Consider the following 57,671-nt stretch of genomic DNA (forward strand, 5'->3'; position numbering starts at 1 on the left):
CCTTTCGCCAGAACCGCGAGCTTATTAAAGAAGCGCTTCAAAAGGCACCACTGGAATGGCTATGTGAAAAGCTGGAACATGCCAAATTTGGCTACCTGACAAGGCTGGAATGGGCCTATTATCTCATTTACCATACGGAAAGGCATTTGCAGCAGATCAACCGGATCGAAGCAAGCCTGGAAAATACGAATCCATAAAAAATTCCCGTTATGTCATCACTGGTGCGTGCCAGGAGAACCACTGTACTTACTGCATTTTTTCGCGCGTTAGAATCCAGCAAACCATCCAGGGAACGGCTGTTCACAGATCCCTTTGCTAAAGTGTTCCTGCCTCCCTCATTAAAAATGTGGGCCTTTCTTTCTGTTTATCCATTCTTTAAATGGGCCGTACCCAGGTATATCAATTACTTCTGGCCGGGCGCGCATAGTGCTATTGTGGCCCGCACCCGCTTAATAGATGTAATGACCATCCGCGCTATACAGGACCATGGCGTGAACCAGGTAATGATACTGGGATCAGGGTTTGATACCCGTGCACACCGGCTGCAGCTGCGGGAAAGGGTACAGTTTGTGGAAATGGACCGGCCTGTTACACTGGAATATAAACAACAGCTGCTGGATAAGGTGCGTAACAAACCGCTTGTACATGTGGACTATGTGTCCATGGATTTTTCTTACCAGCAACCGCAGGACTGCATCAGTAACCTGATGAGAGCCGATCATTATAAAACCCTGTTCATATGGGAAGGTGCGGTCAATAATTTTACTGCCACCATGGGCAGGATCATGTTCGACTACTTCAAGGGTTTTCCCTCCGGCACCCGCATTATTTTTACCTATGTAATTAAAGAGATGATGGAAGACCCATCCCGCTTTCACGGCGCTGCCAGCATTATACGCCTGCTTAAAAAAGTAAAGGAGCCCTGGAACATGGGGCTGGATCCTGCTTACCTGCCGCATTTCCTGGCGGAATATAATATGGAGCTGCTGTATGATGAAGGCGCAGAAGATTTCCGCCGGATGTACTTTGGAGAAAAAGCATTACAAATGCGCGGATATGAATTTTACCGGGTAGCAATGGCTGTGGTAAAATAGTATTTTTACAGGATGCAACCATTACGTATACACTATTTTGAGCATGTCCCTTTTGAAGGATTAGGCTGTATTGAAGATTGGGCGCGGCAGCAGGGCCACACCATTACCGTTACCCAATGGCATGCGCCTACCGTTGTATTACCCGACCTGCTATCTATTGACTGGCTGATAGTAATGGGCGGCCCTATGGGAGTATATGAAACAGAGCGGCATATATGGCTGCCGGCAGAGCAGCAATACATTGCAGATGCTATAGAACAGGGCAAAAAAGTGCTGGGCATATGCCTGGGCTCACAGCTGATTGCCGCTGCACTGGGCGCTAAGGTATTTCCCAATAAAGAAAAAGAGATAGGCTGGTTTCCTGTACAATTCAATGCTACCGGCGCTTTAGCTAATGTTCTGCCACCGGAGCTGACCGTGTTCCACTGGCATGGCGATACCTTTGACCTGCCGGCCAATGCCACACGTTTTGCCAGCACTGCAGCCTGCGCCAACCAGGGATTTATATATGGTGATAGGGTAATAGGATTACAATTTCACCTGGAAGTGCGCAGCAATGATGTATTAAAAATGGTGGAGCATGATGATGATGAGCTGGTGCCTGCGCCGTATGTACAAAGCGCGGAAGCTATAGCGGACCGCAGCTCCCTGGCAGATGGAGCGAATGAGCTGATGTTTGCATTACTGGAATATATGCAGAAGGCTTAATGCTGCTATTAGCTGTTAGCTTTTAGCTTTTAGCGTCCGGAACTGAACATTGTTTGTACTGAAAGCGGACATGGCCCCATTATTAACCTGTTGATTATGAATACCGTACAAACAGGCATTCTGCTTGGAGTAGCTGGTATCTACCTGTAAAATCACCTGGTCATGTTTTCAAACTACCTGAAAGTTGCCTGGAGAAATCTTGTACGCGACAAAACGTTCTCTATTATCAATATGGTTGGACTGGCCATTGGCCTGTCCGGTTTTCTGCTGATAGCTTTGTACGTGATGGATGAGCTGAGCTTTGACCAGTATTACGACAAAGCAGGGAACATTTACCGTATTGATATGAATGCCCGCTGGGGCGGTGAGGACCTGCGAATGGCCCAGATAGGGGATCCCATTGGGCCCAAGCTCAAAAATGACTATCCCCAGGTGGAGGAATATACACGCATCTTTTATAGCCGTAATGACCCCGGTATGGCGAACAAACTGGTAGGGAAAGGCAGTGAATATATTACAGAGAGCAATACGGCCTATGTGGATTCTACCTTCTTTAACGTCTTTAAATTTCCTGCGCTTGAAGGCAATCTCCGTACTGCATTAAATGAGCCGGGTACCGTGGTGATAACCGCTTCCACCGCCGTCAAATATTTTGGTTCCACAGAGGCTGCCGGAAAAACGCTCAGCGTAAAGGAGAATGGCAGGGATGTTCCGTATAAGGTGAATGCGGTTATCAAAGATATTCCCGGGAACACACATTTTGATTTCAATATCCTGTTCTCGATGAAAAGCCTGCATTATCAGTGGGGACAGGTTGGCAACAGCAACTTTTATACTTACCTGGTGCTGAAACCGGGGCCGGGTGTAAAGGTCTTTGAAAAACAGCTGAACAGCTATATCGTGAAATATTTTACCCCTCTGCTGAAGGATTTCAATATGAGCAGCATAGAAGAATTTGAGAAAACCGGCAATAGGTTCAATTTTATACTAACACCTGTTACCCGCATCCATTTGTATTCCGACAGGCAGGCAGGCGAAGAGATGAGGCCTTCAGGCAGCATCCAATACGTGGCCATCTTCTCAGCCGTGGCCCTGCTCATACTGTTCATAGCCTGTATTAATTTCATGAATCTCACTACAGCCCGCTCCGCAGGAAGGGCCAGGGAAGTAGGCATCCGCAAAGTGCTGGGCACTGAACGGAAAGAGCTGATCCTGCAGTTCCTCTCAGAGTCTACGCTGATGGTTTTGTTGTCCTTACTGATCGCTGTTGGAATAGCCTTTCTAATCCTGCCCCTGTTTAATTCAGCGGCGGCCAAGTCCATGAGCATGGCAAGCCTTTTCTCGCCGGTGATCTTACCCCTGCTGCTGGCATTACCCTTTGTGGTTGGCCTGCTTGCGGGCAGCTACCCTGCCTTTTTTCTATCCGCGTTTAAACCGATCGAAGTATTGAAAGGCAAATTGAGGATGGGTACAAAAAGCGGTGGCCTGCGAAGCGCATTGGTGGTATTCCAGTTCACTACTTCTATTATACTGATCATCGGGACGCTCGTTGTATACAGGCAGCTTCGCTTCATTCAAACCCGCGACCTTGGATTCAATAAAGAACAGGTGCTCATTATCAACAACGCCGATGCGCTGGATAATAATGCGGAGGCTTTTAAAAACCAGGTGGTGCAGCTGCCCGGCGTAAAAAGCGGCACCCTGAGCGCCTTTCTGCCGGTATCCAATTCTTCCCGCAACGTGTGGAATGTTTTCAAAGATCCGGTTGCTGCTGCGGCCAATAGCTTTAACGCGCAGTTCTGGGCCATTGATTGCGATTACCTGGAAACAATAGGTATCAAACTGCTGAAAGGAAGGAATTTCTCGCCCGGCTTTGGCATGGATTCCTCTTCCTGGATCATCAATGAAGCAACGGCCCGGATCCTGGGTTATAAAGATCCTGTTGGAAAGAATATATATACCATCAATGATGATGGTAAGGCAACCGCTCACGCCATCGTAGGGCTTGTAAAGAATTTCAATTATGAATCCCTCCACTCTGCCGTAGGCCCTCTTATTTTTGCCCTGCATAGAAGCACAGGGCTGGCATCTTTCAAAGTGAGCACGGCCAATATCAATACCCTGGTTGAACAGGTGCAAGGTAAATGGAAGGCCATGGCGCCGGGCATGCCGTTCAGCTATCGTTTCCTGGATGAATCCTTTAATGAAATGTACCGCGCAGAACAGCGTGTAGGCGAGATTGCGATGATCTTCTCCATATTGGCTATCCTCATTTCCTGCCTGGGCATATTCGGGCTGGCTACATTTATTGCAGAACAAAGAATGAAGGAGATCGGCATCCGCAAAGTGCTGGGCGCAAGCGTTCAGGGTATTGTTGGATTACTCTCCGCCGATTTCATGAAGCTCGTAGGTATCGCCTTTGTTATTGCCGCGCCTTTTGGCTGGTGGGTTATGAATAAATGGCTGCAGAGTTTTGTTGACCGGGCAGCTTTCAGCTTGTGGATCTTCCTGGTGGCAGGTGTTGCCGCTTTGTTCATCGCATTGGCTACGGTGAGCTTTCAATCTGTCAGAGCGGCGCTTATGAACCCAACGAAAAGCCTGAAAGCGGAGTGATTGCTGTTTCAGGATACCTGCGCCTTTGGAATCAGAGCGATTGAAGGCCTTCTGTATTGCTAATATCGCCTTCCCGGAGGCCCAGTAAACGGGCTGCACCCGCCTGTTATGAAATCTATTTAGCTATTATCATCGTATCAGCAATGGTTTGCTGTTAAGCATTGTCAAGCGTATCACGCCGGGCAAAGGCCCGTTTATCCGGACCTACGGGGGCCGCGGAGATCAGAGCGATTGCTGGCCATTGAGGATCATTGAGGGCCTATAATCCGTAACTGATAATTCGTAATTTCGTCTAATGGAAACATTGGATATCCTCATCATCGGCGGAGGGCCTATAGGACTGGCCTGCGGATTGGCGGCAAAAAAAGCGGGGTTGAGCTATGTAATACTGGAAAAGGGCTGCCTGGTTAATTCATTATATAATTACCCTTTGAATATGACCTTCTTTTCTACCTCCGAAAGGCTGGAGATAGACGGCATTCCCTTTATGTCCATTAATGCAAAACCTACCCGCCCGGAAGCGCTGGAATATTACCGGCGGGTGGCTACCTCCCGGGAGCTGCACGTAAAGCTGTTTGAAGAAGTGCAAGCCATTAGCCCTAACGGAGATACCTATACGGTAAAAACTCCCCGGCATACCTACAATGCCCGGCATGTGGTGATTGCTACCGGCTTTTATGATATTCCCAACCTGATGAACGTGCCGGGTGAAGACCTGCCCAAAGTAAGACACTATTATAAAGATCCTCACTTTTACGCCATGCAGCGCGTGATTGTAGTAGGCGCCCATAACTCAGCCGTGGATGCGGCTTTGGAAACCTGGCGCAAAGGTGCAGATGTAACAATGGTGATCCGCGAAAGCGGTATTGCCAGCCGCGTTATAGCCAGATTAAAACCGGATATTGAGAACCGAATTAAGGAAGGTTCCATTAAAGCGCATTGCCATTCCGTGATCAAAGCTATACGGCCGGGTGAAGTAGAGATCTCTACCCCGGATGGTGTGGTAACAGTGGAAAATGATTATGTGATTGCCATGACGGGCTACCAGCCGAACTTCAGCTTCCTGGAAAATGCCGGTATTGAATTATCGAAGGATGAGAAAAAATATCCTGCCTATAACCCGGATACCATGGAAACCAACCTGCCCCGGGTGTACCTGGCCGGCGTGGTTTGCGGCGGTATGGATACGCATGTATGGTTTATTGAAAATTCTAGGGACCATGCGGAGAAGATCATAACCCACATTTGTGGGTAATTAAACAATATTCACTTCTCTTTCCAGCTCTACACCAAATTTTTCGTGTACACTATCCAGTACTTCCTGGGATAAGCTGTAGATCTCCTGGCCTTTGGCATTGCCGTAATTTACCAGTACCAGCGCCTGTTTGGCGTGTACGCCGGCATCGCCTTTGCGGTAGCCTTTCCAGCCGCATTGCTCAATAAGCCAGCCGGCAGCCAGCTTATGCTGCCCGTTGGCGGCCGGATAAGCTACAATATCAGGATGTGCCTGTTTTACAGCGGCAAATTGTTCCGCGCTGATAGTAGGGTTTTTGAAGAAGCTGCCCGCATTGCCGATCTGTGCCGGATCCGGCAGCTTGGAGCGGCGGATGTTGATCACCGCCTGACTAATGGCCTGTATAGAAGGCTCCTTTACCTCCATCCGCTGCAGCTCCTGTTCTATAGCACCATAGCTGGTATTGAACTGCGGATGTTTACGCAGGCGGTACGTAACAGACAGGATCACGAACTGTCCTTTGTACTGGTGTTTAAACACACTTTCCCGGTAACCGAATGCGCAGTCTGCATTGTTGAATGTTACCAGCGTACGGTCGTGCAGGTGAAAGGCTTCCAGCTCATAAAAATGATCTTTTATTTCCACGCCGTAAGCGCCAATATTCTGCATGGGGCTGGCGCCTACATTGCCGGGGATCAGGGACAGGTTCTCCAGCCCGGCATAATTATATGTTATACAGTGCTGTACAAACTGGTGCCAGTTTTCCCCGGCGCCGGCTTTTACATAAAAATATTCCTCATCTTCCCGTACCAGGGTAATACCTTTCAGCTCATTTTTCAGGAGCAGCCCGTCAAAATCCCGGGTAAATAAAATATTGCTGCCGCCGCCCAGGATCATGCGGGGAACGGCCTTCCAGCGGCCATCTTCCAGGATCTCCTGCAGCTGCTGTAGGGTAGCAAACGGGGCAAAATAACGGGCTTGTGCGGCAATGCCAAAGGTATTATACGGCCGGAGTAAAACATTTTCTGCTACCTGCATATGTGAAAATTCAATGACTTAACTTTATAATAAGACTGCAACCTACAGGTAAATGATGCCAATTGTTGGCCTGTTACTTGTAAATGTTCAGCAGTAGAATGACTATAATTAACTACGGCTGCTGCCGGTAGTTTTTTTCCCGGACAAAGATAATTAACAGAACAATGCCTCAAACAGCTATTGTAATTGGCGCTACCGGGCTTACCGGCAGCCACCTGGTGAACCTGCTGCTGCACAACCCCGCCTTTGACAAGGTAAAGGTGCTGATGCGCAAACCGTCTCTGAAACAACGGCCCGGACTGGAAAGCATTATCGTGGATTTTGAAGATGAGGAAAGTTTGGCGGCGGCCCTGCAGGGCGATGTGCTGTTTTGCTGCATTGGCACCACCAAACGCAAAGCCGGCGGCAAGGAGCAGTTCCGCGAGGTGGATTTTAATATTCCCGTGCGTTGCGCCACACTGGCCAAACGGCATGGATTTAACCAGTTCCTGTTAATGTCGTCTATTGGGGCTAATGTAAACTCCCGCTTTTTTTACCTGCGTACCAAAGGGGAGGCAGAACAGGCCATAACCCGACTGGGTTTTAACAGCATGCACATATTCCGCCCGTCGGCATTGCTGGGTAAGCGGGATGAGCCCCGCCCCGGCGATGTGTTTACGCAATACCTGGTACAGGTGTTTTATTTTTTGCTGCAGGGAAAATGGAAGAAGTACCGGGGCATCCGGGCATCCACAGTGGCTAAAGCAATGGTAGCTGCAGGGGTAAAGGGCGAGAACGGCACACATGTTTATGAATCAGATGCAATAAAGGAAATGGCGGGGGAACCGTTGTAGATATGCAAATGAGTAAATATGCAGATGTGCAGATGGAATGCCGGGCCTTATTTGCATATTTGCACATATGCATATTTGCACATCTGCACATTAAACACAGTCTACATCCGGAGTAATAATAACCGACCGGAATTTCTTCTCTGCCTGCAGCTTTACAAAATGCTCCCGTAACAGCTGTTTGGTTTGGGCGATGGTTTTTGAATCGCGTGGCAGCTTGATCAGCATTTCCTGCAAATAATTATTACGCACCCGGCTTACCAGCGGGGCTGCAGGGCCTACCAGCTGTGGGCCCAGGTGAGGTTGCAGCCAGCTGCCCAGGATCTGCGCCGCCTGCTCCACTACCAGCTGTTTCTTATGCTTGATGGTAATTTTCAATAAACGGAAAAAAGGCGGGTACCCAAAACGCTGCCGTTCCACGATCTCTGCCTCATACATGGCTTTATAATCATGCAGGCTTACATATTGTAAAACGGGGTGACGCGTATTATTGGCCTGTATCACTACCCGGCCCTGATCTTTTTTACGGCCTGCACGGCCGCTCACCTGCTCCATCAGCTGAAAAGCCCGTTCATTTACCCGGAAATCGGGGTAGCTCAGCAGGCTGTCTGCGCTCAGAATGCCTACCAGGCTCACGTTATCGAAGTCCAGCCCTTTTACAACCATCTGCGTACCCACGAGTATGTCTATACGCTGTTGCTCCAATTGCTGGATCATTTTATTATGACTGTCCTTGTTACGCACCGCATCCACATCCATACGGGCAATGCGGGCATCGGGGAACAGCTGCTGCAGGTCTTCCTCTATTTTTTCCGTACCAAAACTTTTTGGTATCAGCGTTTGGCTGCCGCAGGCCGCACAGGTGTACAGGTAAGGATACTGCGTACCGCAGTAATGGCAATGCAGCTTATCCTGGTTGCGATGGTAGGTGAGCGATACATCACATTGCTTGCAATGCGGGATCCAGCCACAGGTAGTACATAACAGGAAAGGTGCATAGCCTCGCCGGTTCTGGAACAGGATCACCTGTTTGCCAAGGGCCAGGGTTTGCTTAACCGCATCGGCCAGCATGGGGGTAAAGTTGTGCAGCATTTGCTTTTCAGCAGTAGGCTGCTTAATGTCTGCTATTTCAATAGACGGCATTTCTATGCCGCCAAACCTTTCTTCCAGGGTAACCAATCCATATTTGCCCTGCTGCGCATTAAAATAAGATTCCAGTGAAGGCGTAGCAGAGCCTAATAATACCTTTGCTCCAAACAAGCCGGCATAATAAATAGCCGCATCGCGGGCATGGTAGCGGGGTGCGGGATCCTGTTGTTTGTAAGAGGCATCATGCTCCTCATCCAGTATGATCAGGCCTATATCCCGGAACGGTAACAGCATGCCGGAACGGGCGCCCAGCACTATCTGCAGCTCGCCGCTTTTTACTTTGTTCCAGATCTCTACCCTTTCATTATTATTAAAGCGGGAATGGTAAATGCCGATCTTATTGCCAAAGTGTTTTTGCAAACGCCGGATGATCTGCGCAGTAAGCGCTATTTCCGGTAACAGGTACAGCACCTGTTTGCCGGTGGCAATACAATCTTCTATCAGCTTTACATATACCTGGGTTTTGCCGCTGGAGGTTACCCCGTGCAGCAGGGTCACCGGCTTATGCTCAAAGCTTTGCCGCACAGCCAGCAAAGCAGCTTCCTGCGCAGGGCTCAGGATAAAATCTATATTTGCCTCGGCCTTGCTGCCCGGCACACGGTCTACCACCCGTTTTTCTATCCACACAATATTTTTATCTACCAGCCCTTTCAGCTGTGCTGCGCTGGCGCCGGATTTTTTCAGCAGCTCGCTTTGTAATACCGCACCCTGTGTTTTTAACAGGTGCAGGTAAGCCAGCAGCAGCTCCATTTGTTTGGGCGCACGCCCCAGCTCATTGAACAGGGCGGACAGCTGCTCCTCCTGCTCGTAAGCGGGGTGCAGCTGCACATAACTTTCCTTCTTTTCTTTATAGGCTTCTTTCAGCTCTTCAAATACCAGGCATACCTTTTTTTCTATGAGCTTTTTAATGGTGCTGTACACATCGGCCTTGTCCAGGATCAGCTGCACTTCGCCAATACGCAGCTCTTTGCGCATCAGCAGGGCTTCTGCTATCAGGTACTCATCTTCATCCAATGAGGTCATATCATCGCCGAAGGCATCATTATATAATAAGATCGTTTCGCTGGAAAGTTTAAGATGGGCGGGTAAGGCGGCATTCAGCACCTCCCCTTCTGTACACATGTAATAAGATGCGATCCATTGCCAGAAGGATAACTGTGCCGGATATACGACAGGTTCTTTATCCAGCAGGTCCAACAGCGGTTTGGTTTTATAATCCAATGGCGCCTGCCCGTGTACTGCTTTTACAATACCGGCATACTTTTTCTGGCGGCCCAGCTGTACGGCTACGCGGCTGCCTGCCTGTATGGTATCTTCCATACCGGCTGGTATGGCGTACGTATAATTTTTGGGTAAGGCCAGTGGTAATATTACATCTGCGTATTTCATGGATCTAAATAGCCTGCTCCAGCACCGTATCCTGGTACTGGGAGTGCTCCTTCAGGGCTGTGTACATGATATTAAATACTTTGTCTTTCAGCGCAGGTATGTCTTCCATGGTAAGCCCGTCCACTGGTATGGATGGGAGGAATAACACCCTGCAGCGCCCTGGTGAGAGATCCAGCATTTTTTTATTGGAGAACCGGATACCGCTGTCAAGGTACAGCACCGGCTTTAAAGGCGTTTGTGTTTCAATGGCTATACGAAAAGCGCCGTTATGAAAAGGCGTTAGCAGCTTATCCGTTTCATTGGTAGTACCTTCCGGGAAAATAAGCACGGATACTTTCTGCTTTACCATATACATCATTTCCCGCACGCTGTTGGACCGGCCCTTTGCGCTGGACCTGTCTACCAGCACCACTGACTGTTTATAAATGAAACCAAAGAAGGGGATCTTTTTCATTTCAATTTTACCCAGGGGGCGGAAAGGTAAGCCCATCACCTTTACTGCAATACAGGCATCCAGGTAAGAACGGTGGTTTACCACGTAGAGGAAGGTACCTTTTTCATGATTATCCTCGTGGATCTTACTGACCCATATACCTACCAGCGGAAACCAGAGATGTGCCCACAGGCGCAGGAAATAAAAAGTGATATTACCTCCTTTTATTTTTCCCAGCAGGGATGCCAGGGCAATAAACGGGAGGATGAGGAACATGATCCCCAGCCATACCAACAACGCGTATACCACATATATTACCTGTATTGGTCTTAGCAACAATTTCATAAAAACACGGATCCCTGTTTAGGTGAACACCAAACCTGAAAATTAAGCAACAATTACCAATTCTCAACTACGAATTATCAAATTACAAATTACGAATACCGTATATCTCTCATTCGTAAATGTTTATCTACATATCAGTCACAGTTACAGACCCAGTGTTTGTCGAGGTCAATGCAGGTAACAACGCGGGTAGCATCGTCGCAGGGTGCAAAGACAATACGCAAATGCTGGCCTTCGTGGGAGTAACCTTCCAGCGCATAGGTAGGACAAGGGTGGTCGTGCAGGTTGGATTTAGCCAGGTCAATACGGCCCTGGGCCATGATCTCCTGTACCTCTTTTTCAGTAACATGGCGGCATTCCATCCGGCAGCGGGCATGTACGGTATATTCCAGGCGCGCGGTACGGTCAAACTCCGGTACATCGTCCACCATTTCCGGTATGGGCGGACCTTCCGTGGAGGACTTTTGCGGACTTCTCCACCATTGCCAGCGCCAGGCAATGACCAATAAAATGGCCAGTAACAGTACAGGGAAGTATTTGTGCAGTGCCCCCGGTTTCATGCATTCAGGATTGTAATGAGGTCAGCAATATATTAAACTTACACGCTTTTTCCCGCTTTTGCCCCAAAATCTGGTAAAACAACAAGTAATAAAAGTTCGTAACTTTGCCCTCCTTTATGACACAGGCAAAAACAGTGGCTTTTCATACCCTGGGCTGTAAGCTGAATTTTTCAGAAACCTCTACCCTGAGCAGGTTGCTGGAACAGGATGGTTTTGTGAAAACGGATTTTGACGGATTGGCCGATGTATATGTGATCAACACCTGCTCCGTTACCGACAATGCGGATAAGGAATGCCGGCAGCTGGTAAGGCGCATTCAGCGCCGCGCGCCGGAAAGCATGGTGGTAATAACCGGTTGTTACGCCCAGCTGAAGCCCCAGGAAATTGCTTCTATTGAAGGGGTGGACCTGGTACTGGGTGCCGCGGAAAAGTTCAATATCACCGAACACCTGAAAACACTTACCAAAGGCGACAGCACCCGCATTTGCTCCTGTGATATTGAAGATGTTAACTCCTTTCATGCCTCTTACTCTTTACATGACCGTACCCGCACTTTCCTGAAAGTGCAGGACGGCTGCGACTATACCTGTACTTTTTGTACGATTCCCATGGCCCGCGGCAAAAGCCGCAGCGACAGTGTGGAAAATGTGCTGGAACATGCCCGTACCCTGGCCGGCAATGGTGTAAAAGAAATTGTGCTCACTGGTGTAAACCTGGGCGATTTTGGCAAAGGCCTGCAAGGTGGTAAGAAACGTGAAGAAACTTTTTACGAGCTGGTACAGGCGCTGGATGAAGTGGAAGGGATTGAACGTTACCGCATTTCTTCTATAGAGCCTAACCTGCTGAGCAACGAGATCATTGAATTTGTAGCCAACAGCCGCAAGTTCATGCCGCACTTTCATATTCCTTTGCAAAGCGGCAGCAATCATATACTGGGCCTCATGCGCCGCCGCTACCGCCGCGAGCTGTATGCAGAAAAAGTAGCGCTCATTAAACAGTTTATGCCGCACTGCTGTATTGGTGTGGATGTGATTGTGGGTTTCCCTTCTGAAAGCAATGAACATTTCCAGGAAACCTATAACTTCCTGCACGACCTGGATATTTCTTACCTGCATGTATTTACTTACTCTGAACGCGCCAACACGCCTGCCGTGGATATTACTCCTGTAGTACCGGTAGCGCTGCGGCATGAGCGTAATAAAATGCTGCGTAACCTGAGCCATAAAAAGATGCAGTATTTCACTGAACAGCATATTGGCGAAACCCGGAAAGTGCTGTTTGAACAGCATCAGAAGGATGGTATGATGGAAGGGTATACGGATAATTATATTAAGGTAACCACCCCGTATAGGGCAGAATGGGTGAATGGGCTGGTGGATTGGGAGTTGAGATAAGTGGCTGGTATATAATACGTTTCACCCCATCTTTAGAAAAATTTCCATTTTCTCCGGAAATATTTCCGTATATTTACTTACAATCTAAGTATTATGAGAACAGGAAATGTGCTGGCTAAATATGAACCTTCTTTTGATAACGATATTACATTGTTATTAAGCGCTAAAAAAGGGCTGAAACCTGAAGCGGTATTTGACTTTATTACGATCTCCCAATTTTCTGCCAACCTGGTAGAACAATTACTGAATAAAACCATCAAAACTTTTACGAAATACAAGGAGCAGAACACGCCGCTGGATGCTACGGTAAGTGAGAAGCTGCTGAAGCTGTTTGCACTCTACGATAAAGGCACGCTGGTATTTGGTAACGTTGACGAGTTTAATAAATGGATGGCCTTACCCTCCTTTGGACTAGGGAACCAGGTACCCTTAGAATTACTGGATACCATTACCGGTATTGAATTAATTGCAGAAGAACTCACCCGCATTGCATACGGAGACATTGCTTAACCTATTATGATCGTTTACAGGATAACCCTGGCGGCTTACGCCGATAAACTGCTTGCTTCCGGCAACCCTGCCAGGTGGAATTCCAAAGATATAAAGGTGATCTACACAGCCGGCTCCAGAGCGCTGGCCTGCCTGGAAAATGTGGTGCACCGGAGCTCCCGCGGATTGCAGGGCAATTTCAGAACACTGTTAATTGAGATCCCTGATCATTTAAAGATCACGGTAATTGATAGAAAAGTATTACCCTTACACTGGTATAATTTTGCCAGCATGCCTTACACGCAAAATTTAGGAGATGAATGGGTAAAAGACGGCACTTCGGCCATACTGCAGGTACCTTCTGTAATTATACCTGAGGAACAGAATTATATATTAAATCCTGCTCATAAGGATTTTAGCAAGATCAAACACCTGGGTAACGAGCCGTTTGAATTTGACAGCCGTATCAAAGAAAAATAAAGAGCCCAGGAAAAATTTGGCAAAATAAAAATAGTTTTTACCTTTGCAATCCCGTCAAACAAAAGGTTGATGAGAATAGAAAAGGGAGTTTAGCTCAGCTGGTTCAGAGCATCTGCCTTACAAGCAGAGGGTCGGCGGTTCGAACCCGTCAACTCCCACACAAATACAAAGCCTTGCTACATTAGCAGGGCTTTTTCATTTATACATTGTTTCAAGGCACTCCGGCTTCTATTCACTTTTTCATTCAAGAAGCTACACAGCAGGTTGAAAGACTCGTTACCTGATCTACCATTCCATACCTTAATGGAGGCCCTCCCCTACCCAAGGTACCAACAGCTTCGCCCCCCATTTTCATGCATCAGCTTTTAAATCATTAATGTGCGCGCCGTTACTGCCTAAAAGCCGCTTTAAATAAAATAAGTGAAAAATATTTTCATCTACTTTGTATTACAAAGCACTTTTTAACTAACTTTGAAATACAAAGTACTTTATCACCAAAAACCAAGGGCGCTATCGTTGTTACATTCAACGTTCCAAAAACAAATGACTATCAGGCTGAAAGAATATTTACAAGGAACACCAGCGGGGATACTATTAAAGAACAGTTGCACTATCAAAACCTATAAAGCATGCTATCATGACACAGAACAACAATTTAAGGACACAATCAACAAATTTCATTAAACGGCCTATGCTGATTGGCGCAGGGGTTGGTTTAATACTGATCTCATTTTTTGTGTTTACAACCAGGGATCCCAAGCCGGAATGGGGCAAGCTATGGATGATCAGACCTTTAATAATTGTTCCGCTGGCAGGCTTCCTTGGCGGTGCTTTCTATTATTGGATGGCTCAATTGAGCTCTCAGAAAAAAATAAATAGACCGGTGACCTTAATATTCAGCCTGATTGTATTCATGTTTGTGCTTTGGATAGGGGTCATATTGGGATTGGACGGTACTTTATGGGATTAACAGGCACTTTCCTACATCTCCAAAACGTCCCGGTTGCGCCATGGTCCCCGAAGTCCTGAAGAATATTCCTCCATCAGATGAACTTAAATCTTTCCCCCACTCATGTGCACGGCATAAACATTGTTATTATCTTCAGGTCCCGGACGGAGATGCGAGCGTACGACCCTCCGTTACCACCCTGAAATCAACCGAATGAGCTTTTGTAAAATTTTTACCAGTCTGGCTTTACTGGCTACTGTTACAGTGCAGGCGCAAACGCCCGCCGGCGACAGCATTCAGGTAGCCATTGCTCCCAACTATGACAACGTGAGCGGCTTACACCGGACGCTTTTTGGTGAAAGCTACCGTAAGTTATGGGCGGCGCCCGTTACTTTAAAAGTATTCTACCTTTCAAAGGAAAAAGGAGGGCTTACTATTTTACAGCAAGGCGGCGGTTTGCAAACCAGGTCTTTACGCCTGCGCGATGCCAGCGGCCAGGAATGGGTATTGCGTACCATTCAGAAGTACCCCGAAAGAGCGCTCCCCAAGAACCTGAGAGCCACCGTCACCAAAGATATTTTGCAGGACCAGGTAGTAACCTCGCATCCTTATTCCGCCCTTACCGTACCTCCGCTGGCTACAGCATTGGGTATCCCGCATGCCAATCCACAGATTGTGTATATACCGGATGATCCCGCCCTGGGCGAATACCGGAAAGACTTTGCCAATGCCGTTTTCCTGATAGAAGAAAGAGCGCCCGCCGATGCAGAGGATACCGACAATACGGAAAAAGTGCAACGCAAGCTGGAAGATGATAATGATGTGCATGTGGATCAGCAAATAGTGCTGAGGGCCCGCCTGCTGGATATGTTGCTGGGCGACTGGGACCGCCATGAAGACCAGTGGCGCTGGACAAAAAAGAAAGAAAAAAAGAATACTGACTATACACCCCTGCCCCGCGACCGGGATATGGTATATTATAATACCACGGGTATGTTCCCCTGGATCGTTTCTCACCAATGGTTAAAATCCAAGTTCCAGGGCTACCATGATAATATCCGGGATATAAATGGATTTAACCTGAATGCACGTTTTTTTGACCGCTATTTTTTAAATGGCCTGAGCGAAGCCGACTGGCAGCAGCAGATCCGTTATGTACAGACTACCCTTACCGATAGCTTGATCAGCGAAGCCATACACAGGATGCCGGATACCATCGTTAAACTATCCGGGGAAAAGCTTATTAAAACATTCATTGCCCGCAGGAACGGGCTGGAAAAAACAGCGCTGAAATATTACCGTTTTATTTCCCGGTATGTGGATGTTCCTGCATCTGACAAACAGGAGCTGTTTGACATCCGCAAGCAACCGGATGGTTATGTGGATGTAACCATCTGTAAAATAAAAAAGGACGGCACCACCTCCGACACCTTATTTAAAAGAGTGTTTGATCCTGCTGTTACAGATGAAGTACGTTTATACGGGCTGGATGGCAGGGATATATTTAATGTTACAGGCAATGAAAGATCGCGCATCCGTATCCGTATGATAGGCGGCAGTGGAAAGGATACTTTCCTGGTTGCGCAGCATATGCCGGAAAAAGGACGGTTATACATTTATGACCGCGCGGATAAAGACAACTATATACCGGCGCATATTAATGCCCGGGTTAAAACATCCAATGACAGCACGGTTAACAGCTACAACCGGCGGAACTTCACCTTTGACAGGCTTGGCCCCTTGTTCTCTGCAACATACAATCCCGATCAGGGTTTGATGTTACGGGCCAACATGATGTTTGAGAAACAAGGTTTCCGTAAAGAGCCTTACGCACAGCAGCATCAGCTGATCGTTAGCTATGTTACCGGCCGCCAGTCTTTTATATTGCAGTACCTGGCTGACTATAAACACCTGATCGGCAAGAATGACCTGCGCATTAATGTGCTTTCCAGGGGCCCTCACAACCTGGGTAATTTCTTTGGACTGGGTAATGAATCTGTTTTTGTAGATGAAGGCGATAAAGAAATTTCCTACTACCGTAACCGTTATGATCTGATCAATGGCGATGTAAGATTATACCGTAACCTGGGAAAATATTTCACCGTGAGCGCCGGTATAGCCGGCCAGTTTTACACCAGCCGGGAAGCCAATAATACACACCGTTTCCTGGGTGTATATAATACTGCTTTCCCGGATCAGCATGTTTTTGATGACCGCCTGTATGCCGGGCTGATAGCCGGTGTAACGATGGACACCCGTAATAATGCCACCTCCCCTTACAAAGGTTTTAGCTGGAACACGGTGCTCACCGGCCTGCGGCAAACAAATGGCGATCATCTCACTTCCGGCAAGCTCACTTCCGAATTTAGTTTTTATACACGCCTGCTGGGCGACTCTACACTGGTGATGGCTAACCGTGTTGCAGGCGGTACCACCTTTGGCGATCCTGCTTATTTTCAGCTGATGCAGCTGGGCGGCGCGCAAATGCTGCGCGGCTTCCATACCAACCGCTTCAGTGGTAAAACGGGTGTGTATCACAACCTGGAGCTGCGCTTAAAACTATTTGATTTTACCTCTTACCTGTTACCGGGTAGTGTGGGATTGATCGGTTTTAATGATGTGGGACGTGTATGGCAACCGGGAGAAAAGTCTGATAAATGGCATGACGGTTATGGCGGAGGCATTTATATTATCCCGGCAGAACTGTTTATTGTGCAGGTGTCTGTAGGCGCTTCGGAAGAAGGCAGGTTAACGTATTTTTCTGCTGGGTTCCGGTTTTGATAGATGCGCAATGGCAGTGGCTTGCGAGCTCTTTTGAAGACAGGTCCGCCATAATTTTTTACTAAAAATTTGTAATTATCAGAAAAAGTATATCTTTGCAATCCCATCGAACAAAAAGTGATGGAAAAGTAACAAAAAGGGGGGTTTAGCTCAGCTGGTCCAGTGCATCTGCCTTACAAGCAGAGGGACGGCGGTTCGAACCCGTCAACTCCCACACAAATACAAAGCCTTGCTATAATTAGCGAGGCTTTTTTATTTTATGCAATTCCCAACTGGTTCCACGCAGCCCGGCTTTTAGCCGGAGATCTCCCAACTATCCTGCCTCCTCCCGGCATCAAGTTTGATTCAGTTAATATTCTTGCCTTTACCTTAATAAGGTTCTTATATGTTGGCTAAATAATGAGCTATGAGAAACAAAGTTTATTTAATGCTGGGATTGGCAGCAGGTGCGGCGGCATTCACTTTAACCCTTTCATCCCGTGTGTCAATACCACGTGGCGCAAAAGCAGTCTCCCCCTTTGACAAGAAAAAATACCTTGGTACCTGGTATGAAATTGCCAGAATGGATTTTAGATTTGAAAAGGGACTTGACCACGTTACAGCCACCTATTCTTTAATTGATGATGAAACCATTCGCGTTGATAACCGGGGATTTAATGTAAAAGATCAGGAGTGGAGACAAAGCATTGGTAAGGCTAAACCGGCTGGAGCGCTTTCGGAAGGAAGGCTGAAAGTTTCTTTCTTTTGTCCGTTCTATGCAGGTTATAACGTGATCGCAATCGATCCGGAATATCGTTATGCGCTGGTGGCGGGGAATAATTTAAAATATCTCTGGCTCCTGTCGAGGGAAAAAACGATGCCTCAAGAGATAAGAGAAAGCTACCTGGAACAAGCCAGGGCATTAGGTTATGATACCAACCAGCTGGTATGGACGAATCAACTGATCACAGATGAATGATTATGACAATAAGGAAGTTAAAACAGATTGGCAAAAATGAGTTTGACGTACCAACCCCCGGATAATGGTGTTAAAGAAAAACGGGGTTATTTCTTCTTATCGCCCTCCAGGTGAAAGATGTGAAGGAAACGGTGGGCAATGGGGGTGAACATTAAAGCTACTACGGATAAGAATATGACACCGCTGTAAATGGCGTAAATACCGGAAAAAACCTTGGCCCCGGCAGATTCCATGGGGTTTACAGGGCCCATACCGGTAAGGATCATGGCGGCATTCAGGTACGCATCCAGCCAGCCTAAATGGGCCAGGTAATGGTAACCGGCCATCCCTATAAGCATAGAGAAAATGATCACTAAAAAGGAAAATAGGCCATAACGCAGCAGGCGCCGTACAAACAAACGGCGGGGAAGCAGGGGCTGTGAGCGGTGTTCAAAATGCATAACCGGCTATTTTTTGCCTTTAAAGATACGTTTGAATGCCTTACCCAGCTTATTCAGGTTAGCCAGCTGCTCCTGTATAGGCGCCAGGGTAAGATCTTCCGGCTGCACGCCGGCCTCCAGGTAATCCATTTCAATCTGTTCCGGGAAAATGAGGATAATATTCGTATCGCGGAAGTAGCGGCCCAGGCGGGCAGGAATATGCTCCTGGAAAGCAGTGTACGATAGCGTGCCTTTACGGGCAGAGGCCACCACCAGCAGATCGCCGCTGCTTACTTCTTTGGAAAGCGCCTGAAAATCTTCCAGCTCCGTGGCGCCAATAGGCTTAAAGGTTATTTCTATACTGATCTTCGCGTACTGCAAAAAGGTTTCCACCGCCACTTTGGTTTTTTCAGGGCAATGGATCACCAGGCGTACGCCGATCTGTTTAGCCAGTATCAGCATTTTTTGCAGGTAATGCACAAAACCTTTTTCATACTCTGTATTGCGGGGCAGCACCAGCACCATTTTTTTTGCTGCGTTCATGGGGTGGTGGAAATCGCATACGTACACGGTTTCCCATACGCTTTGCAGCACGTTATCCAGCGTGGTACCGAATATGGAGCCAAACAGCCGGTCGGTGGTGCTGGTCTTATCCGTCCAGCCCAGGATCACGTCTGTTATCAGCAATTCTTTGGCCGCACGGGCAATACCATCCGCTACATTCAGATCCACGCGCGTAATAGACTGCACATGGCTTTCCGTTGCAGCGGCATGCATGACCGCAGCTTCCATCATTTTATTGGTAACATGGATCTTTTCTTTGGCTTCCTCATCATCCTGCACCACAGCCAGCGGGTATACCGGCGTTTGGGATCCCGGGTCTTTGATCATCACTGCCAGATCCAGCAGGGATTCTATACGCGCAGGGTTGGATACGGGCACCAGTATACGTTCCGGGGCGCCATCCGTTTCCGGTTTACGCTCTGCTTCTACTATAGCCAGGCGGCGGCCGGCATTTTCCGTTACAAAAGAGCTTACCAGGCAGGTAACAAGAATAAGCAGCACGGTGCCGTTCAGCACATTCTCATTAATAATGCCCATGTTAAAGCCTATCAATATCACTGCAATGGTGGCAGCGGCATGCGCGCTGCTTAAACCAAAGATCACATTCCGCTGCGGGGTGCTGTAGCCAAAAGAAAGCTGTGTAAAAAAGGCTGCCAGCCATTTGCTGAATAAGGCCATAACAGTCAGGGAACCGGCAATGATCAATGCCTCCTGCCCCTTCAGCAGCACCCGCAGGTCTACGATCATACCTACGCTGATCAAAAAGAAAGGAATGAACAGCGCATTCCCGACAAAAGCAATACGGTTCATTAATGTAGAGGTATGCGGTATCAGCTGGTTTAATGCCAGCCCGGCCAGGAAAGCGCCAATGATCCCCTCCACCCCTGCCAGCTCCGCCAGAAAACCGGCCAGGAACACGAGGGCTAATACAAATATGAAGTGCGAGGTTTTATCGTCCTTGATCTTTTTAAAGAACCAGCGCCCTATCATTGGAAAGATCCACAATATAATGGTGGCAAATACGGTTACCGATACACCCAGCCGTATCCAGAAATAAGTATTCAGGTTGCCGGCAGCAGCGCCGGTAATAATAGCCAGTATTAATAATACAGCCGTATCCGTTATAATGGTGCCGCCTACGGCCACTGTTACTGCTTCATTTTTAGTAATGCCCAAACGGCTGGCTAATGGATAGGCTACCAGCGTATGCGTGGCAAACATGCTGGACACCAGCAGTGTGGCCATAAAATTAAAATGCAGCCAGTAGGTGCAAACCAGGTATCCTAAAATAAGAGGAATAAAGAAAGTGAACGCGCCAAACACCAGGCTGCGGTGCCGGTTCTTGCGGAACTCCGTCATGTCCAGCTCCAGCCCGGCCAGGAACATAATGTATAACAAACCAGCCTTACCAAACAGGTCTATGCTACCTTTTTCTATGATCTTAAAGCCGTGATCGCCAATGGCCATGCCGGCTATGATAAGGCCTATAATACTGGGTATGCGGAACTTGCGCAGAATAATAGGGGCCAGCAGGATAATGAACAGTACCAGTGAAAAAATAGGCACCGGATCTTTCAATGGTAAGCTAATGTCCAGCAACAAAACCCCTCCTTTCAATACAGTCATCATGGCCTTATATTTATTCCGGGCATAAATTACTCCATTTTATGTACACAATTACATTAAAAATGTCTGAGAACCCCACACCTGCCACCTCCCGCTTCAGGGTCTTGTGACATTCATTTGTGATTTGATATAAATGATAAACACGTTGATGGATTATAGTTTTACACGGCTTATGCTGAACATATCTTTACATCGTTAACAGCACACAACAACTTAGCTAAGAAAAAGAGCATCTGAAAACCTTTAACAGAGTAAGAAAGGAGATATCCGAAAATTCCTGATCAGAGCAGGAAAAAAAATTAAAACGTTAAACTTTACAATCATGAAACCCATAAAAAACCAAGACGACGCTAAAAAATCAGATCTGCAACAGAAAACTGTTTCTGTTCTGTCTGACAACCAGCTGAATGCTATTGACGGCAAGAATGAAGAGAGCGGACCGGCCGACTACCTGTTCCAGGTGGCGGGAAAATAGCTGGGCGCCTGCCGCCGGCTTATGCCTGTCCTGCGGCACCCGGTCATTGGACGAATGCCTGTTCCTCTCGTAATAGTGCAGCCCCCTAGTATTTCCCGATAATTACTGTAATTTTGCGCAAAGCCATGAAGTAAACCATGAGTCAGCGTACCGAAACCGGCACATATAAAAAAGAATTAGAGGATGTGCTCATCGCAGAAGATGAGCAGTTCCCTTTTAGCCTTATTGTGTGGAATGATGATGTAAATACCTTTGACTGGGTGATACAATCATTAATTGAAGTATGTGAACACTCCGCAGAACAAGCGGAACAATGCGCGCTTTTTATCCACTACAACGGTAAGTATGCGGTAAAACATGGCGAATTTACCCAACTACGCCCCATGTGCGAAGCACTCCTGGACCGGGGCATCAGCGCCACCGTTGAAGAAGCCGTGGAAGGCTGAGCTGATTTACGATCTTAGATTTACAATTTTAGATTTGACGGGAGCGGATGATGGCATTTGCCTCAAATTCTTCAAATTTAATTGCAGTACATCTTATTAAAATCTAAAATCGTATATCGTATATCTAAAATCGCATGGTTTTTTCCCTTACAAAAGAGCTGGTATTTCCACCCGTGCACCTGTCAGATGATGACGGGCTGCTGGCCGTGGGCGGCGATCTTTCAACAGAGCGGCTGCTGCTGGCCTACCGTTCCGGCATTTTCCCCTGGTACAATGAGCCGCCTATTTTATGGTGGAGTCCTGATCCCCGTTTTGTATTATTCCCCTCAGAGCTCAAGGTATCTGCCAGCATGCGGCAAATACTCAAAAAGCAGGTCTTCCGTATTACCTTCAACCAAAACTTTGCAGCCGTGATCCGCGGCTGCCGCCGTGTTCCCCGTAAAGGCCAGGATGGCACCTGGATCACCAATGCTATAGAACGCGCTTACATACAGCTGCATGAGCAGGGATACGCACACTCCGTAGAATGCTGGCTGGAAGATAAGCTGGTAGGCGGTTTATACGGCATACGGCTGGGCAATTGTTTCTTTGGCGAATCCATGTTTGCCAATGTAAGCAATGCCTCCAAAGCAGCTTTCATCACATTCGTACAATCCCATAATGACCTAACCCTGGTCGATTGCCAGGTACATACAGAACACCTGGCCACCTTAGGCGCACGTTTTATAAACCGGGATGAGTTTTTGGAGTTGATTGAGTAATGGTTGATGGCCGATGGACCATGAACTGCCGTCTGTAGACAGCAGACCGTTGTCTATAGCCAACAAACCAACATGAATCCGGAAAAAAGCGTAATTTAAAATGCGCTTAGAACAATCCCATCACTCATCCTAAATTTACCACCAATGAAAAAGTTCGCTCTGTATGTATCCATCCTGGTCTTATCGGCCTTCACTGTTCAGCAGCCGGCATTAACGCGGGATGATAAGTCCTTTCTGCTGGACCAGCTGCAAAGCACCAAAACCACCCTGCTAAACGATGTTTCAGGCCTCAGCGATGCACAGATGCAGTTTAAACCATCCCCCGACCGCTGGTCTGTCAGCGAATGCATGGAACATATTATTAAGGTCGAAAAAGCCATTTTTGATCAACAGCAGGCCAGTATGAAACAACCACCCAACCCTGAAAAACGCAGCGAAATAAAGGTTACAGATTCCCTGCTCATTAAAATGATGGCAGACCGCAGTCATAAAGCCCAGGCAGCAGAAGAAATGAAACCTAAAGACATCTATACCAGCTCTTCTGCAGCCGTAGAAGCTTTTACCACTCAGCGTGATCAGATCATCAACTATGTTAAAGGTACTAATGACGATATGCGCAGCCATGTAATATCCTCCCCGCGGGGTTACATGGATGCCTACCAGTACATGTTAATTGTTGCCGGCCATTGCGGCCGCCATACGCAGCAGATTGAAGAAGTGAAAGCTGATCCGGCATTTCCGCGCTCTAATTAATAATTAAGAATGAATAATTAATAATCGTATTGAAGGAGTACATGGAAGTGTACTATGGCACTATTATTAATAACTCATTTAAACAAAAATGCAGTACTACATCCAGGCGTAGTGCTGCATTTATTATTTATCAATCATTCATAAACAAAAATGCAGTACCGGCACTCTCGCGCAATACTGCATCCATGATTATTAATTATTAATCCTTAATTATTATTTCGCCGAAGGCGCCTTCTTCTTCGCATACCCTCCCTCAAAGAAACACCTGATCCCCCGGTACGCCCCGCAGCCGCCAATTTCACGGATGCTTACCCGGCCGGCTGTGAACTGGAAGCTGATACCGCAGGAGGTTTCCTTATCCTTATACTCCCCTTTGCTGCTACCGGTAAAGTGGCCGGTGCCGCTCAGCTCTCCCTTACAGTTGCCATTGTCTTTGGAAAAGGTAATAAAGAACAGGAAGGTTTTGGCATCCTGCCCGTCGCGGATAGAAATAATGTTCATATCACCGGAAGTATAATCACCGGAGAATTTATGTTTATGCGCTAAAGTATCTATCGGGTTAAAGATCTGCCCGGGCGCCGTAGGCCCGTTAGAGTTAGTCATGATCAGCGTGATGGTCCCGTTGGCATTTGCCATGTAAAAGTCTTCCTTTAACGCGGTATTGGAGCCCACTGGTTTTTCCGTACTGGTTTTTATCACGTATTTATTATCCAGTGTAAAGCTCATCTGCTCCGGGCTGTTAGCATCCTTGCTGGCTGCCACCATACGGTTCAGGTATTTGCCTTTTTTATCGGTAAAACAGATGTATGCTACCGTAGAGGACCGGTCCACCGCTTTGATCACAAAATATTGCAATGCGCTGCCCGCTACATAAGCCAGCGGAAAATATTTCAGATGCCTGGTTTTTGTAGAGTCTGCACTGACCAGGGTATCTGTCAGAAACTGTTTCAGCACATCCCGCTGCAGGGCCAGGGAATCCGGCTGTTTTTGCAGCAGGGAATCGGCCATTAGCCGGTAAGGCGCCTGTTGTTCAGGAAATAAGGCTTTAAAATCGTCAAAGGTTACCGGGCGCCCGCCGGAGGTATGCTTGTTCCCGGAGCCGCAACCGGCTAAAATACCCACGGTTAAAAGTAGTGCCAACAGCCTGTTCATGCGTAATGTAAAATTGTTTCTTGCCGAAAAGTTAAAGATATTTTTGATATATACCGCATAGCTAATCAAAAAAAATGCCGGTTAAATGGATGAACGGAGCCTCTCCCCTCCTACAAGGGTTGGGAATACCATGTAAAATGTTTAGATTTGTCTAACTTTTATTTTAGGGTTTATGAATTTAACAGTTGCAGAGGAAAACTACATTAAGTCTATTTATAAGCTGGAAGAAGGGGCAGAAGCGGTAACTACTACGGGATTAGCTTATGAGCTGGATACCAAACCCGCATCCGTAACGGATATGGCTAAAAAGCTAAAGGAGAAAAAGCTTATTGATTATGAAAAGTACCAGGGCATTAACCTTACCGCAGAAGGTAAAAAGGCCGCCCTGCACATTATACGCCGCCACCGCCTGTGGGAATGTTTCCTGGTAGACAAGCTGGCCTTTAGCTGGGAAGAGGTGCATGAGCTGGCCGAAGAGCTGGAACATGTGCGCAGCGAAAAGCTGATCATCCGCCTCAGCGACTTCCTGGGTAACCCTACCATTGACCCGCATGGGGACCCTATTCCCGACGCACAGGGCAAATTGGGGAAACAACGCGCACAGATATCCCTGGACCAGGCCCGCACCAAACGCCTGGAAGTAACGGCCGTATCCGACAAATCAGCTGCTTTGCTGGAATTCCTGAACGCCAAAGGCATTCGCCTGGGCACCCAGCTGGAAGTAATTGAACGCTACGAATTTGATAATTCCATTGAAATAAAGATCCGGAACCAGCCCGCCTTTACCATTAGTGAACAGGTGAGTAAAAATATTATGGTTCGGCCCCTGTAAGTGAAACAAATAATTTTCTATTAAAGCTATGGATCATACTGCTACATCGCTGAGTGAAGTACATCAGAGTATAGATACCACTGCGCGGTCGCGGTGGAAAAAACTGCTATCTTTTTTTGGCCCCGCCTACCTGGTAAGCGTAGGTTATATGGATCCCGGCAACTGGGCCACAGACCTGGCCGGGGGCAGCCAGTACGGCTACCAGCTATTATGGGTGCTGCTGATGAGTAACCTGATGGCCCTGCTGCTGCAAAGCCTGAGCGCCCGACTGGGTATTGTACGCGGCCGTGACCTGGCGCAGGCTAACCGGGAAACCTACCCGCCCGTTATCAACTTCATTTTATACGTGCTGGCAGAGATAGCCATTGCCGCCTGTGACCTGGCAGAAGTGCTGGGGATGGCCATAGGCATACAGCTGCTTACCGGCCTGCCACTGGTATGGGGCGTTAGCTTTACCGTGTTGGATACCTTTCTGCTGCTGATCTTACAACGCTACGGCATCCGGAAAATGGAAGCCTTTATCATAAGCCTGGTAGCCATTGTAGGCATCTCCTTTTTAACGGAGCTGGTAATTGCCCGGCCCGTAATGTCAGAAGTAGTAACCGGTTTTGTACCCATCATACCGGATAATGCAGCCCTGTATATTGCCATTGGTATTATAGGCGCCACTGTAATGCCGCATAACCTGTACCTGCATTCCGCCCTGGTGCAAACGCGCAAAATTCAGCGGGATGATAAGGGCATTAGACAGGCATTGAAGCTAAACCTTATTGACAGCACCGTGGCCCTGAACCTGGCCTTTTTTGTAAATGCCGCCATCCTCATATTAGCCGCCACCGTGTTCTTTAAAAGCGGGCGTACAGATATTGCAGAGATCCAGGACGCGCATGAGCTGCTGGAAAAACTGCTGGGCAGCAAAGTAGCGCCCATCCTGTTTGCAGTAGCGCTGATAGCCGCAGGCCAGAGCTCTACGGTAACAGGCACCCTGGCCGGGCAGATCATTATGGAAGGTTACCTGCGTTTACGCATCAACCCCTGGCTGCGCCGTTTGATCACCCGCCTGCTGGCGATAGTGCCTGCCTTACTCACCATCTTATTAGCGGGCGATGATAAAGTAGGCGAGCTGCTGGTGTTCAGCCAGGTATTATTGAGCCTGCAATTAGGTTTTGCCATTATACCGCTCATTCATTTTGTGAGCGACAAAGGCACCATGGGCGATTATGCAATAAAGCCATTAACCAAGGTTGCCAGCTGGCTTATCACCGCAGTGCTGGTATACCTGAACCTGCGCATGGTATTTACAGAAGCCTTTAAATATATTACCCATGCAGGCAATGGCTGGGTAGATGCTATTATTATACTGTCCGGGATAGGTTTTATAGTGCTGCTGGTTATCACCATTGTATTTCCAATAATCAGCCGGTACCGGCAAATAGCCTCTGTACGCATACACCCTTCCCAGCTGCTTTCTTTAGGCAGCATGGAAAAACCACAGTATCACCGGATAGCACTGGCGCTTGACTTCAGCAAGCAGGATGAAAAAGTGATCACCAATGCAGTGGCTAACGGCAACGAGCATACGGAATATATATTGATACATGTAGTGGAAAGCGCTTCTGCCAAATACTTCGGCAGACTGTCTGACGATTTTGAAACCCGTAAAGACCAGGAGCAGCTGGATAGTTACCTGGCCTTGCTGCAGGCACGTAACATCCGCGCCCGGGGCATACTGGGCTACCGCCATCCCGCCAAGGAAATTGTGCGTATTGTAAAAGAAGAAAAAGCAGATTTTATTGTAATGGGAGGCCATGGCCATACCGGTATTAAAGACTGGATCTATGGCGAAACAGCCCACCAGGTACGGCATAACGTAAAAGTACCCGTGCTGCTGGTGCAGTAAATAATGGCATATGTTACACTGTTTTAAACCAGGCGATCAAAAACATTTTACCCGTGTAGTGCGCGAAGAAGATTGCGCTGCATTTGACAGTGGCGCTGTACACCCCGTGTACAGCACATTTGCGCTGGCGCGTGATGCGGAATGGTGCTGCCGTTTATTTGTGCTGGATATGAAGGAAGCAGATGAAGAAGGTATTGGCACCATGCTTACCGTACAACATCATGCACCGGCCAAAGCGGGCAGCATTGTGGATTTTACGGCCACTATTGTACAATTGCAGACACATACTATTGTATGCAGGTATGAGGCAAAAGTGGGCAACCTGGTTATTGCTACTGGTGAACAGGGACAAAAAGTGCTTAAAAAAGAGAAACTTCAAAAACTATTTGAGTTATAAACGTCACTTTTGGCAGTTAAAATTGATCCTAATCCCTTCTTTTCTGTACCGCTATATTACACTGAATATCAACCAGATACAACGTATCAAAACATCCTTTTAACAAAATTTTATTATAACGGTTTCTTAATCTGGCACAAAACGGAACAGCTTTTGAATTACACTATCCGAACCAAAAGTTTTATACCATGTCTAAGAATAGTTTAGAGTTTGTAAAGCAAAACATCCAGGAATTAGCTATTGGTAATTATTCCAGTTATCCGCAAGATTATGATCCTGTAAAACAGGAGACCAGCAATAATATCCAGTCATTAGCCAAAGGTTATTGGGATGTGCGTGATATGAAAGAAGTAGAACGTGATGAAAAATTAAACATCCACCTGGATGATTATATTGAATGGTCACGTGAAGCTTACCAGGATTTTATAGCACAGGATGTAAACGCATTAAACTAAGTATCTTTTTCTCTTGAAGGATAGGGCCGTCCCGGGTATTGCGCCTGGGACGGCTTTATTTTTGTTGTTATCCCTGTGGTATAACAGCAACCTCCGTTTGATAAAGCATTCCGCTATGCAGGCATTTAACATCAATATTGCACAACCCGTATTGGATAACTTAATGCAAAAGCTGCAGCTGCTACGCTGGCCGGATGAGGTGCAGCATGCCGGCTGGGAGTATGGAACAAACCTCAGCTATATGCAGGAGCTGGCAGCCTACTGGCAACAGCAATATAACTGGCGCCAACAGGAAGCAGCGCTCAACCGCTTCCCTCATTTTAAAACCCTCATTGACGGAAAAGATATTCATTTCATTTATGCACGGGGCAAAGGCCCCCATCCTGTTCCCATTATTATTACCCATGGCTGGCCGGGCTCTTTTTATGAGCTGCTGAAAATTGTTCCCCTGCTCACGGACGGTACAGATCTTTGCTTTGATGTAATTATCCCCTCAATACCCGGTTTCGGTTTTTCCGCCCGCCCGCAGGAGCCTGGCTGGACGCTGGAAAAAACCGCACACCTGTGGCATAAATTAATGACCGCTGTATTGGGCTATTCCCGCTATGCCGCCAGTGGCACAGATTTCGGCAGTGGCATTACCCGGTATCTGGCGCTGCATTATCCACAACAGCTTAGCGGCATTTATCTTTCTTATGTTGGATTTCCGGATTTTAATGCAGATCAGTCAGACCTTACTGCAGCAGAACAGGCTTATCTGAAAGAACGGCAGCAATGGATGAAACGCGAAGGCGGGTATGCCATGATACAAAGCACCAAACCGCAAACACTTTCCTACGCGTTAAATGATTCACCATTGGGATTAGCCGCCTGGCTCATTGAAAAATTTCAATCGCTGAGTGATTGTAATGGTGCTGTTGAAACACGCTTCACCAAAGATGAGTTGTTGACCAATATTATGATCTATTGGGTTACGGAAACCATTCCTTCCTCCATACGCACCTATTATGAAAATGCGCGGATACCGCCGCCGCTTAAAAAAGGTGAACGGATTGAAGTGCCGGCAGGCATCGGCCTTTTTAATGGTAATAAGCCACCGATTGAATGGGTGGAGCGCAGCCTGAATGTACAACATTGGACAGATATGCCCCGTGGCGGCCACTTTGCCGCGATGGAAGAACCGGAGTTGCTGGCAGCTGATATGCAGCTGTTTTTCCAGGCCATAAAAAACGAAGGATAAATACTATAACCCCAGCGCTGCTTTTAACCTGGGATAACCTGTTTTACTTACCGGCACCTTAGCGCCGGTTCTTAAGATGGCCAGGTGATTTTCTTTTTCATACGGCTCTATCCGGGTAACCTGGTTCACATTCAGCATGTAAGAACGGTGCACGCGGGCAAACTGCTGCGGGTCCAGCGTTTGCTCAAAAAAGCTCATGGTCTTATTCTTCAGGAAAGCACCTTCCTGGGTAATGATCTTCACATAATCATCTGCCGCTTCCAGGTAATGCACATCCTGAACGGGAATAATTTTGATCTTACCATTGATCTTTACCACAATACGGTTACTCTGCAAAGGCGATGCAGCAGCGGTTTCCAGCAGCTGTGTGGTTTGCTGCGGGGCAGCTGCCGGCGTAGCGGTAGTTTTATTACCTAACCATTTTTGCAATGCTTTTTCAAAGCGGTCTTTTGAAAAAGGTTTTAACAGGTAGTCTATTGCATTCACCTCAAAAGCGCGGATAGCATGTTCTTCAAAAGCCGTGGTAAAGATCACGGCAGGCATCTCTTCTACCAGCTCCAGCATTTCAAAGCCATTGATCTTGGGCATCTGCACATCCAGGAAAATAATATCCGGCTGGTGCTGCTGAATAGCTTTCAGCCCTTCAAAACCATCATTACATTCCTGTAATACCTGTACTTCCGGGAAGCCCATTAAATATTCCAATACTACAGCGCGGGCCAAAGGCTCATCATCAATTATGATTGCTTTTATCATGTGGTTGTGGTACTTTAATTAAGGTAGTAAAGATCTGGTCATCGGAGCTGATTTCCAGCAGGTCCTGCCGGGCAAACAGCAGGTATAGCCTGCGCCGTATGGAGCTTAATCCAAAACCGGTGCCCCGGTGCGGCTGCTGCAAAGCGCTGTCATACGGGTTTTGTACCTGCACATACAGCATATCCTGCTGTACCCAGGCTTTTATAGTAATGGTAATGGCCTCCGTGGTATCATACAAACCGTATTTAATGGCGTTTTCTACCACCGGTTGTAATAACATGGGCGGCATTACCAGCTGTTGTGTGTTTTCATCGGCCACTACTTCGGTTGATAAACGATGCCCGAAGCGCACCTTTTCAATATCAAGATACCATTGCAGATACTGCAGCTCTTCCGGCAGCGCTATCCATTGCTGGTCTTCTCTTTTTAAAGTACCCCGCAAAAAGTCAGACAGCTTCAGCACCATTTCCCTGGCTTGCTGCGGGCGTAATACGATCAGGGCATTAATGGAGTTCAGGCTGTTAAACAAAAAGTGCGGCTGTAATTGCTGCCGCAGCTTGTATAGCTCTGCCTCCCGCGATAAACGTTCCGTAGCTTCCCGGCGTTCCAGCGCTTCCTGCTGCTCTGCCATGTCATACATCAGCAGGGCGCGCAGGCCCATGCTGGTGATCACTAACCAGGCTACCAGGAAGTGTATAGGCACTGCTGCGTTTAGCCATTGCAGGTAGGCATGGTCTGCCTGGAAAAAATATTTTAACCAGCAGGTGGTAACCGCCATCCAGATACCCGTTAACACCGTGCTGTAACAAAGTACAAACAGGTATTTACCTTTCGCCGGCCGGTAATAACCCAGGTTATGTGCTATAATGGCCACCGCAGTGCCTAGTAGCAGGGTATGCACGGCACTGTCGGCCCAGGCATTAATGGTTGCCAGCTTAAACCACTGTATCAGCAGCACGCCATACAATAACAGGAACACGTAGGTGGTTACTGCTATAGTCCAGCGGAAGTACTTGTCTGATAAAGGGCGTTTTATCACAGTGGTTGTTTGTAATTAATTCTTAATTATTAATCTCAATAAAGCGGGGCTCCTGCAGCTGCGCAGATTTCATCTGCAGCCATGCTACATAAGCATTAGCATCCGACGGTTCTTCAATACGGGAATACAGCTCCATACCGTCAGACAGCTGATCCAGCGTAAACAGCTCCGGTACATTAATGAACTTCCATTCAACCAGCTCTTGTTTCTGGTTACGGAATGCATATTGTTCCTGCTGTCCTATTTCGCGGGCCTTTTGTGCGGCCTCCTGTTTTGTTTCTGCACTGATCAGGCGCAATTGCTCATCGAACTGCGGCATGTGGTTGCCACTGCCACAAATGATCTGGTACACGATTTTTGCTACAAACCAACGCATACAAATTCAATTTAAAAGGGTTTAGAATGGTACAATACAGAATATAGGTTACTGGCTTAATAACTCTTAATATCTATGCCGCCAAATACACAGATACCTTTGATCAACAGCTTTTTATCGGGGTTGGGGGCCAGCAGCTCAATGGCGCGCTTATCCTCTACCCCGCCAAAGATGGTGTTTACTTCTATTTTCACGTCCCAGTTGGAAGGTACTATCATCTCAACGCCCCCGAAAATGGCCGTGGCATCTATTACAACCGTGCCGGTAAAATCCGCCTGGGTAAGGTTAACCTCAGAACCGCCAAAGATGGAAGTAATATCACCTCCCTGGAAATTCTTGGATAATACGATCCGGTTATCGCCCCCGAAAACGGCCAGGGCATTCAGGAAATCTTCTGAGTTCTGTCCCACTACGGTTTCCTGGTAAGAGCCGGCATTCCAGCGCCGCCTGTCTTCCCGCCACTGCTTCCTATCCCCCTCCTGCAGGTAACGCTGCGGATGGTTATGGGAAGGACGTTTCGTAAGCATATATACCCCAATAACCACCAGCACTAAAGGCCAGCCATAACGGGGAAAGTCAAAATCCCAATGAATGATCTCTTCGGAAAGAAAAATACCGCCGATCAGCATCATAATAAACCAGGGGCCCCCCCGGAATTTATGCTTGATGGCTACAACGAGGCCCAGGAGTATCAGAAGCACTTTCCAGGAAAATACCCAGGAAGGCACATTCAGGTGCAGGTTCTGTAAGAAGAGGAACATACCCACCACAATAAACACTAAGCCACCCCATATGCCCTTGCTTCTTCTATGTATGATATTTTGATTTTGATTTTCCATTACTGTAAGATTGTGATGTAAAAGTATTACGGGGACGCGGGTACATCAAATGGATTTAGGCTAAAAATAGAGGAGTTCCGGTAAACGGTGGCAAAAGACCGGTGAAAATAATTTGCATGCACTTTTGTTTTACATTTAGCCTGTAAACGTTATAACCATGCATAAGTTCTTTTCCGTACGCGCCCGGGAGATCCAAGACCTGGAAAGCCAGGTAAATACCTTCTTAACCAATAACCCTGATATTGTGATCGTTACCTCCAACCAATCCCTGGTGCCGGTAGGCGACACACAGGATATCCTGTACTCCATTATTTATAAGGAAGCGCCCAAACCTACCCGTATTGGCCGCCTGGGGCAGGACTGATAAGCGCCCGGGCAGCCGTAAAACAGGCAATGATCTGCCAGAGCTAAATACCACCCCTTCCAGAGGGTGTTTTACAGGTTGTTTGCACCGCCCATCCCGGTGCATTGTCTAAAATCGTCTGCCTGAAATGTAAAATCGGTGTACCTTTGCGCTCGATTATTTCACTAAAGTCACTGTTTTATGCCGGCAGAAAAGATCATAATGACCAATGGGCAGTTAAAGGTTCCCGACCATTGTATTATTCCATTTATTGAAGGTGACGGGATTGGTCCCGACATTTGGCGGGCCAGCGTACGCGTATTTGACGCCGCCGTAGCCAAAGTGTATGATAATAAACGGAAAATTGAATGGAAGGAAGTACTGGCGGGCGAAAAAGCCTTCCAGGCTACCGGTGAATGGTTACCTAAAGCCACCCTGGATGCTTTTAAGGAATACCTGATCTCAATAAAAGGGCCTTTGACCACGCCGGTAGGCGGCGGCATCCGCCCCCTGAATGTGGCCATGCGCCAGGAGCTGGATCTTTACGCCTGTGTACGCCCCGTACGCTGGTTCAATAAAGTGCCTTCCCCGCTGAAACATCCTGAGAACGTGAACATGGTGATCTTCCGCGAGACCACCGAAGATATTTATGCCGGCATTGAATATATGTACGGTACTCCTGAAGCTGATAAGCTGCTGCGCTTTTTGCAGAACGATCTGGGCGTAAAGAATATCCGCTTCCCGGAAACTTCTTCCCTGGGCATTAAACCCGTATCCAAAGAAGGTTCTGAAAGACTGATCCGCTCCGCCATTAAATATGCCATTGAAAATAAACAGTCTTCTGTAAGCCTGGTACACAAAGGCGATATCATGAAGTTTACAGAAGGCGGCTTTAAGAACTGGGGTTATGAGCTGGCCAAACGCGAGTTTGGTGATTTCGTATATACCTGGGAGGAGTGGGAAACCACTAAAAAAGCACAGGGCGAAGAAGAAGCCAACAAACAAATGAACATTGCCCTGGCACATAACAAAATACTGATCAAAGACGTAATTGCCGATAACTTCCTGCAGCAGATCTTACTGGCCCCGCAGGATTATACCGTGGTGGCTACCCTGAACCTGAACGGCGATTATATTTCCGATGCAGCAGCAGCAGCCGTAGGCGGTATAGGCATTGCCCCCGGCGCCAACATTAACTATGTAACCGGCCACGCTGTATTTGAAGCTACCCATGGCACTGCCCCGCGCTTTGCCAATACCAATAGCATGAACCCCAGCTCCGTAATACTAAGCGGCGTAATGATGCTGGAATACATGGGCTGGAAAGAGGCCGCAGACATTATTGTACATGGCCTGAGCACCGCTATTATGCGCAAACGGGTAACCATCGACTTCTATAAGCTGATGGATGATGCCACCCTGGTGTCTACGAGTGAGTTTGCAGATGAAATCATAAAACAGATGTAATAAAGCGTAAAGCATAAAGGATAAGGCAAAAAGCTGAATGAATAATTTATTAACAAGCTTTTTGCTTTATCCTTTTATCTTTTTGCTAATTTGGATTTTATACCACGTTATAGTAATTTCCGGGTTTATCTTATTGAGCAACCATAGATAACCTTAATTAAAAACAATACCTGAAATGGCAGAAAAGATCAAAGTCGCAAATCCGGTAGTAGAACTGGATGGAGATGAGATGACACGGATCATCTGGAAATTCATTAAAGACAAACTGATACTTCCCTACCTGGATGTTGATATCAAATACTACGACCTGGGCGTTGAATACCGCGATCAGACCAATGACCAGGTAACCGTAGATGCCGCTAACGCGATCAGACAGTACGGCGTTGGTATCAAATGCGCTACCATTACCCCCGATGAAGCCCGTGTAAAGGAGTTTAACCTGAAACAAATGTGGAAATCGCCCAACGGCACTATCCGTAATATCCTGGATGGTACTGTATTCCGCGAGCCCATTGTAATGAAGAACGTTCCCCGCCTGGTGCCCAACTGGACAGCCCCTATTTGCATAGGCCGTCACGCATTCGGCGACCAGTACCGCGCTACCGACTTTGTAACCAAAGGTAAAGGCAAACTGACCATCACTTTTGAAGGTGAGAACGGCGAAAAGATCCAGCACGAAGTATATAACTTCAAAGGCGATGGCGTAGCCCTGGCTATGTACAACACCGATGAATCTATTAAAGGTTTTGCACGCGCCTGCTTTAACCAGGCCCTGTTAAAACAATGGCCGCTGTACCTGAGCACCAAGAACACCATCCTGAAAAAATACGATGGCCGTTTCAAGGATATCTTTGAAGAGATCTACGAAAACGAATTCAAAGCTGAATTTGAAAAACATAAGCTGGTGTATGAGCACCGCCTCATAGATGACATGGTGGCCAGCGCCCTGAAATGGAACGGTAACTTTGTATGGGCCTGTAAGAACTACGATGGCGACGTACAATCAGATACCGTTGCACAAGGTTTTGGCTCCCTGGGTCTCATGACCTCTACCCTGGTTACGCCGGATGGTAAAACCATGGAAGCAGAAGCTGCCCACGGTACCGTAACCCGCCACTACCGCGATCACCAGGCTGGTAAGCCTACCTCTACCAACCCCATTGCCTCCATCTTCGCATGGACCCGTGGCCTTGAATTCCGTGGCCGCCTGGATAACAACCAGCCGCTGATAGATTTCTGCCAGGCATTGGAGCAGGTTTGTATTGAAGTAGTGGAAAGCGGTAAAATGACCAAGGACCTTGCTGTATGTATCCACGGTAATAAAGTGGAGCATGGCAAACACTTCCTGTATACAGAAGAGTTCCTGGAAGAGCTGAACACTGCTCTGAAAGCTAAACTGAAGAAATAATTGAACGCATTGGTTCAACCTATAAAATGTCCTGTACCCGCAAGGTGCAGGACATTTGTTTAACACCCCTGCCCTATGAAATATACTTTACTTTTTCTGCTGCCCCTTACGATGCTGGCCTATGCCTGCCAGCCCTCCGGTGCTAACGGCCACGCCGCCACGCAGGATACTGTTGCCACTGTAAGCACCACACCGGATAGCAGCGCCCCACAACTTACGGCAGCGCGGGATACCAGCCTTGCTGATACTGTTGCTGCAGAAGATCAACCCTATGCAGATTATTACATTGTAGTAGCAGATACCGGCTTCAGTTACCAACCGTTACAGGCTAAGCTACTGCAGCTGAAAGCCGCTACCCACCTGGAAGTAGACAGTATGGGCCGTTATTATAATCCGCAGAAAAAACGCATTGTATTACCGGATGATGATGAAGATGAGATCTATGCCGGTGAATATTATCCCCGCCGGGAGCCAGGTGAATACCTTAGCCTGGAATACCTTTATGTGTACTCCCGTAACACAGAAGACAGCACCCTGGCCCTTATCAGCGGTATTTACGCAGATGAGGCAAGCGCCAATGCAGCACTACCGGCCATTAAAGCGCAGGTACCCGGCGCCTTTGTGATGAAGGGAAGCGTGTATATTGGGTGTATGCATTAGAGAGCATAAAGCTCAAAGCAAAAAGCATAAAGCTCCTGCAATCGCTGCATTAGCTTTATGCTTTTTGCTTTATCCTTTCAGCTTCTAAAAGCCTATCTTCTTCTTCAACACCTTATCCTCCCCATAAATATCATCGTAAAAAAGCAGGTGATCATCCTGCGCGCCGGCAGTAAAATAGCGGATGTAAATAGGGATGCGGCTAACGGGGATCTGTTTCTTTTCCTGCATGGCCAGCCAGGTACGTACACTGTCACGCAAAGTATTCTTATAAGAAGTATCGTCTTTTATCAGGTACATAGCCAGGCTATCCCACTTTTGCACGCGTACACAGCCATGGCTCAGTGCGCGGAAGGCATTGCGGAACAGGCCGCGGTTATTGGTGTCATGCAGGTACACACTGTACTTGTTCATGAAATTAAATTTCATGATGCCTAATGAATTATCTTCCCCGTCCATCTGCCGCAATACATAAGGGAAATGGCCCCTATGCAGCTGCATCCAGTCAATGGTAGTAGGGTCTACGGCATTGCCATCCTTATCTATTACTTCCAGGTTTTTGCTGGCCAGGTAATTCACATCTTTACGTATAGCCGGCAGCATTTCCTTAAACACAATACTGTAAGGCACGCGCCAGTAAGGGTACATTACAAAGTTGGCCATGCGCGAATTAAGCAAAGGCGTACGGGTCTTGGGCGTACCCACTATTACCCGTGATTCCAGGGCCACTGCCCCGCTATCCATTACCTCCAGCTCAAAGGCCGGCACATTCACCATTATATAACATTTAGGCAGGGTATCCGGCAGCTTACGCCAGCGGTCCAGGTTCAGGGCCACCTGCACTTCCCAGTCGTGCAGCGAGCGGTTCAGCATTTCCCGCGTTTTTTTACCTGCTACCCCATCCGGGTATAAATTAAATGCCTTTTGAAATGCTTTAATGCCATCTTTCAGTAAGATAGTATCGCCCGGGCGGCCGCTGGTATCAACAAAACCGCCTTGCACCAGCCGGTTTAGCAGCAGCTGTTTAAAGGCAAGGGTGTCTGTATAGTTCTCCGGTATGGCATTCCAGCGTTTGCTGCCATAGGTTTTGCGAAAGTTAAGCAGGCCTTGTTTCAGCGCTACATATCCTGCATGCGAAGGTTCCAGGCTGCCTAATACGGCTGCAATATTTTTTTGCTGTAATGCTTTTTGTAAAAGTGCGGTCAGTACCGTATCTGTAAAAGTAGAATCTTTGCGCAGGGTAATGCTGTCGCGCGGCGCTACCCCAAAATGCAGGTGGGTGGCCATTTTCATAAACGCGTCTGATAACATTACATCCATCTTTGCCCACTGCGCTGCATCTTTTTTCGACTCTTCACTGGTCTTAAACGTTTGCATAATAGCAGTAAGCTGCGCTGCATGGTATTGCGATGGCAGCAAGCCCTCATCCATAGCGTGTTGTACCAGGTACAACATAACATCTGCATTAGCGCTGGCCACCCCGCTGTCTGACCATTGCGGGGCATTTTGATGTTGCTGGTAAAAATATTGAAGGGCCGTGGTCATACCCTGCACACTATCTTCCATTAAACCTTTATTATCCGCCATATAATTCAGGCGGTCTGCTATGTTGCCGGTTACGGCTTCCTGCAGCTCTTTAAGGTCTTGTACGATCACACGTTCTTTGGGGGCCTTGTGGCGGCACGCTGCCAGCAAACAAACGGTTACAGCTAACAAGTAAAATAAACGATTATTACCTCTCATTGGGAAAACAGGCTCTCTTGTGATGTTTTAAAATTAAAGATTTGCAAATACTGTGCTGGGATTTTCCAGGGAGCGCGCAAAATTAGGGGGTGAAATACGCAAATTATCCGGGGAAAGATAAGGAAAAAACCATCCCTGTAATAAAAGCAGCAGTTAGGAAGTGAATAGTAAGCCTAAGCCCCTGCTCCTGTTTTACTTACAGCAATTCTTCTTCACAAAAAGCGACTGCACAAAACGTAATATACTGAGAATGGTGTGTTTCATAATTATTCCTGTTAAATAGCATCCAGCGGGCGGCGCTTCTGCTCTTTTAATTGTTTGAACTGGCTGGGAGTAAGCCCGGTTACTTTTTTAAACTGCCCGGAAAGGTGCGCTACGCTGCTATAGCCCATTTGCCCGGCTATTTCGCTCAGGTTCAGCTCATCGTACACCAGCAGCTCTTTTACCCTTTCTATTTTCTGCTGAATAATATATTGCTCAATAGTGATCTGCTCTATTTCTGAGAACAGGCTGCTGAGGTAATGATAATCTTTATGTAAACGGGTAGAGAGTAAGGAGGAGAAATTTTCTCTTAATTCAAACAGCGGGGAATGATGGATAGTTGAAATAAGAATGTTCTTAATGGCTTCTACCAGCTGCTGCTTTTTATCATCTACCAGGGGTAAGCCTTCCTTTGCCAAAGCAGCAGTAATCGATTGCAGCTGGGTAGCATCCGGTGCTGCGGCTAATACCGCTTTGCCCAGCTGTACCTCCTGCACCGGCAACCCCTCTTTTTCCAGTATGGTATGCACCACCTTTACACAGCGGGGGCATACCATATTCTTAATGTGTAATTCAAAAGTTTGCATGGCAGGTACAAAGGTAGCACATATTTGCTGTGCTACCTGAGCTCCGTTTCCTGGATACGGTCGGCCAGATCCAGTAAAAGCGACATGTTGGCGTTATAACCGCCGGCTACTTCCGGCCGGAGGTAACCATCCATATCCGGTTCATAAATAACATCGAAGCCATTTACATTTACTTTGTAGCGATGAGCATGGCCATTCAGGGGAAGTACGTCGTACCGGTTTGCATTGTGTTTGATCGTAAATGCCTTCATATGATAAAATTTTGTTTATAACCACTATCAACAAAATCTTAACAAAAGTTAAGCCAACGGTTGGTAATGGGGTTGGTTTTAGTTTGGGATCCTTAGAGATCATGAATATACGAAGAAAAGGGTATATCAGATTATTCCCCGCACATTAATTTACAAACCACCACCGCAGCCCTACGCGGATCCCGAAATTATTATACGGGTACATAGGCGCTGAAAAATTATTCATTTTCAGGAAAGTATTCAGGTTCTCTGCACGGATGTAGGCAGAGAGTGATTTTATACGGAAGTGCAGGAAAGCGGTCAGGTCCGGAAGATAGTACCGCACCTTTTGTGTATTCTGGTACACAAACTGGCCGGGCACCGGCGAGTAATCGTCCGCATAATATTCCGTGTTGTAACGGGCTTCAATACCGGTCATCAGGTTCAGGTTACTGAAAATGCGGTTTTCGTATGCAATGCGGTGGCGGGTCCAGATGGAAGGTACATTCAGCGGGCCATTGCCATGCACCTGCTGAAAAGCAAAATCCATATACCAGTTCCAGTGTTTATACCGGAAATGTTTGCTCAGCACTACCTGCAGCAGGTTAAACAACCCGCTGGACTGCGTGCTTTGCATATAACTGTCGAAATAAGTATAGTTCGTAAAAATAAAATAGTTCACCGCCAGGTTATACTTCAGCTGTTTATTATCAGCTGCAAACTGCAGCTGGGTAATGTTTTCCTTACCCAGGCCGCCATTGTACCAGCTATCCCGGCTGTAGCTGAAGAATTTGTATACATAAGAAGGCTCCCTGTTCACATTGCGGAACAGCAGGCTTACATTGCCCAGTGTTTTGTTCAGGTAACGGCTCAGCATACCGCTTACGCTATAATCGCCCACATTGCGGCCCAGCGCATACAGCTCGCCTTTGGCAGAAAAATCCCACAGGTCGTTCTTGGTTTTATTACGGTACTCCCCGTGCAGGGCCAGGTTATTGAAGTTCTGTTTTACATCATCCAGGAAATTGCCGGTAGTATGGTCAAAGCGGGCGCCCAGGTTTATAAAGTGTGCCAGGTTGCCCCGTACCGGGAACTGGATCAGCGACAGGTCATTGGAAAGCGTGCGCCACTGCTGTCTTGCGCTAATAGTGTCCCCTTCCCGGAAGGCTATCCCATAATGCTCCGTGTAATAAGTTTCACTGGGGGCATTATCGGTATACATAAAAGTATTGCCCTGTGTTTTAAAGGTGTACTGCACCCGGAACACCGGATCAAATTTGTAATACTGTGTAGTATCGTTCACGTGTATGGTATCCCCCTTGCCCCAGTCGTACTGCTGTTGTATCAGCAGGCCTGACTGGCGGTAAGATGATTTTACCGCAATGGAGGTACCAAAGAAGGAATAGGTGGGAATATCCTGGTTGCCCAGGTTTACGTTAATGGTTTTTCTTGAATTATACTTGCTGAGGCCCAGCGTATCGGCCGCAGTACCGGCCTGGCCAAAAATACCGCCATTCTCCCCCCCGTTGATCTTGTTATAATAGTAGCTCACATTTACATGGTACCGTTTGTTCTGGCTGTTGTAATTGGCCGTTACGCGGTAGTTATCATGGTTGGTGTTCTGTGTACGGAAGTAACCGGGCGAGTTGATCTTGCGGTAGTCAAATGCAAAGTTAAAGTTCTCATTCCGGTTCTGCGTATGAGATACGCCTATCATTTGCTCCTGCTGGGCGCCTACCAGGTATTGCAGCTCAGAGTAAGGGCGGGTGGTATTATAAAGGCGGGCATTTTCATGCGTAAATTCATAAATGTCGTAGGCATGAAAACCTTCATCAAAACCAGCCTGCATGCGGGGGGTGTAAATAAGGTTGCGGGCGGCATTCCCGTTATTGCCCAGGGTCATGTAACTGGCTGGTATCTGCAGGAAGTTGGCATTAAAGTCTATTACAGATGAATCCAGGCGCCTGTCCACGGGATCATTCAGGAAATGATATTTAATGGTAATGGTATCCGGCCCCAGGTTACGCTGGGAGGTATCCCGCTGCATGGTGCCGCCGCCGGAGCCGTAGTTACCAAAGCTACCGGTGTTAAATTGGGCCATTACTCCACTTACGCTTACTATCAGCAATGCCAGTATGATGAAAAAATGCCTCATTCAATAATAATATTGTGGAGCTATATGTGTCTAAAGTGATTGTATTAATTCCCTGAAGATACGCGTTAATTTGGGCGCCGCTTCAGCTGCGGCCTGCAGCACCTCTCCATGGGTGATCACATTGTCCTCTTCCCGTATACCCAGGTCCGTGATCACGCTCATGGCAAATACCTGCAATCCTGCATGAACGGCTACTATCACTTCCGGTACGGTGCTCATACCCACTGCATCGCCACCAATAATGTGCATAAACTTATACTCGGCCCTGGTTTCAAAAGTAGGGCCCTGCACGCCTACATATACGCCGGTGTGTACCGGTATATTGTTGGCAGCGGCAATTTCCTTTGCTTTGTTTATGAGGGTTTTGGCATAGGGCTCGCTCATATCCGGGAAACGGGGCCCCAGGGTATCCTGGTTACGCCCGCGCAGCGGATGTTCCGGCTGCAGATTAATATGATCGCGGATGATCATGAGGTCACCTACCTTAAAAGCAGTATTCATACCACCGGCGGCATTGGAAACCAGCAGGGTTTGTACCCCCAGCGCCTGCATTACCCTTACCGGGAAAGTAACCTGCTGCATAGAAAACCCTTCGTAATAATGGAACCGGCCGGCCATAGCCACTACCGGGCGGCCCTGCATATTACCCAGTATTAACCGGCCCTGGTGCCCTTCTACCGTAGACTCGGGAAAATGGGGAATATCGGCATAAGGGATCTCTACACGGTCGGTAATATCTTCAACCAGCCCGCCCAGGCCACTGCCCAGGATAATGCCTGCCAGCGGGCGGGTGGTGGAAAAGCCCTGTATATACTGTTTAGCAGCCGCTATTTGTTGTAATAGGTCAATCATTACGCTAAGTTGTTAGTAACGAACGTTTAAGGGTTAGCCGGCAGCTGAAAAACGCTCCCTGCCGCCAACCGTTCAGAACGGGTTACTTTTCTTGCGCGCAAAGTTATTTTTAAATTCACAAAAGCGGTGGTTTTATATTAAAATCATAATGCCCTATATATTTAAATCATAATGCCCTAATTTAGCGCCAAATTTTTGACTGATGAATTTACATGAATACCAGGCTAAAGAACTGTTGAAGAAATATAATGTACCGGTCCAGGAAGGTATTCCGGTAGATACCCCCGAGGCAGCAGCTGAAGCATACAAACAGCTGAAAGTGCAATTTGGTAATGAGTTTGCGGTTGTAAAAGCGCAGATCCATGCCGGTGGACGCGGTAAAGGAAAGATCCGCGGAACAGAGCAGAACGGTGTGAAAGTGGGTAAAAATTCAGAAGATATCAAAACCATTGCCGGTAATATACTGGGCGGCGTACTGGTAACCATACAAACAGGTGCTGCCGGTAAGCTGGTAAATAAGGTGCTGGTGGCGCAGGATGTTTATTATCCCGGCCCCAACCCCATTAAGGAACTGTACCTGTCCATACTGCTGGACCGTGCTACAGGCCAGAACGTGATCATCTACTCCACAGAAGGGGGTATGGATATAGAAGAAGTGGCACACAACACGCCTGATAAAATATTTAAGGAGTGGGTATTCCCCGGCGGCCCGCTGCAACCGTTCCAGGCCCGCAAAATTGCTTTTAACTTCGGTTTAAGCGGCGAGGCTTTCAAGAACATGGTGAAATTTGTGACCAGCCTGTATAACGCCTATGTAGGTTTGGATGCCAGCCAGGTGGAAATTAACCCCCTGTTTAAAACCAGCGATGAAAAGATTATTGCGGTGGATTGTAAAATGATCCTGGACGATAACGCCCTGATGCGCCACCCTGAGCTGGAAGGCCTGCGCGATATCACAGAAGAAGATCCGACCGAAGTAGAAGCCAGCAAATTTAACCTGAACTTTGTTAAGCTGGACGGCAACGTAGGCTGTATGGTGAACGGCGCCGGCCTGGCCATGGCTTCCATGGATATGATCCAATTAAGTGGTGGCGAGCCCGCCCACTTCCTGGACGTAGGTGGTACTGCCAATGCCCAGACAGTGGAAGCCGGTTTCCGCATTATCCTCAAAGATCCCAAGGTAAAGGCTATCCTGATCAATATCTTTGGCGGTATTGTACGCTGGGACCGTGTGGCCCAGGGGGTAATTGATGCTTACCAGTCTATTGGTAACATTAAGGTACCCATTATTGTGCGCCTGCAGGGTACCAATGCAGAAGAAGCTAAAAAGCTGATAGAAGAAAGCGGTTTGAAAGTACAATCTGCTATCCTGTTAAGCGAAGCTGCTGCACTGGTGAATAAAGCCGTTAGCGCCTAATACTCAATAACGAATTGTCAATTACGAATTACGAATAGATCAAAGCGATTTGACCGGTTTGTAATTCGTAATTTTTTTTGTGCCATGCTGTTCTTTATTTTTCTTCCATCTTCTTCATTATATCCCAATTCATAACACTCCGCACTACCCCATTCGTAATTATTCATGAATGCTTCGCATTTCGTAATTGCCAATTCGTAATTAATTAATTTTCCTACCTTAGCAGTCCATCCTTTTATATACCCTGCCATCCGCGGGTAGGCGGACTTTTATACCTTTTTAAAGTCTGAGTAATGCAACGTTTAAGAGCTTTCTTTTTATTCTGCGCAGGAGCGCATGTGCCTATGTTAAAACGGGCGCCGGTAGAAACCAATAAATACGCCGGTATCGGGGGCACCATCTTTTTCACCGGCGTGCTGGCCGCTATTTCTGCCGGTTATGCTTTGTGGACCGTGTTCAATGAGCTTTGGGCTACACTGTTATTCGGCCTGCTATGGGGCCTCATGATCTTTAACCTGGACCGCTACATTGTGTCCAGTATGAAAAAGCGCGATAATTTCTGGCTGGAGTTCCGCATGGCCCTGCCCCGCCTAGTGCTGGCCATATTAATAGCCGTGGTGATCTCAAAACCACTGGAGCTGAAAATATTTGATAAAGAGATCCAGGCAGAGTTGATCACCATGGAACAGCAGGTGTTCAAAACCCAGGAAGACCAGGTGCAGGTACGTTACCAGGCCCGCATTAATGAACTAAAGGCCAGCATTGCGCTGCTGAATACAGAGATCAGCCAGCAGGCGGCCCGCAGGGATACGCTGGCATTACTGGCGCAGCAGGAGGCCGACGGTACCGGCGGCTCCCGCATCCGCAACCTGGGCCCTATTTACAAGGCCAAGAAAGCAGATGCAGATACCGCCGCCGCACAGCTGCAGGCTATTACCATCCGCAATCAGCAACGTATTAATGAATACCAGCAGCAGCTGCAATCCGTAGACAGCGCTATGAAAGCCAGCATTCCACTACGCAGCCGGCTGGACGGGCTGGCCTCCCGGCTGGATGCCCTGGGCCGCCTTACCGCCCGCAGCACACCAATACGCTGGGCCAACTGGTTTATTATGCTGCTGTTCATTGCCATAGAATGTGCGCCGGTGTTTGTAAAGCTCATCTCGCCCCGCGGCCCGTATGATGATCTGCTGCAGGAGCATGAGCATGCGTTTGAGATACACCGCAAACAAAAAATGGAATTACGGCAAATGGCCTACGAAAAGCGTATGGAACAGGAAAAGGGCGTATCCGGAGAAGGTTCACCCTATCCTGCCAGCTCCACTTCATACACAGGGCTAAACAGGTAAATGCGCCGGGTATCCACCTCCTCACAGCGGTAACGCTTGCGGATCTTTTCGCCTTTACGGAAAATGCGGCCGTCTTTGGTTTTAAACAGCTGGTGCAGGGGCAGCTGCTCTACAAAAAAATAATGCTCTTTGCGCCGGTCATAGTTCTTCAGCACCCGCATCAGGTTTTCATCCGCACAGGAGCTGGCGCCGGGGTTGTGCATACTTTGCCGCACCGCTGTTTCCACATCGGCCGGTAAAAAACCTTTACCTACAAATTGTTGCAATATTTTGGAAAACTCCTGCTTCCATTCTTTCCCGTGGGAGGCTACGCGGTTGGCATACAGCTCATACGTAACCAGGTGGGCCAGCTCATGCAGCAGGGTAATAAGAAAAGCGTATTTATTCAGGTTGCCGTTTACGCTGATGCGGTGCCCGCCCCGGCTATCAGGGTGGCGGTAATCGCCCAGCAGGCTTTTGCGCTCACGGGTAACGGTTAAATGCACCCTATGCGCGGTAATGTAGGCCATTACCGGCTCAAAGGTACCTTCCGGCAGGTATGCAGCTAATGCATGTAAGGGCGCCTCCTGCTTCACACGGGGTCAGGTTTTTCTTTTAAGCAATTGGTACAGGCTCAGTGTTTCAAGCACCGTATATACCAGGTACAGGAACATTAAGGTAAAAATGGTAGCCCGGCTTACATCCGGCCTTTTTACCAGCACATATACGGTGATGCCTATCATGCACAGGAACAGCTTACTGATGGTAGAAGCATATACCATGCGCACAAAAACCTGGTTGTTGGCTGCCGCCAGCCCCTTACGGGCCATTACATAGGAAACCCATGTGATAGCGGCCAGCACCACATTCCCCGCCAGCAGCACAGTATAGTGCATACCAGCACTTAATAGCTGAGACTTTAATAAAAAGAAAACGCCATTCAGGATGGAAAAAACTACGATCAGTCGAATAAAAAAACGGTCACTCATTCCGCCGGGTGTCTTTAATAATTTGCCACAAAAGTAGGGTTAAAGCCAGTAAAGAAAAAATGATCATTAATACAGGAAATGACCACCCGATCCATCGGTCAAGTTTATAACCAACGAATACTGCCAACCCCAATGTGGCCATCATCTGAAAAGCCAGACCGGCGTACCGTAAGAGTGTGTTACGATTACGCTTCTTCTCCGGTTGCGGCTTCTTCTGTAACGAAGGATCTTCCATTGTTTACTTCTCTGCTGCTTGCAGCGGGCGCCTCATCCGGCTCCATATAACAGCGGCCGTTAAATTTTGCGGTAGGCTCCATTTCAAAATGAGCGGTGTACACATCACCTTTTACCAGTGCATTTGATTTCAGGAACAGCAGCTCCTCTACTTTAATAATACCGGTTACACGGCCCAGTATATCAGCGCTCTGGCATACCAGGTCGCCCGTAATTTCGCCTTCCGGCCCTACTACGATCTTTGCCTTGGTAGATACCAGCCCGTTTACCTGGCCGTCAATACGAATGTCGCCTTCACAGACAATGTCCCCCTGGATAGATGTTCCACTGCCAATAATGTTCACGTTGGAAGAGGGCAGAATGGATTTGCTTTCGCCTTTAGTGCTGCGGTTGTTGTTAAACATAGGATCTTAGATTTTTATTTAGGAGGTTTTTCAATATATAGGACTGAAGATAAATAAATATTATTAATTAACCTAATAGGTACTATTGTCTACTTTAGGCACTTTTATCATTGTGGTGTCCAGCTTACCGGTAAAATCGCCATTTATCACCTGCTTAATATTGTTCAGGTACTGGTCACGCGCAATGATCGCATTCTCTAACGAATCTGTACGCATTTTTAGTTTAATGAACTCCCTTCTTTGTTTCAGATCTCCATAACCGGGAATGTAATAACGCAGGGGCGTAAATACTACCGTAGCCACTGTAATGGCCACCAGCAATACAAACAGGGTGCTAAGCGCTACATACACACTCATACGGGATAATTTAAAAGAGGTCACTTCATCATAGGTAGCATCATTCATAATCACCAGGCGGTATTTATGATGGATGCGGCCGTCCCTCCCTTTTTTATTGCGCTGTTTACCCATATTGTTTTACTCTCTCTTTACTCCGGATAAAATTAAACAATTAAATCATAAGAAGTGAAAGGTAATATGTAAATCTGAAAGAATACGTACCAAGAAAAATATTATCCTATCTTTAAAATAAATTTTCACGTAAACAGTTATAGTAGTAGCCTATACACCCGGCATCCATGAATCGCTATCGACCTTTTTTAGTATCCTTCTTTTTCCCCTGCGCTGTTGGTTTGGTGTTATTGATTACGGGTTCCTTAGCGGTAAATGCCCAGAGCAGATCGCCCCGCAGCACACAGGATTCTACGAGAATGCCCAATAACAGGCGCTCAGCACCTCCTGTAAGAAAACCGCCTGTGCCGCATGTGCAGGACAGGCGGACGCCTTCCGAAAAGATGGCGGAAAAGAAGTTTACCTGGACCCGCCGGTTCATGCAGAACATGGTAACGCGGTACAACTACTACTTTCACGCAAAAGTTAAGCTGGATGCGGTGGTGAAAAGTATTGCCCGCCAGGGATTGGATAATTATAACGACCTGCTTCCCTTTTACCCTTACAGCCTGCAGGACCTGGGCCTCAGCAAAACAGAGCTGGATTCCGTGATCCTGAAATCTTCCGTAGGCATACAGCTGCACGATCCCCGCGGTAAGTGGATAGATGATTGTTACCTGCTCATAGGCCGCGCCTACTTTTATAAAAGCGACTGGGAGAATGCCCGCAAAACCTTCCAGTACATGAACCTGGCCTTTGCGCCCAAGAATAAATCCGAATACAATACCGTAATAGGATCTACCCGCAACGATGTTATTTCCATTGCCACCAGGGAAAAACGCAAGGGCCTTTTAGGCCGCTTTAAACATAAAAAGGTGCGGAACGATGCCTTTCTGTGGAATGCCAAAACCCTGCTGGAGGAAAAGGAGTATGATGAGGTGCAAAGCCTGCTGAACGTACTGGAAGCAGATCCTAACTTTCCCCACCGCCTTTACGGGGAGCTGGCAGAGGTACGCGCGTACAGCCATTATAAACAGGGCATGTATGCAGAGGCCATGGCCCCCCTGCGCCTGGCCATTACCGCCTCCCACAATAAGGAAAGCCGCGCCCGTATGTCGTACATACTGGGCCAGCTCTATGCCCGGCACCAGCAGCCCGATTCCGCCATGGACATGTTCCGCAAAGTGATCAAACAAAAGCCGGATCCTATGATGGACCTGCAGGCCCGCCTGCAGATAGCCCGCCTGAACACCGTGAACGGGGATGCCGGTATAGAACAAAGCCTGGCCGCCCTGCGCACCATGTTAAAAAAAGAACGTTTTATCCCCTACCGGGATGCTATTTATTATACCATGGCTACCCTGGTAGCGCCCAAGAGCCCTGAAACCGCCCTGGGTTATTTACAAAAATCCCTTAGCCAGCCTGTTGTAAACCCCGTACAAAGATCATTGTCGTTTATGTTCGTAGCAGATATTTACTACGCACAGCGCAAATACCAGCTGGCCAAGAACTATTATGACAGCACTGCCAGTGTAATGCCGCCGGACTTTGCCGATGCTCCCGTGGTGAACACCCGTAAAGCCGTATTGGGCGATGTGGCGGAGAAAGTGAATGTAATACACCGGGAAGACAGCCTGCAGCGTATTGCCGCCCTGCCGGAAACAGAACGCAAAACCCTGCTGGACAAAATGGTGGCCGATATTAAAAAGGCCGCGGAAGCAAAAGCCAAAGCAGAAGCAGCCCAGCAGGAAGCAGATAATAATAGTAATAACCAGAATAGTATGCTGGCCAATAATGCCTTTGGCAATAATACTGGCCGCAATAACCCGGGCGCTGCCAATAACCAGGGCAATGACCAGGGCGACTGGTATTTTTATAACCAGGGCAGCAAATCATCCGGTTATTCAGAGTTCAGAAGGCGCTGGGGCAACCGTAAGCTGGATGATAACTGGCGCCGCAGCTCCAATACCGCAGCCAACTTTACCAATAATAATAACATAGACGCAGCCGGGGTTACCACTGATTCAGCCCATATGACCACAGCCGAAAAGCTGAAAGCATTACCGGCAGATAGTGTGAACAGCTCCCTGCTGCTGGCCGACCTGCCGCTAACACCGGAGAAGCTGGATTCCTCCAGGAGCCTTCAAATGAATGCCTGGTTTGACCTTGGCAAACTTTACCACGATAAGCTGGATGCCACAGAGCTGGCTATAGAAACATATGACAGCCTGTTGTATAAATACCCGGACCATCCCAAGAAACCCGAGGTTATTTACTCCCTGTATGTATGGCATAACAGCCTGAAAGGCCATGAAGCGCTGGCCGCTAAGTACAAGGATATGATGCTGACACAGTACGGTAACACCAACTTTGCCAATATTATTAAATATGGCGCCCTGAAAGATGTGGATGCCGACAAAAAGAAAGGGATAGCCACGGCCTACGACTCGGCCTACACCGCTTTCAAAACCGGCCGGTACGACCTGGCCCTGGAAAGAAAACGCCAGGCCGATACCACCTACGGCTTTAACTTCCTGCAGCCTAAGTTTGACCTGCTGGAAGCCATGATCATTATAAAAACAGATACTGCCGATATAGCTACAGACAGCCTGTTCCTGGGTAAAAAAGCTGTACAGGCAGTACTGGCCAAATACCCCGGCGACAGTGCCGTTCAGCAGCAGGCACAGGCCCTGCTGGATGCGCTGAACCACAAGAAGGACCTGGTAGCTTACCTGGCCCAGCTGCAGATCCAGAAACGGGAAGCCGGCGCCATGGTAGATGAAGATGTTTCCATCCGCTACCCCTGGCAAACACCCAAACCCAACTTTACGGATTCTGTAGGGTTAAAGACCAACCAACCGGTAAACCCTGCTGTGGCTAATAAGGTAACGGCTGCACCACCGCCGCCCATGAAACCTGTAACGCCGTATAAGCTGATGAATACGCCGGTACCGCATTTCGTGGTGCTCTCTTTCCAGCGGGTGAATAAAGCGCTGATAGATGAAGCACTGGAGAAATTTACCCGTTACAATGCAGCCCAGCACGCGGCAGACCATATTGAGGTAGGCAGCTTTGTGCTAACGCCCAACGAGATCATGCTGGTGTTCCGCCTGTTCCCGGATGAGAACAAAGCGCTGGATTATTTTGATGAGGTACGCACCAAGGCCCCTGTAGATATTATTCCCCGCATACGCCCCACTGATTATAATATGTTCATTATATCCAGGGACAATTTCATATTGCTTAACAGCACTAAAGACCTGCCGGGATACCAGGAGTTTTTTAATAAGAACTATGTAACGCAACAGTAGCGTCAATTACGATGGGAAAGATGGGGGGATGTAATGGGAAATGCCGACGATGGTTAACTCGTAATTCGTAATTGAATAATCCGTAATTCATTGATTTCCTTAAGGCACTGTTAAATAGCCCATAAATCCTGGCAAATTTTCATAGTTTTGCCTGATTGTTGCACTTAATTTATTTATAATATTATCAGATGAAACGATCCGTAAAAATACTCTGGACCGTGTTATTGGGTCTGTTGGGGGTTTTTGTCTTACTGTTATTACTGATCAATTTCCGGGTAATAGGCAATATGCCCTCCATGGAGGAGCTGGAAAACCCGCGCGCAGCCTTAGCCTCCGGGGTAATTGCAGAAGATGGGACCATTTTGGGAAAATATTACCAGGTAGACCGTTCCAGCTCTGATTACAACGAGATCTCCAAGAACGTGATCAACGCCCTGATTGCTACAGAAGATGAGCGCTTCTACGAGCACTCCGGTATAGATGCCCGCAGTACCATTGCCATTCCCTTTTACCTGATGGTAGGGAAAAAACGTGGTTCCAGCACTATTACCCAGCAGCTGGCCCTGAACCTGCAGTCCGATAATGCAGGTAAAAAACGCGCCAGCAACCCGGTAGTACGTGGTTTCCAGAAGCTGCAGGAGTGGCTCATAGCCATTAAGCTGGAGCGCAATTTTACCAAACAGGAGATCATTACCCTGTACCTGAACACCGTAGCCTTTGGAGATAACGTATATGGTATTGAAAATGGCGCCCGCACCTTTTTCAGTAAAGATGCCGGCCACCTTTCCATAGAGGAAGCAGCTACCCTGGTGGGTATGTTAAAAGGTAACACCATCTTTAACCCCCGCCGCAACCCCGCTGCCTCCCTGCTGCGCCGTAATACGGTAATAGACCAGATGGAGAAGAACGGGTACATTACCAAGGCAGAGGCAGAAGCTGCCCAAAGCCGTCCCATTGTACTGCGCTATAATAAAATAGACCATAACAAAGGCCTTGCTCCCTACTTCAGGGAAGTGCTGCGCGATGAGCTGAAGGATTGGTGCCAGGCACATAAAAAAGCCGATGGTTCCGAATATAACCTGTACCGCGACGGCCTTAAAATATACACCACCATCAATCCCCGCATGCAGCTGTATGCAGAGGAAGCGGTTAGCAAGCACCTCATGGATCTGCAGAAAGTATTTGCTGCCCAAAGCAACATTAAATCCGGCAGCGTGTGGAAGAACTGGCAGAAGTACCTGGACCGCTACATGAAAGAATCAGACCGTTACCTGGATATGAAAGAGGCCAATGCCTCTGACGACGAGATCAAAAAGGCATTTAACACTCCCACCAAAATGAAAGTGTTTGCCTGGAGAAGCCCCTCTGAACAAGATCTGAACGAAATTGATACGGTGATGACGCCCATGGACTCCATCCGTTATATGCGCGCCATATTACAGGCGGGCTTTATGGCCATGGACCCTGAAAGCGGTGAGGTAAAGGCCTGGGTAGGCGGACCGGATTTCCGTTATTTCAAGAACGATCACGTATCCAGAACCCGCCGCCAGGTAGGTTCTACCTTTAAGCCCTTCCTGTATTGCTTTGCCATTATGAATGGCATGTCGCCCAATACCATGCTGCCCAATGAGCCTATTACCATTGGCAACTGGACGCTGACCCGCAATTCGGAAGGCAGCGTAGGCGGGGAAATAACTATGGCCGGCGCGCTGGCCCGCTCCCTGAACCTGGTATCGGCCTACCTGATCAAACAGCTGGGCGCAAGGGCATTTGCAGATTTTGCCAAGAATAAAATAGGCTTCACCAGCGATATACCACCCTACCCTTCCATTGCGCTGGGTACACCGGAAATATCCCTGTATGAAATGCTGCAGGCCTACACCATGTTCCCGGCCCGCGGCATTATTACCAAACCTATTTACATTACCCGTATAGAAGACCGCAACGGTAACATACTGGAAACCTTTGCCCCGGTAAAACGTGAAGTGATCAGCGAGAACGAAGCCTATACCATGGTAAAGATGATGGAAGGCGTAGTAGGACCCGGCGGTACCGGTGCACGTATGCGTTTCCGTTATAAGATGGAAGGTGAGATTGCCGGTAAGACCGGTACCACCAATGATAATACCGATGGCTGGTTTATGGGTTATACCCCGCAGCTGCTGGCAGGCGCCTGGGTAGGTTGTGAGAACAACTTCCTGCGTTTTAATACCACTGCTGCCGGCCAGGGCGCCAATACCGGCCTGCCTATATGGGCGTACTTTTTCCAGAAGGTATATGCGGATAAAACGCTGAAGATAGATTCCAAGGCACAGTTCTCCATACCTCCTACCCTGCAGAATGATATTTACCTGAACTACGATTCCAATGTAAAACCAGGTGCAGAAGCAGAGGATGTAGGCTCCGGAAGCGCCAGCGATTATATTGATGTAAGCCAGTACGGCGAAGAACCTGCCCCGGCGGAAAAAGATAAAAAGGAAGCGGAAAAAGAAAAGGAACAACAGAAAGAGAAGGACAAGGAAAAAGAAGGGCAGCAGCCCAAAGCAACTTACCCGCCCCCGCCGCCTAAGAAAGATAACTGATCATTCACCAAACATACTCACAAAGGGAGGCCGTAAGGCTTCCCTTTTTTTATTGTGTATCCAGCACAAAACATTCGGTTGCATAAAAGGGATAAGGCCCATATGCTCCCCATATACACCCCCTATAAGCACACCCTTATAAGAGGGGGCTTATCTACAGCTTACTATCGGGTAAAGGTTATGTTTGATATGAGGATCCCAAACTATCATCATAAAATTATCCGCAATAAAAAAGGGAAACCTTCCGGCCTCCCTTTAATATCTTATATAATCGGTTATTAATTATTTCTTGCGCTGCTGCGGTCCCTGCATGCCCTGCTGGCGTTTCTGCATGTCCTCCAAACGCTCCTGCCACTTGGATTTGGACACTGGCTTCTTCTTATTCTCCTGGATGCGGGCGTGGATCTTGTCGTGGTTGATCACGAAAGTTTGTAATACCCACTGCAGGGCAATACTGATCACGTTAGACAGGAAGTAGTAGAATGTTAAACCAGCAGCCAGGCGGTTAAATACGCCTAACAGCATTACCGGGAAAATGTACGGCATGTACTTCATTACCGGATTGCTCTGGTCGGCCATACCACGGTTGTAGAAGGCCAGCACCAGGCTGGTAGCCGTCATCAGCAGGGTGAACAAGCTCACGTGGTTACCGTAAAAAGGAATATCAAACGGTAAGTTCATGATAGAATCGTAGGTGGACAGGTCTTTTGCCCACAGGAAACTTTCCTGCCGCAGCTCAATAGAGGATGGGAAAAAGCTATACATGGCCACCAGGATAGGCAGCTGCAGCACGGCTGGTAAACAGCCGCCCAGCGGGTTCACGCCAGCGCTTTTGAACAGCTTCATCTGGTCCATACCAAAAGCCTGCTGGTCATCGCCATGTTTTTTGCGCAGTTCATCCAGCTCCGGTTTCAGCACTTTCATTTTAGCCTGGGATACATAGCTCTGGTAGGTGAAGGGCGCTATGAGCAGGCGGATGAAGATGGTGAGCAGTATAATAATAATACCGTAGTTGCTGATAAAACCACTGAGGAAGTTAAACGTAGGGATAATGATCCATTTGTTCACATACTTCACCCAGAAGAAAATACCGGAACCCAGGGGGATAATATTCTCCAGCCCAATATCAAATGATTTCAGGGTTTTGTAGTGGTTAGGACCATAATAGATCTGTACCGGGTAGCTGAAATCATGTGCGCGGTTATACGGAATATCCAGCGTGGTAAAGGTTTGCCCTACAATGTTACCGCTTACCGGCACCTTGGTATTTACATCGGCGCTGTTAAACGGCGCATCTTTGGATGCTATCAGGGTAGTATTAAAGAACTGCTGTTTTACGCTCAGCCAGTGCAGCTTGGTGTCAAACTTCTCATGGCTGGTACGTTGCAGGGTAAAATAATCGTGCTTATCCTCAACATTGCTGTAGTGCACCTGGTTGTTCAGGCGCTCATTCTGCATGTCGTGCTCCTGGATGTGGTTTTCATTATTCCATTGCAGCTGCAGCGTATTCTGGTTAGCCGGCAGCGCTTTTTCCATACCCACGGCGTGAATGGTGTAATTCACCAGGTAGCCGTTGGGTTTCAGGGAGTAAATATATTCCAGGTATTCTGAAGCGTTGGTTACTGAAAGGCGGTAGCGCAGCGTTTGCGTACCATCTGCGCCTTTTTCAACCTGGCTCCCGGTAAAATACAGGTTGGCTGTATTTAAGGTATGATTGTTTACCGGCAGCTGCAGGGATAAGCGGTTAAAAGAGCCTTCTACCAGCATAAGCGGGCCACCGGCAGCATTTTTAAAGTCTTTTAACTGTACAGTTTCCGGCTGGCCGCCTTTATTGGTAAAGGAGATCTTTACCACCTTATTTTCCAGCACTATATTTTGCTCAGTACCAGTAGCGGCGTTGGCAAAAACACCGTATTCGCCGGCCAGTTGCGCAGAATCGGGCTTGCTGCTTGCCTGGCTGCTGGTATCTGTAAAGGTTTTGGGCTTGTTCAGGTTAGCAATGGAATCCTGCCGGGCTTTGTCCCTGAGGGCGGTGGTCTGTTGTTTCTGGTTAAAAACGATGTAGCCTACCAGTAAAACCCCTAGCAGTATAAATCCAATGACCGAGTTTCTGTCCATCGAAGTGCAATTAAAATTTAGGCAGCAAAGGTACGTGAAAAATGTGCAAATGTGCAGATATGCAAATATGCAATGATGGAAGAGGAAAAAATGTGCAAATGTGCAGATATGCAAATATGCAGATGTGCCAATGACAGAAAGGACTAATCAAAAAAAGCAGATGTACAAATGATAATCAATTGATTACCATTTGCACATCTGCACATTTCCATATCTGCACATTTTTTTATTTACGGGTGATGAACGATCTTCTTTTCGTCGGTAGCTTTAAGCTTGCTGTTCTTACCTTCTGCATACTGCTTGGCAGCGGCTATAAAGTGTACGAACAGGGGCGCCGGGCGTTCTACAGTGCTTTTCAGCTCCGGGTGGAACTGGCAGCCTACAAAGAACGGGTGGTCTGGCAGCTCTATCATCTCTACCAGGGTGCTTTCCGGGTTATGGCCGGAGGTTACCAGGCCTGCTTTCACAAAATCTTCCTGGAACTCGCTGTTAAACTCATAGCGGTGGCGGTGCCTTTCGCTGATATTCGTGCTGCCGTAGATCTGGGCTGCACGGGAGCCAGGTTTCAGCTGGCAGGCATAAGCGCCCAGGCGCATGGTACCGCCTTTGGCTGTTATCTTCTTCTGCTCCTCCATTAAACCAATTACCGGGTGGGCGGTTTCAGGGTTCATTTCGGTGGAGTGGGCATCTGTCCAGTGCAGCACGTTACGGGCATATTCTACCACAGCCATCTGCATACCTAAACAAATACCAAAGAAAGGCAGGTTGTTTTCACGGGCATACTGAATGGCCGTGATCTTACCTTCTATACCACGGTGGCCAAAACCGGGTGCTACCAGCAGGCCGTCCAGGTTGCGGAGCTTATCGCCCACATTATCAGGTGTAATATGTTCAGAGTGCAGGTTCTGCACCACTACTTTACATTCATTTACCGAGCCGGCATGTATAAACGATTCCAGGATGGATTTATAGGCATCCTGCAGCTCCACATACTTACCGATCAAACCAATGGTTACTTTGGTTTTAGGATATTTCAGCCTATCCAGGAACTCGCGCCATTTGATCAGCTCAGGTTCTTTTTCTACCGGCAGGTTCAGCTTTTTGAGGCAGATCACATCCAGCTTTTCCCGCATCATTTCCAGCGGTACTTCGTAAATGGTGCCTACGTCGTTCGCTTCTATTACCGCATCTACCTGTACGTTACAGAACAGGGCGATCTTCTTCTTCAGATCGCGGTACATAGGCTCTTCTGTGCGGCATACAATAATATCCGGGTGCACGCCATTCTCGCTCAGCAGCCTTACAGAGTGCTGAGTGGGTTTGGTTTTCAATTCTTTAGCAGCGCGCAGATAAGGGATCAGGGTGAGGTGAATGACCAGGCAATCTTCTTCGCCCAGCTCCCACTGCAGCTGACGTACCGCCTCTACATAAGGCAGGGATTCAATATCGCCCACAGTACCGCCCAGCTCCGTGATCACAATATCATATTTACCGTCCTTGCCCAGGAGCAGGATGCGGCGTTTGATCTCATCTGTGATGTGGGGGATCACCTGCACGGTTTTACCCAGGTAGGCGCCTTCCCTTTCTTTATTAATAACGGTTTGGTAAATACGGCCGGTGGTAACATTGTTGGCCTGGGAAGTAGGTGTGTTCAGGAAACGCTCGTAGTGCCCCAGGTCCAGGTCGGTTTCGGCGCCATCTTCGGTTACGTAGCATTCCCCGTGTTCATAAGGGTTTAAAGTCCCGGGATCCACGTTGATGTACGGATCAAATTTCTGAATAGTCACTCTAAAGCCGCGTGCCTGCAATAGTTTAGCCAGCGAGGCGGCTATAATTCCTTTTCCCAATGAGGAAGTAACACCTCCCGTAACGAAGATATATTTTGCCATAAAAACTAAATTCTGAAAAGATTTCCCTGACCTAGGAGGAAGCGCCGGACTTTGTTTGGTGTAATCTGTACCTGTCAAGTAGAATTACTTCCGAAGGTCAGGCAAAGTTAACACAAAATTTTTATGAACCTTCAACCTCCACCGGATTACCTGTATTAATTATCCAGAATGTGTGGATTAGCCCCTGGAATTTTGCTAAGTTTGCGGTTCGGAAGTCCATGGACCATTGTCCATAGTCCATTGCCTGTAATACGCTGCATATCAAGCGGGTAAAGGCTATGAACCACCGGCCATGGACTATGGACCAACTATAAACATATGACTATTACGCCCAAACATGCCCAGGATTCAGTGATCAGGATGACAGAGCTGGTATTACCGAATGATACCAATACTTTTGGCAATTTAATGGGCGGCCGCCTCATGTACTGGATGGATATTGCAGCGGCCCTTGCCTGTATGAAACATTGCAGCGCGCCGGTGGTAACTGCCTCTGTGGATAACATTTCTTTTGAAACGCCTATCAAGCTAGGCAATGTGGTACATATTGAAGCCCGGGTAAGCCGCGCTTTTACCACCTCTATGGAAGTGCATATGCGTGTATGGGGCGAGGATCCTGTGCAGCAGTACCGCTATAAATCCAATGAGGCGTTTATGACCTTTGTAGCCCTGGACCCCAATGGCAAGTCCCGCCCAGTGCCGGCCATTATTCCTGATACCGAAGAAGAGAAAAAATTATACGATGGCGCGCTCCGGAGAAGGCAGCTACGCC

The 57,671-nt window shown here is 47.8% G+C and carries 53 protein-coding genes and 2 tRNA genes (2 of these 55 cut by a window edge); 32 read left to right on the forward strand and 23 right to left on the reverse strand.

Going from position 1 to position 57,671, the window contains the following annotated elements; all coding sequences use genetic code 11:
- The 5 genes from KVT36_RS00520 to KVT36_RS00540 form a co-directional block, all read left to right on the forward strand.
- Positions 1–197, forward strand: the 3' end of a protein-coding gene (locus KVT36_RS00520; RefSeq protein ID WP_217601555.1) for a DinB family protein. 334 nt of this gene lie to the left of the window's left edge; only the last 197 of its 531 coding nucleotides appear in the window; its start codon lies off the left edge, out of view; its stop codon occupies positions 195–197.
- A 12-nt stretch (positions 198–209) separates the two neighbouring features.
- Positions 210–1,094, forward strand: coding sequence for an SAM-dependent methyltransferase (locus KVT36_RS00525; RefSeq protein WP_217601556.1), 885 nt, complete (start codon positions 210–212; stop codon positions 1,092–1,094).
- Between the two features lie 12 nt (positions 1,095–1,106).
- Positions 1,107–1,802 carry a type 1 glutamine amidotransferase gene (locus tag KVT36_RS00530; protein ID WP_217601557.1) on the forward strand — a complete coding sequence of 232 codons (696 nt, stop codon included), beginning with the start codon at positions 1,107–1,109 and terminating at the stop codon, positions 1,800–1,802.
- A gap of 162 nt (positions 1,803–1,964) precedes the next feature.
- The gene (locus tag KVT36_RS00535; RefSeq protein WP_217601558.1) at positions 1,965–4,415 is read left to right on the forward strand and encodes an ABC transporter permease; all 2,451 of its coding nucleotides are present in this window, start codon (positions 1,965–1,967) and stop codon (positions 4,413–4,415) included.
- Positions 4,416–4,710: 295 nt separating this feature from the next.
- Entirely contained in the window at positions 4,711–5,670 is a 960-nt protein-coding gene (locus KVT36_RS00540; protein WP_217601559.1) for a YpdA family putative bacillithiol disulfide reductase, read from the forward strand.
- On the opposite strand, the gene murB is transcribed toward KVT36_RS00540, so the two are convergent.
- Positions 5,671–6,687 carry a UDP-N-acetylmuramate dehydrogenase gene (gene murB, locus KVT36_RS00545; protein ID WP_217601560.1) on the reverse strand — a complete coding sequence of 339 codons (1,017 nt, stop codon included), beginning with the start codon at positions 6,685–6,687 and terminating at the stop codon, positions 5,671–5,673.
- Between the two features lie 164 nt (positions 6,688–6,851).
- On the opposite strand from murB, the gene KVT36_RS00550 reads away from it, so the two are divergent.
- Positions 6,852–7,520 (forward strand): NAD(P)H-binding protein, encoded by a 669-nt coding sequence (locus KVT36_RS00550; protein WP_217601561.1) that lies wholly within the window; start codon positions 6,852–6,854, stop codon positions 7,518–7,520.
- Positions 7,521–7,610: 90 nt separating this feature from the next.
- Here KVT36_RS00550 and priA read toward each other — a convergent pair whose 3' ends face one another.
- The 3 genes from priA to KVT36_RS00565 form a co-directional block, all read right to left on the reverse strand.
- Complete coding sequence (gene priA, locus KVT36_RS00555; RefSeq protein WP_217601562.1) at positions 7,611–10,055, reverse strand: primosomal protein N'; 2,445 nt, start codon at positions 10,053–10,055, stop codon at positions 7,611–7,613.
- Between the two features lie 4 nt (positions 10,056–10,059).
- Complete coding sequence (locus tag KVT36_RS00560) at positions 10,060–10,833, reverse strand: 1-acyl-sn-glycerol-3-phosphate acyltransferase (protein ID WP_217601563.1); 774 nt, start codon at positions 10,831–10,833, stop codon at positions 10,060–10,062.
- A 134-nt stretch (positions 10,834–10,967) separates the two neighbouring features.
- Entirely contained in the window at positions 10,968–11,393 is a 426-nt protein-coding gene (locus KVT36_RS00565; RefSeq protein WP_217601564.1) for a DUF4258 domain-containing protein, read from the reverse strand.
- 116 nt (positions 11,394–11,509) lie between these two features.
- Here KVT36_RS00565 and mtaB point away from each other — a divergent pair, with 116 nt between their 5' ends.
- The 8 genes from mtaB (at position 11,510) to KVT36_RS00605 (ending at position 18,444) form a co-directional block, all read left to right on the forward strand.
- On the forward strand, positions 11,510–12,787 hold the full coding sequence (mtaB, locus tag KVT36_RS00570; protein WP_217601565.1) for a tRNA (N(6)-L-threonylcarbamoyladenosine(37)-C(2))-methylthiotransferase MtaB: 1,278 nt from the start codon (positions 11,510–11,512) through the stop codon (positions 12,785–12,787).
- A 93-nt stretch (positions 12,788–12,880) separates the two neighbouring features.
- The gene (locus KVT36_RS00575; RefSeq protein WP_089921091.1) at positions 12,881–13,297 is read left to right on the forward strand and encodes an antitoxin Xre/MbcA/ParS toxin-binding domain-containing protein; all 417 of its coding nucleotides are present in this window, start codon (positions 12,881–12,883) and stop codon (positions 13,295–13,297) included.
- Between the two features lie 6 nt (positions 13,298–13,303).
- Entirely contained in the window at positions 13,304–13,756 is a 453-nt protein-coding gene (locus KVT36_RS00580; protein WP_217601566.1) for an RES family NAD+ phosphorylase, read from the forward strand.
- An 83-nt stretch (positions 13,757–13,839) separates the two neighbouring features.
- Positions 13,840–13,914, forward strand: a tRNA-Val gene (locus KVT36_RS00585).
- A 479-nt stretch (positions 13,915–14,393) separates the two neighbouring features.
- Positions 14,394–14,726 carry a hypothetical protein gene (locus KVT36_RS00590; protein WP_217601567.1) on the forward strand — a complete coding sequence of 111 codons (333 nt, stop codon included), beginning with the start codon at positions 14,394–14,396 and terminating at the stop codon, positions 14,724–14,726.
- Between the two features lie 192 nt (positions 14,727–14,918).
- Positions 14,919–17,486, forward strand: coding sequence for a BamA/TamA family outer membrane protein (locus KVT36_RS00595; protein ID WP_217601568.1), 2,568 nt, complete (start codon positions 14,919–14,921; stop codon positions 17,484–17,486).
- 139 nt (positions 17,487–17,625) lie between these two features.
- Positions 17,626–17,700, forward strand: a tRNA-Val gene (locus tag KVT36_RS00600).
- A gap of 192 nt (positions 17,701–17,892) precedes the next feature.
- Positions 17,893–18,444, forward strand: coding sequence for a lipocalin family protein (locus KVT36_RS00605; protein WP_217601569.1), 552 nt, complete (start codon positions 17,893–17,895; stop codon positions 18,442–18,444).
- A gap of 86 nt (positions 18,445–18,530) precedes the next feature.
- On the opposite strand, the gene KVT36_RS00610 is transcribed toward KVT36_RS00605, so the two are convergent.
- Together KVT36_RS00610 and KVT36_RS00615 are read right to left on the reverse strand one after the other, a co-directional pair.
- Positions 18,531–18,884, reverse strand: a complete 354-nt coding sequence (locus KVT36_RS00610; protein ID WP_217601570.1) for a hypothetical protein — start codon at positions 18,882–18,884, stop codon at positions 18,531–18,533.
- Between the two features lie 6 nt (positions 18,885–18,890).
- Entirely contained in the window at positions 18,891–21,056 is a 2,166-nt protein-coding gene (locus KVT36_RS00615) for a cation:proton antiporter (protein ID WP_254639778.1), read from the reverse strand.
- 319 nt (positions 21,057–21,375) lie between these two features.
- On the opposite strand from KVT36_RS00615, the gene KVT36_RS00620 reads away from it, so the two are divergent.
- The 4 genes from KVT36_RS00620 to KVT36_RS00635 all read left to right on the forward strand — a co-directional run bounded on the left by KVT36_RS00620 (position 21,376) and on the right by KVT36_RS00635 (position 23,488).
- Positions 21,376–21,528 (forward strand): hypothetical protein, encoded by a 153-nt coding sequence (locus KVT36_RS00620; protein ID WP_217601571.1) that lies wholly within the window; start codon positions 21,376–21,378, stop codon positions 21,526–21,528.
- Between the two features lie 137 nt (positions 21,529–21,665).
- Positions 21,666–21,974 (forward strand): ATP-dependent Clp protease adaptor ClpS, encoded by a 309-nt coding sequence (locus tag KVT36_RS00625; protein WP_217601572.1) that lies wholly within the window; start codon positions 21,666–21,668, stop codon positions 21,972–21,974.
- Positions 21,975–22,108: 134 nt separating this feature from the next.
- On the forward strand, positions 22,109–22,735 hold the full coding sequence (gene aat / locus KVT36_RS00630; RefSeq protein WP_217601573.1) for a leucyl/phenylalanyl-tRNA--protein transferase: 627 nt from the start codon (positions 22,109–22,111) through the stop codon (positions 22,733–22,735).
- 144 nt (positions 22,736–22,879) lie between these two features.
- Positions 22,880–23,488 (forward strand): DinB family protein, encoded by a 609-nt coding sequence (locus tag KVT36_RS00635; protein WP_217601574.1) that lies wholly within the window; start codon positions 22,880–22,882, stop codon positions 23,486–23,488.
- A 213-nt stretch (positions 23,489–23,701) separates the two neighbouring features.
- On the opposite strand, the gene KVT36_RS00640 is transcribed toward KVT36_RS00635, so the two are convergent.
- Positions 23,702–24,640 (reverse strand): hypothetical protein, encoded by a 939-nt coding sequence (locus KVT36_RS00640; protein ID WP_217601575.1) that lies wholly within the window; start codon positions 24,638–24,640, stop codon positions 23,702–23,704.
- Between the two features lie 172 nt (positions 24,641–24,812).
- On the opposite strand from KVT36_RS00640, the gene KVT36_RS00645 reads away from it, so the two are divergent.
- The 5 genes from KVT36_RS00645 to KVT36_RS00665 all read left to right on the forward strand — a co-directional run bounded on the left by KVT36_RS00645 (position 24,813) and on the right by KVT36_RS00665 (position 29,464).
- Positions 24,813–25,472 (forward strand): metal-dependent transcriptional regulator, encoded by a 660-nt coding sequence (locus KVT36_RS00645; protein WP_217601576.1) that lies wholly within the window; start codon positions 24,813–24,815, stop codon positions 25,470–25,472.
- 28 nt (positions 25,473–25,500) lie between these two features.
- On the forward strand, positions 25,501–27,372 hold the full coding sequence (locus KVT36_RS00650) for an Nramp family divalent metal transporter (RefSeq protein ID WP_217601577.1): 1,872 nt from the start codon (positions 25,501–25,503) through the stop codon (positions 27,370–27,372).
- A gap of 10 nt (positions 27,373–27,382) precedes the next feature.
- Entirely contained in the window at positions 27,383–27,769 is a 387-nt protein-coding gene (locus KVT36_RS00655) for a thioesterase family protein (RefSeq protein WP_217601578.1), read from the forward strand.
- A gap of 188 nt (positions 27,770–27,957) precedes the next feature.
- A complete protein-coding gene (locus KVT36_RS00660) occupies positions 27,958–28,224 on the forward strand; it encodes a hypothetical protein (RefSeq protein ID WP_089921136.1) in 267 nt (88 codons plus the stop codon).
- Positions 28,225–28,339: 115 nt separating this feature from the next.
- A complete protein-coding gene (locus tag KVT36_RS00665; protein WP_217601579.1) occupies positions 28,340–29,464 on the forward strand; it encodes an epoxide hydrolase family protein in 1,125 nt (374 codons plus the stop codon).
- A 3-nt stretch (positions 29,465–29,467) separates the two neighbouring features.
- Here the strand turns inward: KVT36_RS00665 and KVT36_RS00670 are convergent, their stop codons facing one another.
- From KVT36_RS00670 to KVT36_RS00685, 4 genes are read right to left on the reverse strand one after another with little or no spacing between them, the layout of a single operon-like run.
- Positions 29,468–30,220 (reverse strand): LytTR family DNA-binding domain-containing protein, encoded by a 753-nt coding sequence (locus KVT36_RS00670; protein ID WP_217601580.1) that lies wholly within the window; start codon positions 30,218–30,220, stop codon positions 29,468–29,470.
- Positions 30,198–31,259: a histidine kinase gene (locus KVT36_RS33080; protein WP_217601581.1), complete on the reverse strand. Its 1,062-nt coding sequence runs from the start codon at positions 31,257–31,259 to the stop codon at positions 30,198–30,200. Before KVT36_RS33080 ends, KVT36_RS00670 begins: the two co-directional genes overlap by 23 nt.
- 22 nt (positions 31,260–31,281) lie before the next feature.
- Positions 31,282–31,635, reverse strand: coding sequence for a DUF4288 domain-containing protein (locus KVT36_RS00680; RefSeq protein ID WP_217601582.1), 354 nt, complete (start codon positions 31,633–31,635; stop codon positions 31,282–31,284).
- Positions 31,636–31,691: 56 nt separating this feature from the next.
- Complete coding sequence (locus KVT36_RS00685) at positions 31,692–32,474, reverse strand: DUF5668 domain-containing protein (protein WP_368669989.1); 783 nt, start codon at positions 32,472–32,474, stop codon at positions 31,692–31,694.
- A 157-nt stretch (positions 32,475–32,631) separates the two neighbouring features.
- Here KVT36_RS00685 and KVT36_RS00690 point away from each other — a divergent pair, with 157 nt between their 5' ends.
- From KVT36_RS00690 to KVT36_RS00705, 4 genes are all read left to right on the forward strand, one after another.
- Entirely contained in the window at positions 32,632–32,838 is a 207-nt protein-coding gene (locus KVT36_RS00690; RefSeq protein ID WP_217601584.1) for a hypothetical protein, read from the forward strand.
- A 180-nt stretch (positions 32,839–33,018) separates the two neighbouring features.
- On the forward strand, positions 33,019–34,284 hold the full coding sequence (gene icd, locus KVT36_RS00695) for an NADP-dependent isocitrate dehydrogenase (RefSeq protein ID WP_217601585.1): 1,266 nt from the start codon (positions 33,019–33,021) through the stop codon (positions 34,282–34,284).
- Between the two features lie 175 nt (positions 34,285–34,459).
- On the forward strand, positions 34,460–35,692 hold the full coding sequence (locus KVT36_RS00700; RefSeq protein ID WP_089921148.1) for an NADP-dependent isocitrate dehydrogenase: 1,233 nt from the start codon (positions 34,460–34,462) through the stop codon (positions 35,690–35,692).
- A 75-nt stretch (positions 35,693–35,767) separates the two neighbouring features.
- Positions 35,768–36,352 (forward strand): hypothetical protein, encoded by a 585-nt coding sequence (locus KVT36_RS00705; protein ID WP_217601586.1) that lies wholly within the window; start codon positions 35,768–35,770, stop codon positions 36,350–36,352.
- An 84-nt stretch (positions 36,353–36,436) separates the two neighbouring features.
- Here KVT36_RS00705 and KVT36_RS00710 read toward each other — a convergent pair whose 3' ends face one another.
- From KVT36_RS00710 to KVT36_RS00730, 5 genes are all read right to left on the reverse strand, one after another.
- A complete protein-coding gene (locus KVT36_RS00710; protein WP_217601587.1) occupies positions 36,437–38,065 on the reverse strand; it encodes a murein L,D-transpeptidase in 1,629 nt (542 codons plus the stop codon).
- Positions 38,066–38,367: 302 nt separating this feature from the next.
- The gene (locus KVT36_RS00715) at positions 38,368–38,940 is read right to left on the reverse strand and encodes an AraC family transcriptional regulator (protein WP_217601588.1); all 573 of its coding nucleotides are present in this window, start codon (positions 38,938–38,940) and stop codon (positions 38,368–38,370) included.
- 32 nt (positions 38,941–38,972) lie between these two features.
- Positions 38,973–39,191 (reverse strand): hypothetical protein, encoded by a 219-nt coding sequence (locus KVT36_RS00720; protein ID WP_217601589.1) that lies wholly within the window; start codon positions 39,189–39,191, stop codon positions 38,973–38,975.
- Positions 39,192–39,336: 145 nt separating this feature from the next.
- Positions 39,337–41,325: a putative porin gene (locus KVT36_RS00725; RefSeq protein ID WP_217601590.1), complete on the reverse strand. Its 1,989-nt coding sequence runs from the start codon at positions 41,323–41,325 to the stop codon at positions 39,337–39,339.
- A 30-nt stretch (positions 41,326–41,355) separates the two neighbouring features.
- On the reverse strand, positions 41,356–42,177 hold the full coding sequence (locus KVT36_RS00730) for a purine-nucleoside phosphorylase (RefSeq protein WP_217601591.1): 822 nt from the start codon (positions 42,175–42,177) through the stop codon (positions 41,356–41,358).
- Between the two features lie 202 nt (positions 42,178–42,379).
- Here KVT36_RS00730 and sucC point away from each other — a divergent pair, with 202 nt between their 5' ends.
- Together sucC and KVT36_RS00740 are read left to right on the forward strand one after the other, a co-directional pair.
- The gene (gene sucC, locus KVT36_RS00735) at positions 42,380–43,594 is read left to right on the forward strand and encodes an ADP-forming succinate--CoA ligase subunit beta (protein ID WP_217601592.1); all 1,215 of its coding nucleotides are present in this window, start codon (positions 42,380–42,382) and stop codon (positions 43,592–43,594) included.
- A gap of 293 nt (positions 43,595–43,887) precedes the next feature.
- Entirely contained in the window at positions 43,888–44,943 is a 1,056-nt protein-coding gene (locus KVT36_RS00740; RefSeq protein WP_217601593.1) for a DUF4407 domain-containing protein, read from the forward strand.
- On the opposite strand, the gene KVT36_RS00745 is transcribed toward KVT36_RS00740, so the two are convergent.
- The 5 genes from KVT36_RS00745 to KVT36_RS00765 all read right to left on the reverse strand — a co-directional run bounded on the left by KVT36_RS00745 (position 44,901) and on the right by KVT36_RS00765 (position 47,020).
- Positions 44,901–45,518, reverse strand: a complete 618-nt coding sequence (locus KVT36_RS00745; RefSeq protein WP_368669990.1) for a SprT-like domain-containing protein — start codon at positions 45,516–45,518, stop codon at positions 44,901–44,903. The two genes, KVT36_RS00740 and KVT36_RS00745, sit on opposite strands and share 43 nt — an antisense overlap.
- Positions 45,519–45,524: 6 nt before the next feature.
- Positions 45,525–45,911, reverse strand: a complete 387-nt coding sequence (locus KVT36_RS00750; RefSeq protein WP_217601594.1) for a hypothetical protein — start codon at positions 45,909–45,911, stop codon at positions 45,525–45,527.
- Positions 45,904–46,146, reverse strand: coding sequence for an AtpZ/AtpI family protein (locus KVT36_RS33085; RefSeq protein WP_217601595.1), 243 nt, complete (start codon positions 46,144–46,146; stop codon positions 45,904–45,906). Before KVT36_RS33085 ends, KVT36_RS00750 begins: the two co-directional genes overlap by 8 nt.
- Positions 46,097–46,549 (reverse strand): polymer-forming cytoskeletal protein, encoded by a 453-nt coding sequence (locus KVT36_RS00760; protein ID WP_217601596.1) that lies wholly within the window; start codon positions 46,547–46,549, stop codon positions 46,097–46,099. Before KVT36_RS00760 ends, KVT36_RS33085 begins: the two co-directional genes overlap by 50 nt.
- Positions 46,550–46,621: 72 nt before the next feature.
- Positions 46,622–47,020, reverse strand: coding sequence for a hypothetical protein (locus KVT36_RS00765; RefSeq protein WP_089921168.1), 399 nt, complete (start codon positions 47,018–47,020; stop codon positions 46,622–46,624).
- 167 nt (positions 47,021–47,187) lie between these two features.
- On the opposite strand from KVT36_RS00765, the gene KVT36_RS00770 reads away from it, so the two are divergent.
- Together KVT36_RS00770 and KVT36_RS00775 are read left to right on the forward strand one after the other, a co-directional pair.
- Positions 47,188–50,310, forward strand: a complete 3,123-nt coding sequence (locus KVT36_RS00770; protein WP_217601597.1) for a tetratricopeptide repeat protein — start codon at positions 47,188–47,190, stop codon at positions 50,308–50,310.
- 188 nt (positions 50,311–50,498) lie between these two features.
- The gene (locus KVT36_RS00775) at positions 50,499–52,892 is read left to right on the forward strand and encodes a penicillin-binding protein 1A (RefSeq protein ID WP_217601598.1); all 2,394 of its coding nucleotides are present in this window, start codon (positions 50,499–50,501) and stop codon (positions 52,890–52,892) included.
- 282 nt (positions 52,893–53,174) lie between these two features.
- Here the strand turns inward: KVT36_RS00775 and yidC are convergent, their stop codons facing one another.
- The gene (gene yidC, locus KVT36_RS00780) at positions 53,175–55,010 is read right to left on the reverse strand and encodes a membrane protein insertase YidC (RefSeq protein ID WP_217601599.1); all 1,836 of its coding nucleotides are present in this window, start codon (positions 55,008–55,010) and stop codon (positions 53,175–53,177) included.
- A gap of 230 nt (positions 55,011–55,240) precedes the next feature.
- Positions 55,241–56,899 (reverse strand): CTP synthase, encoded by a 1,659-nt coding sequence (locus tag KVT36_RS00785; RefSeq protein ID WP_217601600.1) that lies wholly within the window; start codon positions 56,897–56,899, stop codon positions 55,241–55,243.
- 318 nt (positions 56,900–57,217) lie between these two features.
- Here KVT36_RS00785 and KVT36_RS00790 point away from each other — a divergent pair, with 318 nt between their 5' ends.
- Positions 57,218–57,671, forward strand: partial view of an acyl-CoA thioesterase gene (locus KVT36_RS00790; protein WP_217601601.1) — the 5' portion only. Its footprint extends 77 nt past the window's final position; the window shows 454 of its 531 coding nt (coding positions 1–454); it begins with the start codon at positions 57,218–57,220; its stop codon lies off the right edge, out of view.

This window comes from Chitinophaga sp. GbtcB8 (assembly GCF_019091455.1).
Lineage (GTDB): Bacteria > Bacteroidota > Bacteroidia > Chitinophagales > Chitinophagaceae > Chitinophaga.

What these genes read in the sequence shown, in the direction of transcription:
- KVT36_RS00525 (WP_217601556.1), top strand. Translation starts at nt 210, where the DNA reads ATGTCATCACTGGTGCGTGCCAGGAGAACCACTGTACTTACTGCATTT.
- KVT36_RS00530 (WP_217601557.1), top strand. Translation starts at nt 1,107, where the DNA reads ATGCAACCATTACGTATACACTATTTTGAGCATGTCCCTTTTGAAGGA.
- KVT36_RS00535 (WP_217601558.1), top strand. Translation starts at nt 1,965, where the DNA reads ATGTTTTCAAACTACCTGAAAGTTGCCTGGAGAAATCTTGTACGCGAC.
- KVT36_RS00540 (WP_217601559.1), top strand. Translation starts at nt 4,711, where the DNA reads ATGGAAACATTGGATATCCTCATCATCGGCGGAGGGCCTATAGGACTG.
- murB (WP_217601560.1), bottom strand. Translation starts at nt 6,687, where the DNA reads ATGCAGGTAGCAGAAAATGTTTTACTCCGGCCGTATAATACCTTTGGC.
- KVT36_RS00550 (WP_217601561.1), top strand. Translation starts at nt 6,852, where the DNA reads ATGCCTCAAACAGCTATTGTAATTGGCGCTACCGGGCTTACCGGCAGC.
- priA (WP_217601562.1), bottom strand. Translation starts at nt 10,055, where the DNA reads ATGAAATACGCAGATGTAATATTACCACTGGCCTTACCCAAAAATTAT.
- KVT36_RS00560 (WP_217601563.1), bottom strand. Translation starts at nt 10,833, where the DNA reads ATGAAATTGTTGCTAAGACCAATACAGGTAATATATGTGGTATACGCG.
- KVT36_RS00565 (WP_217601564.1), bottom strand. Translation starts at nt 11,393, where the DNA reads ATGAAACCGGGGGCACTGCACAAATACTTCCCTGTACTGTTACTGGCC.
- mtaB (WP_217601565.1), top strand. Translation starts at nt 11,510, where the DNA reads ATGACACAGGCAAAAACAGTGGCTTTTCATACCCTGGGCTGTAAGCTG.
- KVT36_RS00575 (WP_089921091.1), top strand. Translation starts at nt 12,881, where the DNA reads ATGAGAACAGGAAATGTGCTGGCTAAATATGAACCTTCTTTTGATAAC.
- KVT36_RS00580 (WP_217601566.1), top strand. Translation starts at nt 13,304, where the DNA reads ATGATCGTTTACAGGATAACCCTGGCGGCTTACGCCGATAAACTGCTT.
- KVT36_RS00590 (WP_217601567.1), top strand. Translation starts at nt 14,394, where the DNA reads ATGACACAGAACAACAATTTAAGGACACAATCAACAAATTTCATTAAA.
- KVT36_RS00595 (WP_217601568.1), top strand. Translation starts at nt 14,919, where the DNA reads ATGAGCTTTTGTAAAATTTTTACCAGTCTGGCTTTACTGGCTACTGTT.
- KVT36_RS00605 (WP_217601569.1), top strand. Translation starts at nt 17,893, where the DNA reads ATGAGAAACAAAGTTTATTTAATGCTGGGATTGGCAGCAGGTGCGGCG.
- KVT36_RS00610 (WP_217601570.1), bottom strand. Translation starts at nt 18,884, where the DNA reads ATGCATTTTGAACACCGCTCACAGCCCCTGCTTCCCCGCCGTTTGTTT.
- KVT36_RS00615 (WP_254639778.1), bottom strand. Translation starts at nt 21,056, where the DNA reads ATGATGACTGTATTGAAAGGAGGGGTTTTGTTGCTGGACATTAGCTTA.
- KVT36_RS00620 (WP_217601571.1), top strand. Translation starts at nt 21,376, where the DNA reads ATGAAACCCATAAAAAACCAAGACGACGCTAAAAAATCAGATCTGCAA.
- KVT36_RS00625 (WP_217601572.1), top strand. Translation starts at nt 21,666, where the DNA reads ATGAGTCAGCGTACCGAAACCGGCACATATAAAAAAGAATTAGAGGAT.
- aat (WP_217601573.1), top strand. Translation starts at nt 22,109, where the DNA reads ATGGTTTTTTCCCTTACAAAAGAGCTGGTATTTCCACCCGTGCACCTG.
- KVT36_RS00635 (WP_217601574.1), top strand. Translation starts at nt 22,880, where the DNA reads ATGAAAAAGTTCGCTCTGTATGTATCCATCCTGGTCTTATCGGCCTTC.
- KVT36_RS00640 (WP_217601575.1), bottom strand. Translation starts at nt 24,640, where the DNA reads ATGAACAGGCTGTTGGCACTACTTTTAACCGTGGGTATTTTAGCCGGT.
- KVT36_RS00645 (WP_217601576.1), top strand. Translation starts at nt 24,813, where the DNA reads ATGAATTTAACAGTTGCAGAGGAAAACTACATTAAGTCTATTTATAAG.
- KVT36_RS00650 (WP_217601577.1), top strand. Translation starts at nt 25,501, where the DNA reads ATGGATCATACTGCTACATCGCTGAGTGAAGTACATCAGAGTATAGAT.
- KVT36_RS00655 (WP_217601578.1), top strand. Translation starts at nt 27,383, where the DNA reads ATGTTACACTGTTTTAAACCAGGCGATCAAAAACATTTTACCCGTGTA.
- KVT36_RS00660 (WP_089921136.1), top strand. Translation starts at nt 27,958, where the DNA reads ATGTCTAAGAATAGTTTAGAGTTTGTAAAGCAAAACATCCAGGAATTA.
- KVT36_RS00665 (WP_217601579.1), top strand. Translation starts at nt 28,340, where the DNA reads ATGCAGGCATTTAACATCAATATTGCACAACCCGTATTGGATAACTTA.
- KVT36_RS00670 (WP_217601580.1), bottom strand. Translation starts at nt 30,220, where the DNA reads ATGATAAAAGCAATCATAATTGATGATGAGCCTTTGGCCCGCGCTGTA.
- KVT36_RS00680 (WP_217601582.1), bottom strand. Translation starts at nt 31,635, where the DNA reads ATGCGTTGGTTTGTAGCAAAAATCGTGTACCAGATCATTTGTGGCAGT.
- KVT36_RS00685 (WP_368669989.1), bottom strand. Translation starts at nt 32,474, where the DNA reads ATGGAAAATCAAAATCAAAATATCATACATAGAAGAAGCAAGGGCATA.
- KVT36_RS00690 (WP_217601584.1), top strand. Translation starts at nt 32,632, where the DNA reads ATGCATAAGTTCTTTTCCGTACGCGCCCGGGAGATCCAAGACCTGGAA.
- icd (WP_217601585.1), top strand. Translation starts at nt 33,019, where the DNA reads ATGCCGGCAGAAAAGATCATAATGACCAATGGGCAGTTAAAGGTTCCC.
- KVT36_RS00700 (WP_089921148.1), top strand. Translation starts at nt 34,460, where the DNA reads ATGGCAGAAAAGATCAAAGTCGCAAATCCGGTAGTAGAACTGGATGGA.
- KVT36_RS00705 (WP_217601586.1), top strand. Translation starts at nt 35,768, where the DNA reads ATGAAATATACTTTACTTTTTCTGCTGCCCCTTACGATGCTGGCCTAT.
- KVT36_RS00715 (WP_217601588.1), bottom strand. Translation starts at nt 38,940, where the DNA reads ATGCAAACTTTTGAATTACACATTAAGAATATGGTATGCCCCCGCTGT.
- KVT36_RS00720 (WP_217601589.1), bottom strand. Translation starts at nt 39,191, where the DNA reads ATGAAGGCATTTACGATCAAACACAATGCAAACCGGTACGACGTACTT.
- KVT36_RS00725 (WP_217601590.1), bottom strand. Translation starts at nt 41,325, where the DNA reads ATGAGGCATTTTTTCATCATACTGGCATTGCTGATAGTAAGCGTAAGT.
- KVT36_RS00730 (WP_217601591.1), bottom strand. Translation starts at nt 42,177, where the DNA reads ATGATTGACCTATTACAACAAATAGCGGCTGCTAAACAGTATATACAG.
- sucC (WP_217601592.1), top strand. Translation starts at nt 42,380, where the DNA reads ATGAATTTACATGAATACCAGGCTAAAGAACTGTTGAAGAAATATAAT.
- KVT36_RS00740 (WP_217601593.1), top strand. Translation starts at nt 43,888, where the DNA reads ATGCAACGTTTAAGAGCTTTCTTTTTATTCTGCGCAGGAGCGCATGTG.
- KVT36_RS00750 (WP_217601594.1), bottom strand. Translation starts at nt 45,911, where the DNA reads ATGAGTGACCGTTTTTTTATTCGACTGATCGTAGTTTTTTCCATCCTG.
- KVT36_RS33085 (WP_217601595.1), bottom strand. Translation starts at nt 46,146, where the DNA reads ATGGAAGATCCTTCGTTACAGAAGAAGCCGCAACCGGAGAAGAAGCGT.
- KVT36_RS00760 (WP_217601596.1), bottom strand. Translation starts at nt 46,549, where the DNA reads ATGTTTAACAACAACCGCAGCACTAAAGGCGAAAGCAAATCCATTCTG.
- KVT36_RS00765 (WP_089921168.1), bottom strand. Translation starts at nt 47,020, where the DNA reads ATGGGTAAACAGCGCAATAAAAAAGGGAGGGACGGCCGCATCCATCAT.
- KVT36_RS00770 (WP_217601597.1), top strand. Translation starts at nt 47,188, where the DNA reads ATGAATCGCTATCGACCTTTTTTAGTATCCTTCTTTTTCCCCTGCGCT.
- KVT36_RS00775 (WP_217601598.1), top strand. Translation starts at nt 50,499, where the DNA reads ATGAAACGATCCGTAAAAATACTCTGGACCGTGTTATTGGGTCTGTTG.
- yidC (WP_217601599.1), bottom strand. Translation starts at nt 55,010, where the DNA reads ATGGACAGAAACTCGGTCATTGGATTTATACTGCTAGGGGTTTTACTG.
- KVT36_RS00785 (WP_217601600.1), bottom strand. Translation starts at nt 56,899, where the DNA reads ATGGCAAAATATATCTTCGTTACGGGAGGTGTTACTTCCTCATTGGGA.